Origin of the sequence: Streptomyces sp. NPDC050121 (genome assembly GCF_044460385.1) — a bacterium.
In the GTDB taxonomy this organism is placed as follows: Bacteria; Actinomycetota; Actinomycetes; order Streptomycetales; family Streptomycetaceae; genus Streptomyces; species Streptomyces soliscabiei.
Genome location: NZ_JBITJV010000029.1, coordinates 1 through 56,622, shown reverse-complemented (window position 1 = coordinate 56,622; position 56,622 = coordinate 1). Strand labels below are relative to the sequence as shown.

Annotated in this window: 47 protein-coding genes and 1 tRNA gene (1 of these 48 only partly in view); 20 read left to right on the top strand and 28 right to left on the bottom strand. The window is 70.6% G+C overall.

The features are described 5' to 3' along the window. The 7 genes in view from ACIBTS_RS34340 to ACIBTS_RS34310 are tightly spaced (at most 8 nt apart) and all read right to left on the bottom strand, a layout consistent with a single transcriptional unit that may run on beyond the window. Positions 1–387, bottom strand: the 5' end (the start) of a protein-coding gene (locus tag ACIBTS_RS34340) for an HpcH/HpaI aldolase/citrate lyase family protein (protein ID WP_399324624.1). Its footprint begins 459 nt before the window's first position; 387 of the gene's 846 nt are visible here — the first part of the coding sequence; the start codon lies at positions 385–387; its stop codon lies beyond the left edge, outside the window. Then, positions 384–1,580, bottom strand: coding sequence for a CaiB/BaiF CoA transferase family protein (locus tag ACIBTS_RS34335; RefSeq protein ID WP_399324623.1), 1,197 nt, complete (start codon positions 1,578–1,580; stop codon positions 384–386). The genes ACIBTS_RS34340 and ACIBTS_RS34335 overlap by 4 nt, the downstream gene beginning before the upstream one ends. Beyond that, positions 1,577–2,542, bottom strand: coding sequence for a ribokinase (locus ACIBTS_RS34330; protein ID WP_399324622.1), 966 nt, complete (start codon positions 2,540–2,542; stop codon positions 1,577–1,579). Before ACIBTS_RS34330 ends, ACIBTS_RS34335 begins: the two co-directional genes overlap by 4 nt. After that, positions 2,539–3,918 carry an ADP-ribosylglycohydrolase family protein gene (locus tag ACIBTS_RS34325; protein WP_399324621.1) on the bottom strand — a complete coding sequence of 460 codons (1,380 nt, stop codon included), beginning with the start codon at positions 3,916–3,918 and terminating at the stop codon, positions 2,539–2,541. The genes ACIBTS_RS34330 and ACIBTS_RS34325 overlap by 4 nt, the downstream gene beginning before the upstream one ends. Beyond that, entirely contained in the window at positions 3,906–5,117 is a 1,212-nt protein-coding gene (locus ACIBTS_RS34320) for an ADP-ribosylglycohydrolase family protein (protein WP_399324620.1), read from the bottom strand. Before ACIBTS_RS34320 ends, ACIBTS_RS34325 begins: the two co-directional genes overlap by 13 nt. An 8-nt stretch (positions 5,118–5,125) precedes the next feature. After that, a complete protein-coding gene (locus ACIBTS_RS34315; protein ID WP_399324619.1) occupies positions 5,126–6,511 on the bottom strand; it encodes an ADP-ribosylglycohydrolase family protein in 1,386 nt (461 codons plus the stop codon). Beyond that, complete coding sequence (locus ACIBTS_RS34310; protein WP_399324618.1) at positions 6,427–7,470, bottom strand: ADP-ribosylglycohydrolase family protein; 1,044 nt, start codon at positions 7,468–7,470, stop codon at positions 6,427–6,429. Before ACIBTS_RS34310 ends, ACIBTS_RS34315 begins: the two co-directional genes overlap by 85 nt. Before the next feature lie 270 nt (positions 7,471–7,740). Between ACIBTS_RS34310 and ACIBTS_RS34305 the strand changes: the two genes are divergently transcribed. The 3 genes from ACIBTS_RS34305 (at position 7,741) to ACIBTS_RS34295 (ending at position 14,932) form a co-directional block, all read left to right on the top strand. Further along, positions 7,741–8,472: a VIT1/CCC1 transporter family protein gene (locus ACIBTS_RS34305; RefSeq protein ID WP_399324617.1), complete on the top strand. Its 732-nt coding sequence runs from the start codon at positions 7,741–7,743 to the stop codon at positions 8,470–8,472. Positions 8,473–8,856: 384 nt separating this feature from the next. Beyond that, positions 8,857–13,479: a glutamate synthase large subunit gene (gene gltB / locus ACIBTS_RS34300; protein WP_399324616.1), complete on the top strand. Its 4,623-nt coding sequence runs from the start codon at positions 8,857–8,859 to the stop codon at positions 13,477–13,479. Then, positions 13,472–14,932 (top strand): glutamate synthase subunit beta, encoded by a 1,461-nt coding sequence (locus tag ACIBTS_RS34295; RefSeq protein ID WP_319673380.1) that lies wholly within the window; start codon positions 13,472–13,474, stop codon positions 14,930–14,932. Before gltB ends, ACIBTS_RS34295 begins: the two co-directional genes overlap by 8 nt. Before the next feature lie 175 nt (positions 14,933–15,107). Here the strand turns inward: ACIBTS_RS34295 and ACIBTS_RS34290 are convergent, their stop codons facing one another. Further along, complete coding sequence (locus tag ACIBTS_RS34290; protein WP_319673381.1) at positions 15,108–15,920, bottom strand: chitosanase; 813 nt, start codon at positions 15,918–15,920, stop codon at positions 15,108–15,110. Positions 15,921–16,025: 105 nt separating this feature from the next. On the opposite strand from ACIBTS_RS34290, the gene ACIBTS_RS34285 reads away from it, so the two are divergent. Together ACIBTS_RS34285 and ACIBTS_RS34280 are read left to right on the top strand one after the other, a co-directional pair. Further along, positions 16,026–16,748, top strand: coding sequence for a VWA domain-containing protein (locus ACIBTS_RS34285; RefSeq protein ID WP_319338674.1), 723 nt, complete (start codon positions 16,026–16,028; stop codon positions 16,746–16,748). An 85-nt stretch (positions 16,749–16,833) separates the two neighbouring features. Further along, positions 16,834–18,507 (top strand): cytochrome bc complex cytochrome b subunit, encoded by a 1,674-nt coding sequence (locus ACIBTS_RS34280; protein ID WP_399324615.1) that lies wholly within the window; start codon positions 16,834–16,836, stop codon positions 18,505–18,507. Positions 18,508–18,573: 66 nt separating this feature from the next. Here the strand turns inward: ACIBTS_RS34280 and ACIBTS_RS34275 are convergent, their stop codons facing one another. Next, positions 18,574–19,146, bottom strand: coding sequence for a TetR/AcrR family transcriptional regulator (locus ACIBTS_RS34275; protein WP_399324614.1), 573 nt, complete (start codon positions 19,144–19,146; stop codon positions 18,574–18,576). A 117-nt stretch (positions 19,147–19,263) separates the two neighbouring features. Here ACIBTS_RS34275 and ACIBTS_RS34270 point away from each other — a divergent pair, with 117 nt between their 5' ends. Continuing rightward, positions 19,264–19,755, top strand: a complete 492-nt coding sequence (locus ACIBTS_RS34270; RefSeq protein WP_399324613.1) for an FBP domain-containing protein — start codon at positions 19,264–19,266, stop codon at positions 19,753–19,755. Positions 19,756–19,895: 140 nt separating this feature from the next. Here the strand turns inward: ACIBTS_RS34270 and ACIBTS_RS34265 are convergent, their stop codons facing one another. Both ACIBTS_RS34265 and ACIBTS_RS34260 read right to left on the bottom strand, forming a co-directional pair. After that, on the bottom strand, positions 19,896–20,906 hold the full coding sequence (locus tag ACIBTS_RS34265; protein ID WP_399324612.1) for an acyl-CoA dehydrogenase family protein: 1,011 nt from the start codon (positions 20,904–20,906) through the stop codon (positions 19,896–19,898). Further along, on the bottom strand, positions 20,906–22,045 hold the full coding sequence (locus ACIBTS_RS34260) for an acyl-CoA dehydrogenase family protein (protein ID WP_399324611.1): 1,140 nt from the start codon (positions 22,043–22,045) through the stop codon (positions 20,906–20,908). The genes ACIBTS_RS34265 and ACIBTS_RS34260 overlap by 1 nt, the downstream gene beginning before the upstream one ends. Before the next feature lie 48 nt (positions 22,046–22,093). Between ACIBTS_RS34260 and ACIBTS_RS34255 the strand changes: the two genes are divergently transcribed. The 3 genes from ACIBTS_RS34255 to ACIBTS_RS34245 are packed head-to-tail and all read left to right on the top strand — an operon-like array spanning position 22,094 to position 24,708. Then, positions 22,094–22,879, top strand: a complete 786-nt coding sequence (locus tag ACIBTS_RS34255) for an SDR family oxidoreductase (RefSeq protein WP_319338664.1) — start codon at positions 22,094–22,096, stop codon at positions 22,877–22,879. A 15-nt stretch (positions 22,880–22,894) separates the two neighbouring features. Further along, the gene (locus ACIBTS_RS34250) at positions 22,895–23,509 is read left to right on the top strand and encodes a TetR/AcrR family transcriptional regulator (RefSeq protein WP_079662980.1); all 615 of its coding nucleotides are present in this window, start codon (positions 22,895–22,897) and stop codon (positions 23,507–23,509) included. Positions 23,510–23,550: 41 nt separating this feature from the next. After that, positions 23,551–24,708 (top strand): acetyl-CoA C-acetyltransferase, encoded by a 1,158-nt coding sequence (locus ACIBTS_RS34245; protein ID WP_319338659.1) that lies wholly within the window; start codon positions 23,551–23,553, stop codon positions 24,706–24,708. Between the two features lie 120 nt (positions 24,709–24,828). On the opposite strand, the gene ACIBTS_RS34240 is transcribed toward ACIBTS_RS34245, so the two are convergent. Genes ACIBTS_RS34240 through ACIBTS_RS34225 form a run of 4 tightly spaced genes read right to left on the bottom strand, consistent with a single transcriptional unit; the run spans position 24,829 to position 28,232 of the window. Further along, positions 24,829–25,878 (bottom strand): NAD(P)H-dependent flavin oxidoreductase, encoded by a 1,050-nt coding sequence (locus tag ACIBTS_RS34240; protein WP_399324610.1) that lies wholly within the window; start codon positions 25,876–25,878, stop codon positions 24,829–24,831. Then, the gene (locus tag ACIBTS_RS34235) at positions 25,878–26,591 is read right to left on the bottom strand and encodes a CoA-transferase subunit beta (RefSeq protein WP_399324609.1); all 714 of its coding nucleotides are present in this window, start codon (positions 26,589–26,591) and stop codon (positions 25,878–25,880) included. Before ACIBTS_RS34235 ends, ACIBTS_RS34240 begins: the two co-directional genes overlap by 1 nt. Further along, on the bottom strand, positions 26,588–27,424 hold the full coding sequence (locus tag ACIBTS_RS34230; RefSeq protein WP_399324608.1) for a CoA transferase subunit A: 837 nt from the start codon (positions 27,422–27,424) through the stop codon (positions 26,588–26,590). The genes ACIBTS_RS34235 and ACIBTS_RS34230 overlap by 4 nt, the downstream gene beginning before the upstream one ends. Then, positions 27,417–28,232: an enoyl-CoA hydratase family protein gene (locus tag ACIBTS_RS34225; protein WP_399324607.1), complete on the bottom strand. Its 816-nt coding sequence runs from the start codon at positions 28,230–28,232 to the stop codon at positions 27,417–27,419. The genes ACIBTS_RS34230 and ACIBTS_RS34225 overlap by 8 nt, the downstream gene beginning before the upstream one ends. Positions 28,233–28,287: 55 nt before the next feature. On the opposite strand from ACIBTS_RS34225, the gene ACIBTS_RS34220 reads away from it, so the two are divergent. Beyond that, positions 28,288–29,028, top strand: coding sequence for an SDR family oxidoreductase (locus ACIBTS_RS34220; protein ID WP_399324606.1), 741 nt, complete (start codon positions 28,288–28,290; stop codon positions 29,026–29,028). 1 nt (position 29,029) lies between these two features. Beyond that, positions 29,030–29,935: an SDR family oxidoreductase gene (locus ACIBTS_RS34215; protein WP_399324605.1), complete on the top strand. Its 906-nt coding sequence runs from the start codon at positions 29,030–29,032 to the stop codon at positions 29,933–29,935. A gap of 12 nt (positions 29,936–29,947) precedes the next feature. On the opposite strand, the gene ACIBTS_RS34210 is transcribed toward ACIBTS_RS34215, so the two are convergent. Then, on the bottom strand, positions 29,948–30,841 hold the full coding sequence (locus ACIBTS_RS34210; RefSeq protein WP_319673395.1) for a hypothetical protein: 894 nt from the start codon (positions 30,839–30,841) through the stop codon (positions 29,948–29,950). A gap of 80 nt (positions 30,842–30,921) precedes the next feature. Here ACIBTS_RS34210 and ACIBTS_RS34205 point away from each other — a divergent pair, with 80 nt between their 5' ends. The 5 genes from ACIBTS_RS34205 (at position 30,922) to ACIBTS_RS34185 (ending at position 37,796) form a co-directional block, all read left to right on the top strand. Continuing rightward, positions 30,922–31,281 carry a chorismate mutase gene (locus ACIBTS_RS34205; protein ID WP_399324604.1) on the top strand — a complete coding sequence of 120 codons (360 nt, stop codon included), beginning with the start codon at positions 30,922–30,924 and terminating at the stop codon, positions 31,279–31,281. A 193-nt stretch (positions 31,282–31,474) separates the two neighbouring features. Continuing rightward, complete coding sequence (pepN, locus tag ACIBTS_RS34200; RefSeq protein ID WP_399324603.1) at positions 31,475–33,955, top strand: aminopeptidase N; 2,481 nt, start codon at positions 31,475–31,477, stop codon at positions 33,953–33,955. A 172-nt stretch (positions 33,956–34,127) separates the two neighbouring features. After that, the gene (locus ACIBTS_RS34195; protein WP_399324602.1) at positions 34,128–35,507 is read left to right on the top strand and encodes a pyridoxal phosphate-dependent decarboxylase family protein; all 1,380 of its coding nucleotides are present in this window, start codon (positions 34,128–34,130) and stop codon (positions 35,505–35,507) included. Further along, the gene (locus tag ACIBTS_RS34190; RefSeq protein ID WP_399324601.1) at positions 35,504–36,958 is read left to right on the top strand and encodes a lysine N(6)-hydroxylase/L-ornithine N(5)-oxygenase family protein; all 1,455 of its coding nucleotides are present in this window, start codon (positions 35,504–35,506) and stop codon (positions 36,956–36,958) included. The genes ACIBTS_RS34195 and ACIBTS_RS34190 overlap by 4 nt, the downstream gene beginning before the upstream one ends. Before the next feature lie 58 nt (positions 36,959–37,016). Further along, on the top strand, positions 37,017–37,796 hold the full coding sequence (locus ACIBTS_RS34185; protein ID WP_399324600.1) for an inositol monophosphatase family protein: 780 nt from the start codon (positions 37,017–37,019) through the stop codon (positions 37,794–37,796). On the opposite strand, the gene ACIBTS_RS34180 is transcribed toward ACIBTS_RS34185, so the two are convergent. Continuing rightward, positions 37,793–39,607, bottom strand: a complete 1,815-nt coding sequence (locus ACIBTS_RS34180) for a bifunctional metallophosphatase/5'-nucleotidase (protein ID WP_399324665.1) — start codon at positions 39,605–39,607, stop codon at positions 37,793–37,795. The genes ACIBTS_RS34185 and ACIBTS_RS34180 overlap by 4 nt on opposite strands. Positions 39,608–39,756: 149 nt before the next feature. Here ACIBTS_RS34180 and ACIBTS_RS34175 point away from each other — a divergent pair, with 149 nt between their 5' ends. Together ACIBTS_RS34175 and pyk are read left to right on the top strand one after the other, a co-directional pair. Then, on the top strand, positions 39,757–40,458 hold the full coding sequence (locus ACIBTS_RS34175; RefSeq protein ID WP_399324599.1) for an SIMPL domain-containing protein: 702 nt from the start codon (positions 39,757–39,759) through the stop codon (positions 40,456–40,458). A 161-nt stretch (positions 40,459–40,619) separates the two neighbouring features. After that, complete coding sequence (pyk, locus tag ACIBTS_RS34170; RefSeq protein WP_399324598.1) at positions 40,620–42,056, top strand: pyruvate kinase; 1,437 nt, start codon at positions 40,620–40,622, stop codon at positions 42,054–42,056. 12 nt (positions 42,057–42,068) lie between these two features. On the opposite strand, the gene ACIBTS_RS34165 is transcribed toward pyk, so the two are convergent. Together ACIBTS_RS34165 and ACIBTS_RS34160 are read right to left on the bottom strand one after the other, a co-directional pair. After that, positions 42,069–42,848 (bottom strand): helix-turn-helix domain-containing protein, encoded by a 780-nt coding sequence (locus ACIBTS_RS34165; protein ID WP_399324597.1) that lies wholly within the window; start codon positions 42,846–42,848, stop codon positions 42,069–42,071. Between the two features lie 106 nt (positions 42,849–42,954). Beyond that, a tRNA-Leu gene (locus ACIBTS_RS34160) sits at positions 42,955–43,027 on the bottom strand. A gap of 101 nt (positions 43,028–43,128) precedes the next feature. Here ACIBTS_RS34160 and ACIBTS_RS34155 point away from each other — a divergent pair. Continuing rightward, positions 43,129–43,785: an ANTAR domain-containing response regulator gene (locus ACIBTS_RS34155; RefSeq protein ID WP_399324596.1), complete on the top strand. Its 657-nt coding sequence runs from the start codon at positions 43,129–43,131 to the stop codon at positions 43,783–43,785. Between the two features lie 77 nt (positions 43,786–43,862). On the opposite strand, the gene ACIBTS_RS34150 is transcribed toward ACIBTS_RS34155, so the two are convergent. From ACIBTS_RS34150 to ACIBTS_RS34110, 9 genes are all read right to left on the bottom strand, one after another. Continuing rightward, complete coding sequence (locus ACIBTS_RS34150) at positions 43,863–44,579, bottom strand: ABC transporter ATP-binding protein (RefSeq protein WP_079662999.1); 717 nt, start codon at positions 44,577–44,579, stop codon at positions 43,863–43,865. Then, positions 44,576–45,481, bottom strand: coding sequence for an ABC transporter ATP-binding protein (locus tag ACIBTS_RS34145; protein ID WP_399324595.1), 906 nt, complete (start codon positions 45,479–45,481; stop codon positions 44,576–44,578). Before ACIBTS_RS34145 ends, ACIBTS_RS34150 begins: the two co-directional genes overlap by 4 nt. A gap of 5 nt (positions 45,482–45,486) precedes the next feature. Continuing rightward, on the bottom strand, positions 45,487–47,313 hold the full coding sequence (locus ACIBTS_RS34140) for a branched-chain amino acid ABC transporter permease (protein ID WP_399324594.1): 1,827 nt from the start codon (positions 47,311–47,313) through the stop codon (positions 45,487–45,489). A 5-nt stretch (positions 47,314–47,318) separates the two neighbouring features. Then, the gene (locus ACIBTS_RS34135) at positions 47,319–48,251 is read right to left on the bottom strand and encodes a branched-chain amino acid ABC transporter permease (RefSeq protein ID WP_079663002.1); all 933 of its coding nucleotides are present in this window, start codon (positions 48,249–48,251) and stop codon (positions 47,319–47,321) included. A 111-nt stretch (positions 48,252–48,362) separates the two neighbouring features. After that, complete coding sequence (locus ACIBTS_RS34130) at positions 48,363–49,589, bottom strand: branched-chain amino acid ABC transporter substrate-binding protein (protein ID WP_399324593.1); 1,227 nt, start codon at positions 49,587–49,589, stop codon at positions 48,363–48,365. Positions 49,590–49,876: 287 nt separating this feature from the next. Next, positions 49,877–50,476 (bottom strand): Tat pathway signal sequence domain protein, encoded by a 600-nt coding sequence (locus ACIBTS_RS34125; RefSeq protein ID WP_399324592.1) that lies wholly within the window; start codon positions 50,474–50,476, stop codon positions 49,877–49,879. Next, positions 50,473–50,676 (bottom strand): hypothetical protein, encoded by a 204-nt coding sequence (locus ACIBTS_RS34120; protein ID WP_399324591.1) that lies wholly within the window; start codon positions 50,674–50,676, stop codon positions 50,473–50,475. Before ACIBTS_RS34120 ends, ACIBTS_RS34125 begins: the two co-directional genes overlap by 4 nt. Before the next feature lie 131 nt (positions 50,677–50,807). Continuing rightward, positions 50,808–51,296 (bottom strand): hotdog fold thioesterase, encoded by a 489-nt coding sequence (locus tag ACIBTS_RS34115; protein WP_399324590.1) that lies wholly within the window; start codon positions 51,294–51,296, stop codon positions 50,808–50,810. Positions 51,297–51,345: 49 nt separating this feature from the next. Next, positions 51,346–53,640, bottom strand: a complete 2,295-nt coding sequence (locus ACIBTS_RS34110; protein WP_399324589.1) for an FdhF/YdeP family oxidoreductase — start codon at positions 53,638–53,640, stop codon at positions 51,346–51,348. Positions 53,641–53,785: 145 nt separating this feature from the next. On the opposite strand from ACIBTS_RS34110, the gene polA reads away from it, so the two are divergent. After that, a complete protein-coding gene (gene polA / locus ACIBTS_RS34105; protein WP_399324588.1) occupies positions 53,786–56,512 on the top strand; it encodes a DNA polymerase I in 2,727 nt (908 codons plus the stop codon). The last annotated feature ends 110 nt before the right edge of the window (positions 56,513–56,622 follow it).

Here is a 56,622-nt window from a genome sequence, read left to right as displayed (position 1 = left end):
GGCCGTTTCCAGGAGGGCGTGGAGGGGGGTGGCTCCACGGTCGGCCCGGGGCACGGTCTCGGCGACCCGGGTGATCTGGTGCGGGGACGTCACCTTCGGCAGGCGCAGGCCGGCGACCCCGGGGAGGGCGGCCACGCTGCGGAGGTCCGCCGCGGCGAAGGGGCTGTCCAGGGCGTTCACCCGGACATGGACCGGAACCGGCTGGGGCTCGGACAGGCGTTCGGCGGTGGCCGTGCGGGCGTACTCCTTGCGGTCCGGGGCGACCGCGTCCTCCAGGTCGATGATGACGACGTCGGCGCCGCAGGCGAGCGCCTTGGTCACGGTCTGCGGGCGGTCGCCGGGGGTGTACAGCCAGGTCAGTGGGGGTGTCGTCGGGGAGCTCGTCATAGTGCGCCCTCTTTGCGGAGGGCCTTCAGCTCGATCGGGGTCAGGCCGAGCTCGGTCAGCACCGTCTCCGTGTCGGCGCCGTGCGGGCGGCCGGTCCAGCGGATCGCGCCGGGGGTCGAGGAGAGCCGGAAGAGGACGTTCTGCATGCGGATCCGGCCCAGCTCCGGGTCGTCGACCGCGGTGATGGTGTCGAGGGCCTGGTACTGCGGGTCCGTCATCACGTCCCGTACGTCCTGGATCGGGGCGATGGCCGCCTCCGCCTTCTCGAACGCGGCGAGGACGTCGGTGCGGGTGCGGGCGGAGATCCAGGCGCCGACCGCCTCGTCGAGGACGTCGGCGTGGGCGGCCCGGTCGGCGCCCGTCGCGAACCAGGGCTCGTCGATCAGGTCGGGCCGGCCGACCAGGCGCAGCACCCGTTCGGCGACCGACTGGGCGGACGTCGAGACGGCGACCCAGTCTCCGTCGGCGGTGCGGTAGGTGTTGCGCGGGGCGTTGTTGGCGGACCGGTTGCCGGTGCGGGCCTGCACGTAGCCCAGCTGGTCGTACCAGAGGGGCTGGGGGCCCAGGACGGTGAGGATGGGCTCGATGATCGCCATGTCGACGACCTGGCCCTCGCCGGTGCGCTCGCGGGCGGCCAGGGCCGTCATGACGGCATAGGCGGTGGCCAGGCCCGCGATGGAGTCGGCCAGGCCGAAGGGCGGCAGGGTCGGGGAGGCGTCCGGTTCGCCCGTGATCGCGGCGAAGCCGCTCATCGCCTCGGCGAGGGTGCCGAAGCCGGGGCGGTGCGCGTAGGGGCCGAACTGGCCGAAGGCGGTCACCCGGGTGAGGACCAGGCGGGGGTTGGCCGCCGACAGGTCCTCCCAGCCGAGGTCCCACTTCTCCAGGGTGCCGGGACGGAAGTTCTCGATGATCACGTCGGCGGTGGCGGCGAGGCGCAGGAGGGTGGCGCGCCCGCCGGGCCGGGAGAGGTTCAGGGTGATCGTGCGCTTGTTGCGGCCGAGGAGCTTCCACCACAGGCCCACGCCGTCCTTGGACGGGCCGTGGCCCCGGGAGGGGTCCGGCCGGCCGGGGTGCTCGACCTTGATGACCTCCGCGCCGAAGTCGCCGAGCATGGTCGCGGCGAGCGGGCCGGCGAAGAGGGTGGCGAGATCGAGGACGCGAAGCCCGTGCAGGGGCGAGGTCGTCCCGGTCATGAGGCGTACTGCTTGTCGATCTCGGAGCGGTACGGCATCGACGCGGAAGCGCCTGGCCGCTGGACCGAGAGGGCTGCCGCGGCGGCGGCCCAGTCCAGGGCCTCCCGTACGGGGCGTTCCTCGCCGAGGGCCACGGCGAGGGCGCCGACGAACGTGTCACCCGCGCCCGTGGAGTCGACGGCGGCGACGTGCGGGGCGGGCACGGTGAGGGGTTCGGCGCCGCGGGCCGCGTAGAGGCTGCCGGCCGAGCCCAGGGTGACGACCACCTCCGGGACGCTGTCCAGCAGGGCGGTGGCCGCCTCGCGCGGCTCGGTGCGGCCGGTGAGCGCGGTGGCCTCGTGCTCGTTGGGGACCAACAGGTCGGTGGCGGCGAGGAGTTCGGGCGGAAGAGGTTGCGCGGGGGCCGGGGTGAGGATCGTCCGGACGCCGTGGGCGCGGGCTGCCCGGGCGCCCGCGACGACCGCCGCCAGCGGGACTTCGAGCTGGAGCAGGAGGGTGTCGGCGGAGGAGATGAGGACTTCGTCGCCGGGGACGAGGTGGTCGACGGTGCCGTTCGCGCCGGGGACGACGACGATCGCGTTGCCGCCCTCGTCGTCGACGACGATGTGCGCGGTGCCGGAGGGGGACTCGACGGTACGCAGGTGGTCGGTGGTCACGCCGATGGGGGTCCCCCCGCTCGAGCGAAGCCGAGAGTGGGGGAGTTCGAGGGTGCAGCGCAGGCGGGCGCCGAAGGCGTCGTTGCCGACCGCGCCGATCATCGAGACGGTGGCGCCCGCGTGGGCCGGTGGGGGTCCCCCCGCTCGAGCGAAGCCGAGAGTGGGGGAGATCGCCTGGCTGGCGCCCTTGCCGCCGGGGATCGTACGGAACTCCCGTCCCGTCACGGTCTCCCCGCGCTGCGGGGGTTTCTCGACGTAGGCGGCGAGGTCCATGTTCGTGCTGCCGAGCACGACGATGTCGGTCATGGGCGGGAAGCCTCCCGGTGGGTGAGGGACCAGGTCAGGTGGGCCAGGGTGTCGAAGCCGACACCGCTGAGGTCGGCGACGGAGGTGGCCAGGCGGTTCTTGAGGGGGGCCGTCCAGCGGTCGGGGAGGGCGGCCGGGTCGCCGGCGAGGAGGGCGGCGACGCTGCCGGCCGTCGCGCCGTTGGAATCGGTGTCCAGGCCGCCGGACACGGCGCGGCAGACGGAGGCGCTGAAGTCGCCGTCGGCGTGGGTGAGGGCGGCGGCGATCAGGGCGGTGTTGGGGATCGCGTGGACCCAGTGGTGCGTCTTGTGGGCGGCGTGGAGTTCGTCCACGACGGTGTCGAAGTCGCTTTGTTCCTGCGCCAGTTGGATCGCGTGGGTGACGGCCCGGGCGAGGCGCGAGCGGGGCGGGACGACGGTCAGGCCGGTGCGCAGGCAGGCGTGGACGTCGTGGTCGCCGGTCGCGGCCGTGGCGATGACGGCCGCCGTGAACATCGCCGCGTAGACGCCGTTGGCGGTGTGGGTGAGGGTGGCGTCGCGGTGGGCCTGTTCGGCTGCGCCGGCCGGGTCGCCGGGGTTGCTCCAGCCGTGGACGTCGGCGCGGATGAGGGCGCCGATCCACTCGCGGAAGGGGTTGCGGTGGCGGGCGGTGTGCGGGGGTTCGATGCCGGTCAGGAGGTTGCGCAGGGCGACGCGTTCGGCGGTGAAGGCGCGGCCGGCGGGGAGTTCGTCCAGCCAGAGCCGGGCCACGTCCGTGGTGGTGAAGTCGCTGCCGTGGCGCTGGAGCAGGAGGAGGTTGAGGAGGGGGTAGTTGAGGTCGTCGTCCTCGGGCATCCCGTCGATGTTCTCGGCGAGGGAGGTGGGGGCCGAGCGGCGGTTCCAGGGGTGGGCTTCGAGCAGGTCCCGGGGGACTCCGCGGGCCGTGAAGTAGCCGCTGAGGGGCCAGTTGCCGGTGGAGCGGGCGAGGGCGCGGATGGCGTCCAGGGGGAGCTTCTCGACGGGTTTGCCGAGGAGGCAGCCGACGGCCCGGCCCAGCCAGGCCGCTTCCAGTCGGGTCCGGGTGGGGGTCGCGGGGCGCGCACCGGCCGGCCGGACCGGCCACCGGGGGCACAGGGCCCTGATCTTCTCCAGATCCGTCGGCTCGTCGTCCGCCAACCGGCTGGGCAGGTCCGCGAGTTCGTCCAGGAGGTCTTCCGCGAGCAGCCGCAGATAGCGGGAGGCGCGCCCGGGGGAGGCGCCCGCCCGGGGCGGGGCGTCGCAGCCTCCCGCCGCCCTCCAGCGGGCGGCGATCGCCCACGGCTCCCGGCCGTCCTGGGCGGCCTGGTGCAGTTCGTGGCCGACGAGGTCCTCCGGCTGGATCCAGGTCAGTCGGAGCATCGCGGTCCTCCGAGGGCGGCGAACGCCTGCTCGTGGGCGCGGTGACGGCGCATGTCGCGGTCGAAGATCTCCCGGGCGACCTCGGTGAGCGTCGCCGCCGGCTGCCGGAGGTCGAGGCGGCTGGCCTCGGCGACCTGCTTCGACCACTCGTCCGGGACCGGCGAGCCCAGGGCGCCCGCCATCGCTCCCGCCATCGTCGCGATGGAGTCGCAGTCGCGGCCGTAGTTCACCGAGCCCAGCACCGCCTGCCGGTAGTCGCCGGCCGCCACCAGCAACATGCCCAGGGCGACGGGGAGTTCCTCGATCGCGTGCAGACGGGACGGACGGCGGGCGCCCAGCGAGGGCCGACGGTAGTCGGGGCCCACGGTGTCGTACGGCGTCACCGCCTGCCGCAGCGGGGCCAGCGCGGACTCGAAGTCGGTGTGTCGGGCCGCCTCTTCGCAGACCTTCTCGATCGCCGCACGCGTGCCGTCCCTCGCCAGCGACAGACAGGCCGCGACCACCGAGTCCGGGGTCGCGTCCGGTGCGCAGGCCGCCGCCACCGCCGCCGCGAAGACCCCCGCTGCCTCCCGCCCATACGACGACTGGTGGGCGCCCGCGATGTCCAGCGCCTCGGCGTACGCGCCCGCCGGGTCGGCCGCGTTGACCAGGCCCACCGGGGCCATGTACATCGCCGCACCACAGTTGACGATGTTGCCGACGCCGGCCTCACGGGGATCGGCATGGGCGTAGTGCAGCCGCGTGACGAGCCACTTCTCCGCCAGGAAGAGACGGTGCAGGGGGAGGGCCTCGGTTTCCAGTTCCGGGATCCAGCGGGGGTTCGTCATCAGGTCCGGGACCAGGTGGTCGGCGATCGCGTAGGCGTCCAGGTGGTCGCGGACCGTGGCGTAGACCCTGATCAGCGCGTGCGTCATCAAGGTGTCGTCGGTGACGTGGCCATCGCCCTTGTGGTACGGGGCGATCGGGCGGGCGGTGCGCCAGTCGTCGCCGTTCCAGGGGCCGACGACGCCGTGGACGCGGCCGCCGTGGCGCTGAAGGATCTGGTCGGGGGAGTAGCCCTCGACGGGCCCGCCGAGGGCGTCGCCGACGGCGGCTCCCACGAGGGCGCCGGTGATGCGTTCTTCCAGGGGCGCGCCGTTGCTGTCAGGTGCGTGGGCGCCTTCTTGCGCTGTGGTGCTTTCTCGCGCTTTGGGCTTCATGCGCCGAATCATCCCCCTGGTGGGGCCGGTTGTGTGGCTTCCAGGAGTTCGGCGAGTTCCACCAGGTCGGTGCCGGTGAGACGGGGGAGTACGCAGCCGGAGAGGGTGCGGCAGCTGTCGCGCCACGCGGCCGGGATCGCGGGGCCGCCGCCCAACGCGCCCGTCAGCGCGCCCGCGAGGGCCGGGGCCGAGTCCGCGACCCGGGAGAGACAGGCCGCCGCCGGCACCGCTTCGGCGATCCGGCCGCCGGCCGCCGTCACCAGCGCCAAGGCCACCGGGACCGTCTCCGCCGCCGCGATGCCGTAGCTGTAGACGTGGTCGACGATCTGGTGTTCCAGGAGGGGGATGAGCGCGAAGGCGCTGACGGCGTCGTGGGCCAGGTCGAGCGCGTGGCGGGCGTTGCGGCCGATCTCGGTGTGGTCGGGGAGTTCGGCGAGGGCCGCGGTGACGCAGGCGGCGGGGTCCGCGCCGACGAGGGCCAGCGCCAGGGCCGCCGCCATTGCGCGGGCGCCGTGCACGCCGTCGCCGTCCTGGGTGTAGCGGGCGTCGAACTCGGCGAGGTCGGCGGCGAGTCGGGGGGCGCCGGGGTGGGCCACCGCGAGGACGCAGGCGCGTACGCAGGCCGCGTCGTCGAAGTAGTGGGGGTTGTCGTGGCCGGTGGCGGGCGGTCGCAGTCCGGCGGCGAGGTTGCCGAGGCCGGCGCGGACGGAGATGCGGGCGCGCAGCGGGAGGACGGCGGACTCGACCTCGGGCGCGCGGTCGGCCGCCGCTGCGACCTCGCCGGCGATCGCGTTCCAGGTGAGGTCGATGGCGGCGCGCATCCGGCGTTCCCGGCTGAGGTCGCCGAGGGCGGTGTCGTCGCCCGCCCGCAGGACCGCCTCGGCGGCGAACGCCGCCCACTCGGCGTCGTCGGAGGGGCCGAGGCGCAGGGGTTCGGGGGGTTGGTTGAGGGCGATGGGGACGGGGAGGGTGGTGGTGGCGTTGTGTTCGGCGAAGGTGTCGAGTTCTCGGGTGAGGCGGCGTGTCCACTCGGGCATGCGGGCGGCTCGGTGGCGGGCGGCGGGCCAGCCTGCGGCGTCGCCCGCGGCCAGGCCGAGCAGGAGGCCTTCGACTCGGTGAGGGCGGGTTCGGGTCGACACGGCCTCGGCTGCGCCTTCGGCCCTGTTGCTCCCGCCCGCGCCGGCCGTGGAACGTTCGTCGTCGGGTGCGGGTGGCCCCTCGGGGGCCGTGCCGCCGTCGGCGGCTGCGGGGGTGTTCGGGAGTGTCGTCGTCGCCGAGGCCGTTCCCTCGTCCCATGGGGCCGGTGGTTTCACCGTCGTGCCTCCGTCGCGTCGGTCGTCGGCAGGGTGATCAGGGTCGGGACGAGGTCCTCGGCGATCATGCCCTCGCCCCATTTGCCGCCCTCTTCGGGTACCAGCAGCTCCGCCACGTCCAGGACGTGGTGGCCGGCCATCGAGGGCAGGCAGCTGCCCCGGGCCGGGCCGATGGCGGCCGCCCACTGCGGGGGGATCGCCGAGACGCCCCGGCTCGCGCCGGCCAGCGCCCCGGCGACCGCCGCCGTCGTGTCGGCGTCGCGGCCCATGTTCACGGCGGTGAGGACGGCCTCGCGGAAGTCGCCGTCGGCCGCCGCGTAGGCGCCGAAGGCGAGGGCGACGGCTTCGGGGGCCAGGTCGGTCCAGGGGTAGCCGCCGATGACGACGGCGGAGCGGACCGCCCGTTCGCCGCGGTGGGCCACCGTCACCGCCCGGCGCAGGGAACGGGCCGTCCAGGAGTCCTCGGGGATCACCGCCAGCGCCGAGGCGACGACCGCGATCGCCGGCGCTCCGGCCATCGCCGCCGCCACGCCCGCCGCGACGGCCTGGCCGCCGTAGATGCCCTCGCCGTCGTGGCTGACCGCGCCGTCGATCGCGACCAGACGGGCCGCTTCGGCCGGGCGGCCCGCGGCGAAGACGCCGAAGGGGGCCGCGCGCATCGCCAGACCGTCGCTCCAGGCGTGCCGGTGCTGTGCCGAGATGGGCGCCGCGAGGCCTCGGCGGAGGTTCTCCAGGGTGCCGCGTTCGCTGAAGCCGGCGCCGCGGAAGGGGCCCTCGTCGCGGTCGGCGATCCACTGATGCCAGGCTGCCTCCACGTGGGCCGGGGTGAGTGCGGAGCCGTGGCGGGCGAGTAGCAGGCCGGAGAAGATCGCGTACTCCGTGTCGTCCGTGCCGGCCGGCTTCTCGCTGACGTAGCCCGTGATGCGGCCCCAGCGGGCGCGGATCTCGGAGGGCTTCATGTTCTCGGCGGGTGCGCCGAGTGCGTCTCCCACGGCGAGGCCGAGTAGGGCGCCGCGGGCCCGTTCACGGATCGATGCCATGCACGGCCTCTCCCTCGGGGGCCCGCACGGGCGCGGAACCCTTTGCGGATGTGTCCCACCATCGGCGGTTGACCTGAGCTTGAAACCTCCTCATGTCACCCGGTCGACATATGGGCGGCACTCCGATCGAATGAGCAATCGAGGGTAAAGGTGCAGGTTAGGGCATCCTCGCCTTGCTGGCGAGCGGGAATGCGGGCGCGTATCTTTGGCGCTGTCATAGATTGGAACTTGTCTAAAGTTAGCTTTGCCTTAGCTATCTGGGGGATCTTCATGGCCATCATCGAGACCGAAGCCACACTGCACGAGGCGCACCGCGACAACCACACGCACCGGGACGTCAACGGTGGCTGGCTGCGGCCCGCCGTGTTCGGGGCGATGGACGGCCTGGTCTCCAACCTCGCGCTGATGACCGGTGTCGCCGGCGGGTCCGTCGGCCAGCAGACCATCGTCATCACCGGGCTCGCCGGTCTCGCCGCAGGCGCCTTCTCGATGGCCGCCGGCGAATACACCTCCGTCGCCTCGCAGCGTGAGCTCGTCGAGGCCGAGCTCGATGTGGAGCGCGCGGAGCTGAGGAAGCACCCTCAGGACGAGGAGGCCGAGCTCGCCGCACTGTACGAGTCCCGGGGCGTTGAGCCCGAGCTGGCCCGGCAGGTCGCGCAGCAGCTCTCGCGCGATCCCGAGCAGGCCCTGGAGATACACGCCCGTGAGGAGTTGGGCATCGATCCCTCGGATCTGCCCTCGCCGCTGGTCGCCGCCGTGTCGAGCTTCGGGGCGTTCGCCCTCGGCGCGCTGCTGCCCGTCCTGCCGTATCTTCTGGGGGCCGCCTCGCTGTGGCCGGCCGTGCTGCTGGCGCTGTTCGGGCTGTTCGGCTGCGGTGCCGTGGTGGCCCGGGTGACCGCGCGGACCTGGTGGTTCAGTGGACTGCGGCAGCTCGCACTCGGAGGCGCGGCGGCGGGTGTGACGTACGTCCTGGGCACTTTGTTCGGAACGGCCGTAGGATAGATCGGCTGCTACGTATGCGATGGGCCGTATAAGTAGTCGTTACTGACTGGTTTCGGATGCTTAACCAGCGGGCATGAGCCGTAAGCGCTGTGGGCAATGACGCCTGCGGCGCACTTGCGGGGTGAACGACGCCGCTCTCCCCGCCTTCCGGGCCGACGGACACCGATCTGATCGATCTCGTCCCGTCCGGCCCCCATATAACTTTCAGCCACGTGCGCGAGACCCCTTTCGCGAGCTCGTGGCGTCCGCATGTTGGAACGGAGTATCCGGTTCCCGAGAACCGCTCCATCATGTAACCTGCACGAAATTTTGCGCTCACGCAGAGGGCCAACGTCGTCCCTTCGCACGCCAGATATGCCACTTGAGACGACGACGGGAGAGCCGATGCGTACGCCGCGCCAGCCGTCCCAGCATTCCGCGAATGGCCAGAACTGGTCTTTCATGGATGCTCGCCCTGCTGCGCAGGGTATGTACGACCCCCGCAACGAGCACGACGCCTGTGGCGTCGGCTTCGTGGCCACCCTCACCGGTGAGGCGAGCCACACGCTGGTCGAGCAGGCGCTCACCGTTCTGCGCAACCTCGAACACCGCGGCGCCACCGGCTCCGAGCCGGACTCCGGCGACGGCGCGGGCATCCTCACCCAGGTCCCCGACGCCTTCTTCCGCGAGGTGGCCGGTTTCGAGCTGCCCGAGGCCGGCGGCTACGCCGTCGGTATCGCCTTCCTCCCGGAGGACGGCCTGCAGGACGCCGTCTCGCAGATCGAGACGATCGCCGACGACGAGGGCCTCACCGTCCTCGGCTGGCGCGAGGTCCCGGTCGCCCCCGAGCTCCTCGGCGCCACCGCCCGCTCCACGATGCCCGCCTTCCGCCAGGTCTTCGTGACCGACGGCGCCTCCCAGGGCATCGACCTCGACCGCATGGCGTTCGTGCTGCGCAAGCGCGCCGAGCGCGAGGCCGGCGTCTACTTCCCCTCGCTGTCCGCGCGGACGATCGTGTACAAGGGCATGCTGACCACCGGCCAGCTCGAACCCTTCTTCCCGGACCTGTCCGACCGCCGCTTCGCCTCGGCCGTGTCGCTCGTCCACTCGCGCTTCTCCACGAACACCTTCCCGTCGTGGCCGCTCGCGCACCCGTACCGCTTCGTCGCGCACAACGGTGAGATCAACACCGTCAAGGGCAACCGCAACTGGATGCGCGCCCGCGAGTCGCAGCTCGTCTCCGACTTGTTCGGCTCTGCCGACCATGGGCACAGCGGATCCGACGAGAAGGCCATCGAGCGGATCTTCCCGGTGTGCACGCCGGACGCCTCCGACTCGGCGTCCTTCGACGAGGTGCTCGAACTGCTCCACCTCGGCGGCCGTTCACTGCCGCACTCCGTGCTGATGATGATCCCGGAGGCGTGGGAGAACCACGACTCCATGGACCCGGCCCGGCGCGCCTTCTACGAGTTCCACTCCACGATGATGGAGCCCTGGGACGGCCCGGCCTGCGTCACCTTCACCGACGGCACCCAGGTCGGCGCCGTCCTCGACCGCAACGGTCTGCGTCCCGGCCGCTACTGGGTCACCGACGACGGCCTCGTCGTCCTCGGCTCCGAGGTCGGCGTCCTGGACATCGACCCCGCCAAGGTCGTCCGCAAGGGCCGCCTCCAGCCCGGCAAGATGTTCCTCGTCGACACCGCCGAGCACCGCATCATCGAGGACGACGAGATCAAGGCGAACCTCGCCGCCGAGAAGCCCTACGCCGAGTGGCTCGAGGCCGGCGAGATCGAGCTCGTCGACCTGCCCGAGCGCGAGCACATCGTGCACACGCACGCCTCGGTCACCCGCCGCCAGCAGACCTTCGGCTACACCGAGGAAGAGCTGCGCGTCCTGCTCGCGCCGATGGCCAAGGCCGCCGCCGAGCCGATCGGTTCGATGGGCACCGACTCGCCGATCGCCGCGCTCTCCGCGCGCCCGCGGCTCCTCTTCGACTACTTCACCCAGCTGTTCGCGCAGGTCACCAACCCGCCGCTGGACGCCATCCGCGAGGAACTGGTCACCTCGCTGCGCTCCTCCCTCGGCCCGCAGGGCAACCTGCTCGAGCCGAGCGCCGCGTCCTGCCGGACCGTCACCCTGCCGTTCCCGGTGATCGACAACGACGAGCTGGCCAAGCTCATCCACATCAACGCCGACGGCGACATGCCCGGCTTCAAGGCCGCGACCCTCTCCGGCCTGTACCGGGTACACGGCGGCGGCGACGCCCTCGCCGCGCGCATCGAGGAGATCTGCGCCGAGGCCGACGCCGCCATAGACAACGGCGCCCGCCTCATCGTCCTCTCCGACCGCCACTCGGACGCCGAGCACGCGCCGATCCCGTCGCTGCTGCTCACCTCGGCCGTCCACCACCACCTCATCCGCACCAAGCAGCGCACCCAGGTGGGCCTGCTGGTGGAGGCCGGCGACGTCCGCGAGGTCCACCACGTCGCCCTGCTGATCGGGTTCGGCGCCGCCGCCGTCAACCCGTACCTGGCGATGGAGTCGGTCGAGGACCTGCTGCGCGCCGGCACCTTCCTCGACGGCATGGAGCCCGAGCAGGCGATCCGCAACCTGATCTACGCGCTCGGCAAGGGCGTTTTGAAGGTCATGTCCAAGATGGGCATCTCGACCGTCGCCTCCTACCGCGGCGCCCAGGTCTTCGAGGCCGTCGGTCTCGACGACGCCTTCGTCGAGAAGTACTTCAACGGCACGGCCACCAAGATCGGCGGCGTCGGCATCGACGTCGTCGCCAAGGAGGTCGCCGCCCGCCACGCCAAGGCCTACCCGGCGTCCGGCATCGCGCCCGCCCACCGTGCCCTGGAGATAGGCGGCGAGTACCAGTGGCGCCGCGAGGGCGAGCCGCACCTGTTCGACCCGGAGACGGTCTTCCGCCTCCAGCACTCCACGCGCACGGCCCGCTACGACATCTTCAAGAAGTACACGGACCGCGTGAACGAGCAGTCCGAGCGCCTGATGACGCTGCGCGGACTCTTCGGCTTCAACTCGGGCCGCGCGCCGATCTCCATCGACGAGGTCGAGCCGGTCTCCGAGATCGTCAAGCGGTTCTCCACCGGCGCCATGTCGTACGGCTCCATCTCCCTGGAGGCGCACGAGACCCTCGCCATCGCCATGAACCAGCTGGGCGGCAAGTCCAACACCGGTGAGGGCGGCGAGGACGCGGACCGCCTGTACGACCCGGCGCGCCGCTCCGCCATCAAGCAGGTCGCCTCCGGCCGCTTCGGTGTGACGAGCGAGTACCTGGTCAACGCGGACGACATCCAGATCAAGATGGCCCAGGGCGCCAAGCCCGGCGAGGGCGGCCAGCTGCCCGGCCACAAGGTGTACCCGTGGGTCGCCAAGACCCGTCACTCCACCCCGGGTGTCGGTCTGATCTCCCCGCCGCCGCACCACGACATCTACTCCATCGAGGACCTGGCCCAGCTGATCCACGACCTGAAGAACGCGAACCCGCAGGCGCGGATTCACGTGAAGCTGGTCTCCGAGGTCGGCGTCGGCACGGTCGCCGCGGGTGTGTCGAAGGCCCACGCGGACGTCGTCCTGATCTCCGGCCACGACGGCGGCACGGGCGCCTCGCCGCTGACCTCGCTGAAGCACGCGGGCGGTCCCTGGGAACTCGGTCTCGCCGAGACCCAGCAGACGCTGCTGCTCAACGGCCTGCGCGACCGCATCGTCGTACAGACCGACGGCCAGCTGAAGACCGGCCGTGACGTGATCATCGCCGCGCTGCTCGGCGCCGAGGAGTTCGGTTTCGCGACCGCGCCGCTCGTCGTCTCCGGCTGCGTCATGATGCGCGTCTGCCACCTCGACACCTGCCCGGTCGGCATCGCCACCCAGAACCCGGTGCTGCGCGACCGCTTCGCCGGCAAGGCCGAATACGTCGTGAACTTCTTCAAGTTCATCGCCGAAGAGGTCCGCGAGCTCCTCGCCGAGCTGGGCTTCCGCTCGATCGAGGAGGCCGTCGGCCACGCCGAGGTCCTCGACGTCGAGCGCGCCGTCGACCACTGGAAGGCGCAGGGCCTGAACCTGGCCCCGCTGTTCCACGTGCCCGCCCTGCCCGAGGGCGCGGCGCTGCACCAGGTCGTCGCGCAGGACCACGGCCTGGAGAAGGCGCTCGACAACGAGCTGATCAAGCTCGCCGCCGACGCCCTGGCCGCGGACTCGGCGACCGACGCCCAGCCGGTGCGCGCCCAGGTCTCCATCCGCAACATCAACCGCACGGTCGGCACCATGCTCGGCCACGAGGTCACGAAGAAGTTCGGCGGTGCGGGCCTGCCCGAGGACACCATCGACATCACCTTCACCGGCTCCGCCGGCCAGTCCTTCGGCGCCTTCCTCCCGCGCGGTGTCACGCTGCGCCTGGAGGGCGACGCCAACGACTACGTCGGCAAGGGCCTCTCCGGCGGCCGCGTCATCGTCCGCCCGGACCGGGGCGCCGACCACCTCGCCGAGTACTCGACGATCGCGGGCAACACCATCGCCTACGGCGCGACCGGCGGCGAGCTGTTCCTGCGCGGCCGCACCGGTGAGCGGTTCTGCGTCCGCAACTCCGGCGCGACGGTCGTCTCCGAGGGCGTGGGCGACCACGGCTGCGAGTACATGACCGGCGGTCACGCGGTGGTCCTCGGCGAGACGGGCCGCAACTTCGCGGCCGGCATGTCCGGCGGCATCGCCTACGTGATCGACCTGAACCGCGACAACGTCAACGTCGGCAACCTGGACGCCGTCGAGGCGCTGGACGACAGCGACAAGCAGTGGCTGCACGACGTGGTGCGCCGCCACGCCGAGGAGACCGGCTCGACGGTCGCCGAGAAGCTGCTCGCCGACTGGGACGCGTCCGCGGAACGCTTCAGCAAGATCATCCCCAGCACGTACAAGGCAGTGCTCGCCGCCAAGGACGCCGCCGAGCGAGCGGGACTCTCCGAGTCCGAGATCACCGAGAAGATGATGGAGGCGGCGACCAATGGCTGACCCGAAGGGCTTTTTGAACCACGGCCGTGAGGTCGCCAAGTCCCGTCCCGTCGACGTGCGTCTGAAGGACTGGAACGAGGTCTACGTCCCCGGTTCGCTGCTGCCGATCATCGGCAAGCAGGCCAGCCGGTGCATGGACTGCGGCATCCCGTTCTGCCACAACGGCTGTCCGCTCGGGAACCTGATCCCCGAGTGGAACGACTTCGCCTACCGCGAGGACTGGACGGCGGCCTCCGAGCGTCTGCACGCCACGAACAACTTCCCGGAGTTCACGGGCCGTCTGTGCCCCGCCCCGTGCGAGTCGGCGTGTGTGCTGGGCATCAACCAGCCGGCCGTCACCATCAAGAACGTCGAGGTCTCGATCATCGACAAGGCGTGGGAGACCGGTGACGTCGCCCCGCAGGCCCCCGAGCGGCTGTCCGGCAAGACCGTCGCGGTCATCGGCTCGGGCCCGGCGGGTCTGGCCGCCGCCCAGCAGCTGACCCGGGCCGGCCACACCGTCGCCGTGTACGAGCGCGCGGACCGCATCGGTGGTCTCCTGCGGTACGGCATCCCCGAGTTCAAGATGGAGAAGCGGCACATCAACCGCCGCATCGAGCAGATGCGCGCGGAGGGCACCCGCTTCCGCACCGGCATCGAGATCGGCCGCGACCTCAAGGGGACCGATCTGAAGAAGCGCTACGACGCGATCGTCATCGCCGCCGGCGCGACGACCGCCCGTGACCTGCCGGTGCCGGGGCGCGAGCTCAAGGGCGTCTACCAGGCCATGGAGTACCTGCCGCTGTCCAACAAGGTCCAGGAGGGCGACTACGTGGTCTCGCCCGTCTCGGCCGAGGGCAAGCACGTCGTGGTCATCGGCGGCGGCGACACCGGCGCGGACTGCGTGGGCACCGCCCACCGTCAGGGCGCGGCCTCCGTCACGCAGCTGGAGATCATGCCCCGCCCGGGCGAGGAGCGCAGCGCCGGCCAGCCGTGGCCGACCTTCCCGATGCTGTACAAGGTCACCTCGGCGCACGAGGAGGGCGGTGAGCGGGTCTACTCCGTCTCCACCACCCACTTCGAGGGCGACGAGGACGGCAACGTCCAGTGGCTGCACCTCACCGAGGTCGAGTTCATCGACGGCAGGCTGACCCCGAAGCCGGGCACGGAGCGCAAGATCCCCGCCCAGCTGGTCACCCTCGCCATGGGCTTCACCGGCACCGACCGCGAGAACGGCCTGGTCGAGCAGTTCGGCCTGGAGCTCGACGAGCGCGGCAACATCGCCCGCGACGCCGACTTCGCCACCAACGTCCCCGGCGTGTACGTCGCCGGTGACGCGGGCCGCGGCCAGTCCCTCATCGTGTGGGCGATCGCGGAGGGCCGCTCGGCCGCCCGCGGCGTCGACCGGTTCCTGACCGGCGCGAGCGAACTGCCCGCCCCGATCCGCCCGACGGACCGCTCGCTGATGGTCTGACGGTTCATCCAGAGAACGTCCCGTACAAAGGCGTACGGGCGGGATATCTGGGGGCAGCAACGAAAGCGGCTCTGCCGCGGGCCCCCAGACCCCCCGAGACGGCGCCTGCCCCACAGTCCCCGACCGGACGACCGGGCAGGCGCCGTCGCATGTCCGCGCACCGGCGGACCGTGCCCTACGGCACCCGGTACGTCTCCCCGTACACCTGCCACTGCAGTGGCGGACGCAGGTCCAGGTTGCCCTGCTGGAGGAAGCGGCGCTGGGTCGTGTCGACGCGGGAGGTGTCGATGCCGGGGTGCCGGGTCAGCATGGCGCGGCGGCGGGCGTCGAGGAAGGCGTTGAGGTAGGCGGCCTCGTCGCCGCCCTGCGCGGGGGTGCGGGCCTGCTGCATCGCACGGGCGCGGATCCCCTCGAAGCTGGTCGGGCCCGTGCCGGGGCCGTGGAAGACCAGCGCGTCGTAGTAGATGAACTGGCCCAGCGCGCCCAGGCCGTCCGCCCGGCCGCGGTGCACCGCCGGGTCGAAGTAGACGCGGTCGCGTTCGGCGTCCTGGGCCGCGCGGAAGGCGGGCACCGTCGACTCCGCCCGCCAGGCCGCCGGGAACCCCGGGTCCAGACCGGCGTGCGAGGCGGTGCCGTCGACCCGGCGCAGCGCCGGGAGGTAGCGGGCGAGGGCGTTGCCCGGATGCGCCCGGGTGTAGTCCTCGACGAGGGCGAGCAGATCGTGGGTGCCGGTGCAGAAGCCGATCAGTCCCGCCGTGTAGCCCTGGCCGTCGCCGATGTCCTCGACATAGCCGTAAGCGGCGCGCCAGTTGAGGGTGCCGTTCTCGGCGGTGGCCACGATCTGCTGGGCGAGTTCCTTCTGCGCCGGGGCGGCGAGGCCCGGCGGCGTGACCAGGACACCGGGCGTCGGCTGGGCGGGCTGTGCGGGGGCGAGCAGGTACACCGTCGACGCTACGGCGGCGCAGACCAGGGCGGCGGCACGTTTCATGGCGCACACTTTAAGGCCGGAATGTCGCGTTCCTTGTCATTCCATACTCATGCGTAGCCGAATGAACAAAAGGGCGAACCAGGTGGGTGTGGGAGGCTGTGCGCCATGGTCGCGATCAGTCTCACCAAGGTGCAGGAGACGGCCCCCGCGCTGGTCGATCTGTACAAGAGCGCCGGGGTTTCCCTCGTCAAGCACGGTCTCGACGGGCAGCGGGCCGCCGTCTATCTCGTCGTCGACTACTCGGGGTCGATGAAGCCGTACTACCAGGACGGCAGCGTGCAGGCGCTCGCCGACCGGGTGTTGGGGCTGTCCGCGCACCTCGACGACGACGGCCGGGTGCCGGTGGTCTTCTTCTCCACCGACGTCGACGCCGTCACCGACATCGCCCTCGCCGACCACCGGGGGCGGGTGGACCGCATCGTGGCCGGGCTCGGACACATGGGCAGGACCAGCTACCACCTCGCCATGGACGCCGTCATCGACCACTACCTCGACAGCGGCTCGGCGTACCCGGCGCTCGTCGTCTTCCAGACCGACGGCGGCCCCATCAACAAGCTCGCCGCGGAACGCTATCTGTGCAAGGCGTCGAAGCTGCCGCTGTTCTGGCAGTTCGTCGGCTTCGGCGACCGGGGCAGCAAGCAGTTCGACTTCCTGCGCAAGCTCGACGAGCTGCCCGTGCCGGGGAAGCGGGCGGTCGACAACGCCGGGTTCTTCCACGCCGGTTCGGATCCGGCGAAGGTGACGGACGCGGAGCTGTACGACCGGCTCGTGGGCGAGTTCCCGAAGTGGCTGGTGGCCGCCCGCGCAGCGGGCATCGTACGGCCGTAGCCGCTTAGCGGCTGCTGTCCGCACCGTTGGCTCGGCGGGCCCTTCGTGCCACTCTGATGTTGGTCCGACGGGGAGGCGGCGACGTATGAGTGACGGCCTGCGAACGGTGAACGAGACTGCGGACAGCGGGAGTCCGAGGACGAGGGGGGAGCCCGGCAAGGGCGAGAGGCTCGCCGACTGGGCCGACGGACGGCTGGGACTGTACGCGCTGGCGAAGGCCAACCTGCGCAAGGTGTTCCCCGACCACTGGTCCTTCATGCTGGGCGAGATCTGCCTCTACAGCTTCCTGATCCTCCTCCTCACCGGCGTCTACCTCACCCTGTTCTTCGAGCCGAGCAGCGCCGAGGTCGTCTATCACGGCTCGTACGTCCCGCTCAACGGCGTCACGATGACCAAGGCGTACGAGTCGACGCTCCACATCAGCTTCGACGTGCGCGGCGGGCTGCTGATCCGGCAGATCCACCACTGGGCGGCGCTGGTCTTCGTCACCGGCATGCTCGTGCACATGATGCGGGTGTTCTTCACCGGCGCGTTCCGCAAGCCGCGCGAGGTCAACTGGCTGTTCGGCTGGCTGCTGCTGTTCCTCGGCATCCTCACCGGCCTGACCGGCTACTCGCTCCCCGACGACCTGCTCTCCGGCACCGGCGTCCGGTTCGCCGACGGCGCGATCCTGTCCATCCCGATCGTCGGGACGTACATCTCGTTCTTCCTCTTCGGCGGGGAGTTCCCTGGCCACGACATCATCTCCCGGTTCTTCCCGATCCATGTCCTGCTGCTGCCCGGGATCATGCTGGGGCTCGTCGTCGCCCACCTCATCCTGGTGTTCTTCCACAAGCACACCCAGTACCCGGGGCCAGGCCGCGACCAGAAGAGCGTGGTCGGCATGCCGTTCATGCCGGTCTACATGGCGAAAGCGGGCGGGTTCTTCTTCCTGGTCTTCGGCGTGCTGGCGGTGATGGGCGGGATCGCCAGCGTCAACCCCGTGTGGGCGTTCGGACCGTACCGGCCGGACCTGGTGACGACCGGCGCCCAGCCCGACTGGTACCTCGGCTTCTCCGAGGGGCTGATCCGGGTGATGCCGGGATGGGAGATCAACGCCTGGGGCCACACCCTGGAGCTGGGCGTCCTCATCCCGTTCTCGCTGTTCCCGTTGATCCTGCTCGCCATCGGCCTCTACCCGTTCGTCGAGGCGTGGATCACCGGCGACAAGCGGGAACACCACATCCTCGACCGGCCGCGCAACGCGCCCGTGCGCACCGGCCTCGGCGTGGCCTGGCTGACCCTGTACGTGGTGCTGCTGATCGGCGGCGGCAACGACATCGTGGCCACGCATCTGCATCTGTCCATCAACTCGATCACCTGGTTCGTGCGGGTGTCCGTGTTCGTCGGGCCCGTCGTCGCCTTCATGGTGACCAAGCGGATCTGCCTCGGGCTGCAGCGCCAGGACCGGGACAAGGTGCTGCACGGCCGTGAGACCGGCCGCCTCAAGCGTCTCCCGCACGGCGAGTACATGGAGGTCCACGAGCCCCTGGACCGGGCCCGGCTGTTCACTCTCACCCAGCACGAGCAGGCCCCGCCGTACGAGATCGGGCCGCTCGTCGACCACAACGGCGTGCGCCGGCCGGTCACGGTGTCCCAGCGGGTGCGGGCGCGGCTGGCGCGGGCCATGTTCGGTGCCGACAGCCACATCCCGAAGCCGACGCCGCAGGAGTACCGCGAACTGACCGACGGGGACGGGCACGGGCCGGGGCACGGGTAGCGGCACGGCCGCGGGTACGGGTACGGGCGCTGAGTCGGCCGTACCCGTCGACCGGCCCCTGCTCGGTCATTCCTTGGGCGGCCAGGTGCGCAGCAGGGCGTCGAGCGCGTCGAGGATCCGCGTCCAGCTCTCCTGGGTGTCGGGGGCGCTGTGGCTGAAGCCGCCGCCGAGTTCCAGACTGACGTAGCCATGGAAGACGCTGCCCAGCAGGCGCACGGCGTGCGTCTGGTCCGGCTCGGTGAGGTCGTAGCCGCGCAGGATCGCCCGGGTCATGCGGGCGTGACGCCCGCCCGCGCTCGCGGCCGCCGCCTGCGGGTCGAGTGTCAGCTGGGCCGCGGCGTAGCGGCCGGGGTGCTCGCGGGCGTAGTCCCGGTAGACGTCGGCCAGGGCCGTCAGGGCGTCCTTGCCGGCCCGGCCGGCCAGCGCGAGTTCGCCCCGGTCGGCGAGTTCCTCCAGGGCGAGCAGGGCGATCCGGGTCCTGAGGTCGTCGGAGTTCCTCACGTGCGAGTACAGGCTCGCGACCTTGACGTCGAAGCGCCGGGCGAGCGCCGAGACGGTCACCTGGTCGAAGCCGACCTCGTCGGCCAGCTCCGCTCCCGCCCGGACCAGGCGTTCCGTGCTCAGCCCTACGCGCCCCATGGCCGTCCTCCCGTTTCGATCACCGACGCCACCCTGCCATGTCCTGAGGTGCCGTGCCGATCTGCCGAAACAATTTAAGCGTTTGCCTAGGAGACCTAGGCAAATTAGCCTGCGTCTATGAAGCCGTTGACCGAGCAAGAGATCCGTGCCGCGTTCGTGAACTGCACCAAGGGGGAGGCCAAGCGCCTTTCCGTGCCGCGCGACCTGGCCGAGCAGCCGTGGGACGACCTGGACTACCTCGGCTGGCGGGATCCCCAGGCCCCCGACCGGGCCTATCTCGCCGTCGAGCTGGACGGCCGGCTGAAGGCCCTGGCGCTGCGTTCCTCCGCCTCCGGCTCCTGGCAGACCCGGCGCAGCATGTGCACGCTGTGCCTGACCACCCACTCCGGGGGCGTCTCGCTGATGGTCGCGCCGAAGGCGGGCCGGGCCGGCCAGCAGGGCAACTCCGTGGGTGCCTACATCTGCAGCGACCTCGCCTGCTCGCTGTATGTGCGCGGCAAGCGGGACGCGGGGGTCGGGGCGCGGCTGCACGAGACGATCACGCTGGAGGAGAAGATCGAGCGGACCGTCGCGAACCTCGCCGGGTTCATCGCCAAGGTGACCGGCTGAGGCTAGGGCCTGTCCGGCGGATCATGCCGCAGACGCGGGGAATGGTGCGCCCTCCCCCACTCTTGGCTGCGCTCGGGCGGGAGGACTCCCATCGCGTCGACGCCTTCCTCCGCCTTGCAGCTGCACGCACCATTCCCCGCTCACCTGCGTCGATCAGGCGCCGCTGCTTTCCTGCGACCTGGTCCGCCGGACAGGCCCCAGGCGCGGCCGTTCAGTATCTCCGCCCGGCAGTCCTGCGGGGCGCCCCATGCCGTGCGCAGGGCGCGGGCCTTGGTGAGCCAGAGCGACAGGTCGTACTCCGCCGTGTAGCCGATCGCGCCGTGCAGCTGGAGCGCCGCGCGCGCGGTCGTGTACGCCGCCTCGCAGGCGCTCGCCTTCGCGGCGGCGACATCCGCCGGCGCCATCGTGACGGCGGCGCCCAGGACCAGGGGCCGGGCGAACTCCAGCGCGATCTTCGCGTCCGCCAGCCGGTGCTTGACCGCCTGGAACGAGCCTATGGGCACCCCGAACTGCACGCGCTGCCCCACATGGGCCACGGTCCGCTCCAGCAGTGCGAGGCCCACGCCCAGCGCCTGCGCCGCGGTGGCGAGGCGGGCCCAGCGCAGGGCGCGCCGCACGGGCGGGTCCGCGGCCAGGAGCTCACCGCCCGGCAGCAGGCGGGTCAGACGGCGGGCGGGGTCGAGCGACGGACGCACCGTGCCGTCGTGGCCGGGCGCGAGACGGAGGCCGTCGGCGCCCAGGGCCAGATGCACGGCCGCCGTGTCACCGTCCAGCGCGTACGCCCCCTCGTACGCCACCGTCGCCATCGACTCGCCCGCGGCCAGCGCCGGGAGGAACCGCTCGGCGGGGCCCGGATCGGGCAACAGGGCCGCCGCGGCCACCGTCTCCACCAGCGGACCCGGCACCGCGTGCCGCCCCAACTCCACGAAGGCGACGGCCAGTTCGACCGGCCGCAGCCCCAGGCCCTTGTGCGCCTCCGGGATCGCCAGGGCGAAGACGCCGGCCTCGGCGATCCGCGCCCACAGGGCACGCCCGCTCGCCTGCTCGCCCCGGCTCCAGTCCCGTACGACCGAGGGCGTCGCGGCGGCCGTCAGCATGGCGTGCAGGGAGTCGGCGAACGCCCGCTGTTCGGTGTCCAGGAGGAAACGCATCAGCGGCGGCCCTTCGGCAGGCCGAGCAGACGCTCGGCGATGATGTCGCGCTGGATCTCGTTCGTGCCGGCGTAGACGGGTCCGGCGAGGGCGAACACATAGGCCTCGGCCCAGGCGGAGTCCGCCGACTCGCCCTCCTCGCCCAGCAGGTCGAGGGCCGTCTCCTGCAGCGCGATGTCGTACTCGGACCAGAAGACCTTGTTCAGGCTGGACTCCGGGCCGATCGACTCGCCGTCCAGGAAGCGGGACGCGGCCGCGTAGGCGAAGAGCTGGTAGGCGCGGGCGCCGGCCAGCGCGTCGGCGACCCGGTCCTGGGCCCAGGCGGGTCGGCCCCTGTCCAGCCAGAGGCGGTGGAGGCGGTCCGCGGCGGCGAGGAAGCGGCCGGGGGAGCGGAGCGTCAGCCCCCGCTCGTTGCCTGCCGTGGACATGGCCACCCGCCAGCCCTCACCGGGCACGCCGATCACGTCCTCGTCCGGCACGAACACCTCGTCCAGGAACAGCTCGGCGAACGCCGGCTTTCCGTCGAGGCGGCCGATCGGACGGACCGTGACGCCGGGCGCGCGCAGGTCGAACATCAGGTACGTCAGGCCCTGGTGCGGACGGGGAGCCGCCGGGTCGCTGCGGAACAGGCCGAACGCGCGGTCGGCGAAGGCCGCCCGCGACGACCACGTCTTGAGGCCGTTCAACCGCCAGCCGCCGTCCGCGCGGACCGCCCGGGAGCGCAGCGAGGCCAGGTCCGAGCCCGCCTCCGGCTCCGACCACGCCTGCGCCCAGACCACCTCGCCGGTCGCCATCGGCGGCAGCACGCGCGCGCGTTGTTCCTCCGTGCCGTGGTCGAAGAGGGTCGGCGCGAGCAGACTGACGCCGTTCTGGCCGACCCGGCCCGGCGCGCCCGCCGCGTAGTACTCCTCCTCGAAGACCAGCCAGCGGATCAGCCCGGCGTCCCGCCCGCCGTAGCGCGCGGGCCAGTTCACCGCCGACCAGCGGTCCGCGGCCAGTTCGGCCTCCCACGCGCGGTGCGCCGCGAAGCCCTCCCCGGTCTCCAGCGACGGGAGCGGAGCGGACGGCACGTGCGCGTGCAGCCAGGCGCGGGCCTCGGCGCGGAATGCCTCCTCGGCTGGTGTGAGGTCGAGGTCCATCAGCGACACTCCTTCCCTAACAAGTGTTTGGTAGGTTAGCGTGGCCCCATGACAGGCGTCGAGAGCCCGGCGTACGAACCCGGGCACGGGCTGCTCAGCGGGCGTACCGCCGTCATCACGGCCGCCGCGGGCGCCGGGATCGGCGGGGCCACCGCGCGCCGCTTCCTGGAGGAGGGCGCGCGCGTGCTGATCAGCGACGCGCACACGCGCCGGCTCAAGGAGCACGAGGCCCGGCTGGCCGGTGAGTTCGAGGGGGCGGTGGCGGCTCTCCCCTGTGACGTCACCGACGAAAGCCAGGTACAGGCCCTCTTCGACACCGCCGTACGACTGCACGGCCGCCTCGACATCGTCGTGAACAACGCCGGTCTGGGCGGCACTTCGGACCTCGTCGACATGAGCGACGAACAGTGGTCCCGGGTGCTCGACGTGACACTGAACGGCACGTTCCGCTGCACGCGGGCGGCCCTGCGGCTGATGCGCGGGACCGGCGGGGGCGTCATCGTCAACAACGCCTCCGTCATCGGCTGGCGCGCCCAGGCCGGACAGGCCCACTACGCCGCCGCGAAGGCCGGCGTGATGGCGCTGACCCGGTGCTCGGCGATCGAGGCCGCCCCGTACGGCATCCGCGTCAACGCCGTCGCGCCCAGCCTCGCCATGCACCCGCACCTGGTGAAGGTGACCTCGCCCGACCTGCTGGAGGAACTGACGCGACGCGAGGCCTTCGGGCGGTACGCCGAGCCCTGGGAGGTGGCCAACGTGATCGTGTTCCTCGCGTCGGGCTACTCGTCGTACATGACGGGCGAGGTCGTCCCCGTCAGCAGCCAGCACGCCTAGGACGACAATGGACCCGTGCCTCCTACGAAGAAGAAGCCCCAGGTGACCGCCGCGCCCGCGCGCCGCGCCGAACTCCTCGACACCGCCGCCGAGGTCTTCGCCGAGCAGGGCTACAACGCCACCACCGTGCGCAAGATCGCGGACCACGCGGGCATGCTCGCGGGCAGCCTCTACTACCACTTCGACTCCAAGGAGTCGATGCTGGAGGAGATCCTGCGCACCTTCCTCGACGAGCTGTGGGGCGGCTACGACGCCGTGCTCGCCGCCCGCCTCGGCCCCCGCCAGACCCTGGAAGCCCTGGTCACCGAGTCGTTCCGGGAGATCGACCGGCACCGCGCCGCCGTCGCGATCTACCAGAAGGAGAGCAGACAGCTCGTGGCGCAGGAACGGTTCGCGTTCCTCGCCGACTCACAGAGCCGGTTCGAGAAGGCGTGGCTGTCCACGCTGGAGCGCGGGGTCGCCGAGCAGGCCTTCCGCGCCGACCTCGACGTCCGGCTCGCCTACCGGTTCGTCCGCGACACGGTGTGGGTCGCCGCGTCCTGGTACCGGCCCGGCGGACAGCACAGCCCCGAGGAGATCGCCCGGCAGTACCTGTCGATGGTGCTGGACGGGATCGCCGTACGTGAATAGCCGATTCAACCGCCCTTTCCGGTTCCAGTGAGGGAGTCGCCATGGCCGAGGCCTACATCGTCGAAGCGGTCCGCACGCCCGTCGGGCGGCGCGGGGGAGGACTCGCCGGGGTGCATCCGGCGGACCTCGGCGCCCATGTGCTCAAGGAACTGGTCGCCCGCGCGGGCATCGACCCGGCGGCCGTGGAGGACGTCGTCTTCGGCTGCCTGGACGCGGTCGGGCCGCAGGCCGGGGACATCGCGCGGACCTGCTGGCTGGCCGCCGGGCTGCCCGAGGAGGTGCCGGGCGTGACCGTGGACCGGCAGTGCGGCTCCTCGCAGCAGGCCGTGCACTTCGCCGCGCAGGGCGTGCTGTCCGGGACGCAGGACCTGGTGGTCGCGGGCGGCGTGCAGAACATGTCGCAGATCCCGATCGCCTACGCCACCCGGCAGGCCGCCGAGCCCCTCGGCTTCACTCAGGGCCCGTTCGCGGGCAGCGAGGGCTGGCGCGCGCGGTACGGGAACCGGCCCGTCAACCAGTTCGCCGGCGCCGAGATGATCGCCGCCAAGTGGGGCATCAGCCGCCAGGACCAGGAGGAGTTCGCGCTGCGCTCGCACCGGCGGGCGGTGCGCGCGCTCGACGAGGGCCGGTTCGCGCGGGAGACCGTGGCCTACGGGGACGTCCTCGCCGACGAGGGACCGCGCCGGGACACCTCCCTGGAGAAGATGGCCGCCCTGAAGCCCGTCATCGACGGCGGCACCGTCACCGCCGCCTGCTCCTCTCAGGTCTCCGACGGCGCGGCGGCCCTGCTGCTGGCCTCGGAGCAGGCGGTACGGGAGCACGGGCTGACGCCCCGCGCGCGTGTGCATCACCTCTCCGTGCGCGGCGAGGACCCCATCCGCATGCTGACGGCTCCGATCCCGGCCACCGCGCACGCCCTGAAGAAGACCGGCCTGTCGATCCACGACATCGACCTCGTCGAGATCAACGAGGCGTTCGCGCCCGTCGTCCTGGCCTGGCTGAAGGAGACCGGCGCGGACCCGGAGAAGGTCAACGTCAACGGCGGCGCGATCGCCCTCGGTCACCCCCTCGGCGCGACCGGCGCGAAGCTGATGACGACCCTGCTGCACGAACTGGAGCGCACGGGCGGCCGCTTCGGTCTCCAGACCATGTGCGAGGGCGGGGGCCAGGCGAACGTGACGGTCATCGAGAGGCTCTGACGGTCGCCGAGAGGCTGTGACGGTCATGGAGAGGCTGTGACCGTGTGACGGTCATGGAGAGGCTGTGACCGTGTGACGGTCATGGAGAGGCTGTGACCGGGCATGGAGAGGCTCTGACGGTCATCGTGGGGGCGTGAGCCGCTCCCGGACCTGTTCCGCCTCCTTCATGATCCGTTCCACCAGCTCCGCGCACGACGGCAGGTCGTCGATCACCCCGGCGACCTGCCCGGACGCCATCACCCCCAGGTCCGTACGGCCCTCCACCATCGCGGATCTGAGCAGCATCGGGGTGTTCGCGGCGAGCAGCACCTGGCTCCACGTCAGGTCCTTGCCGTGCCGCATCGCCAGCCCGTCGTGGACCAGCTGACGCCAGGTCAGCCCCGACAGCCTCCGGAAGCCGGCCGCCCGCCGGACCGCGTGCACCAGGGCTTTCGCGCGCGAAAAGTGCTCCAGCGAGGCCACCAGGTCCGTGCGCAGCATGCGATGCGGCAGGCCGTCGACCGCCCGCGTCACCGTCACGTCCCTGACGGTCGCCGCCAGATACCGGGCCTTCACCGCGTCCGGCACCGTCGAGTCCGACGTGAGCAGGAACCGCGTCCCCATCGCCACGCCCGCCGCCCCGTACGCCAGCGCCGCCATCAGCCCCCGCCCGTCGAAGAAGCCGCCCGCCGCCACGACCGGGATGTCCACCGCGTCCACCACCTGCGGCAGCAGCACCGTCGTCGCCACGTCGCCGGTGTGTCCGCCGCCCTCGCCGCCCTGCACGACCACCGCGTCCGCCCCCCACGCGGCGACCTTCTCGGCGTGTCGGCGGGCGCCGACCGAGGGGATCACGACGACCCCCGCCTCCTTGAGCTCGGCGATCAGCTCGCGGGAGGGGGCCAGCGCGAACGACGCGACCCGCACCCCCTCGTCGACGATGATCCGCACCCGGTCGCCGGCGTCCGCCGCGTCCGCGCGCAGATTGACCCCGAACGGGGCGTCGGTACGGGATCTGACCTCCCGTACGGCCTCCCGCAGCCCGTCGACCGTCATCGTCGCCGAGCCCAGGACGCCCAGCGCCCCCGCGTTCGCCGTAGCCGACACCAGACGCGGACCCGCCACCCACCCCATCCCGGTCTGCACGATCGGGTGGCGGACCCCGACCAGCCGGGTGAGCGCCGTCTCCATCAGGCGGCGACCTCCCGCGCGCGGGCGTCCCCCGGATCGAGCACCTCACGGATCAACCGCAGCTCCTGTGCCGTCGGTTCACGGGTGAACGGCACCTCGTCCGGGACCACCAGCTCGAAGCCCGTCGCCTCCCGGACCTGCCCGACGCTCACCCCGGGATGCAGCGAGGCCAGCCGCATGCGGTGGTCGGGGGTGGCGAAGTCGAAGACACCGAGGTCGGAGACGACCCGCGGGATGCGGTGATGGCGTGCGCCGGCCGCACGGTCGTAGCCGACCCCGCACACCATGTCGACCCGCTCGACGAAGACCCGCCGGGAGTGCCTCGGGATCCAGTAGCTCGTGGGGTTGTTGAGGGTGTTGACCGGCGCGCCCCGCACCCCCAGCAGCTGCCGTTTCGGCTTCGCCCAGTCGCCGATGCAGGCAATGTTCTGGTTGCCGTAGCGGTCGAGCTGGCTCGCGCCCATCATCACGTGCCGCCGCCCCCCGGTGACGAGGGCCAGGTGCTGCCGGTACGGCAGCCAGCCCTCGACGGCGCCGTCGGGGCGGACGATCACCGCCTCGCCGTCGGTGAGGAGCAGGTCCGGCGCGAACGTGAGCCGGGCCAGCCGGGCGCCCACGGACGGGATCAGGCCCATCGGGGCGGCCAGGATCTCGCCCGCACCGCGCCAGGCCTCGGCACAGGCGATCACGCAGTACTCGGCACGCGTGGTCATGCGTCCTCCCCGGCCGTCGACTGGTACGCCTGTTCGTCCCCGGCCAGATGGCGGGCCGCGAACTCCGGCCAGGGCGTGCTCGCGTACCGCTTCTGGAACGCCTCGTCGCGGCCGTAGTCGGGCGCGCAGGACGTGAAGTGCGCCCCGTTCGGCGCCTCCACGACCCCTGTCACCGTGTGCCGCTTGATCAGCAGCGACTGCGGCGGCCCCTGCTTCGTCAGCTCGGCCGTGTCGACGATCCGCTCGCACGACACATAGGCCGTGTCCGCCGCCTCGCAGAACAGGTCGTCGAAGTACGGGTCCGGGCCCAGGTACTGCCCGTTGCCCAGCCGGTCGGCCCGGTTGACGTGCACCAGGGCCGCGTCCAGCCGCAGGGCGGGCATGGCCACGAACGTCTCCCGGTCCTCGTACGGCGACGTCACCGTCCGCAGGCCCGGGTTGACCCGCATCACGTCCGAACCGAGGCCCGCCCGCACCGGCAGGAACGGCAGCCGGTTCGCGGCCGCGCGCAGACCCCACATGAACATCGCCTCGTCGACCTCCGTCAGTTCGAAGGCCCCGCGCTCGCGCGCCGCGCGGTAGTGAGGTTCGAGGGGGATCGAGTCGAGGGTGACGAACGCGGCCACCAGCCCCCGGATCCGCCCGGCCGCGGCGAGCATCCCGACGTCCGGACCGCCGTACGAGACGACGGTGAGGTCGCTGATCTGCGACCGCAGCAGCGCCCTGACCAGGGCCATCGGCTTGCGGCGCGAGCCCCAGCCGCCGATGCCGAGGGTCATGCCGCTGTGCAGCCGGGACACGACCTCCTCGGCGGTCATCGTCTTGTCACTCACCCGAGCCCCCTCCTGCCTGTCCCGCCTCGTCCTTGCCTTCCTTGCGTTCCTTGCCTTCCTCGGCTTGGTCGGCTTCCTTGCCGAACGTGTCGCGGACGCGGTCGGCCACCCCGCCGACGCTCGCCTCGTAGGTGAAGCCCTGCTCGAAGCGGTAGCTGCGGCGCACATCGACCGGGTCGATGCCGTTGAGAGCGGCCTTGGCCAGGCGCAGCAGCTCACCGTCCTTCGCGGCGATCTCGCCGGCCAACGCCAGGGCGGCCGCGCGCAGTTCCTCGCGCGGCACCACCCGCCACACAGAGCCGTGCGCGTGCAGCTCGGCCGCCGTGACCGTGCGCGCGGTGTAGTACAGGGCGCGCAGGAGGTGCTGGGGGACCAGCCGGGCCAGGTGGGTGGCCGCGCCCAGGGCGCCCCGGTCCAGCTCGGGCAGCCCGAACACGGCGTCCTCGCTCGCCACGACCACGTCCGCGTTGCCCACGAGTCCGACGCCGCCGCCCAGGCAGTGGCCGTGCACGGCCGCGACCACGGGCACCTCGCACTCGTACACCGCGGCGAACGCCTCGAAGCAGCCGCGGTTGGCGCCGATCAACGCGCTCGGGCCGTGTGCCTGGATCTCCTTGATATCGACGCCCGCGTTGAAGCCGCGACCCTCGGCCGCCAGCACCACACACCGCGTCCCGGGATCACGGCCCGCCGCGCGCACCGCGTCGGCCAGCGCGAACCAGCCGCTCACCGGCAGCGCGTTGACGGGCGGAACGTCAACGGTGACAAGAGAAATCCCCTTTTCGGGGGACGAGGTGGAGACACCCATGGAAGCATCAGCTACCTTTCCACCAAACGTTTGTTAGGTGGAAAGGTAGCAGCGAATGGAGCTGGACGGGAAGGTCGCCGTCGTCACCGGTGGCACCCGCGGAGTGGGCGCCGGCATCGCGCGCTCCCTCACGCGCGCGGGCGCCGAGGTCGTGGTCTGCGCCCGCCGACCGCCCGAAGTCCCGCTCGAGAAAACCGAGTTCATGCCGTTGGACGTGCGCGACGCCGACGCCGTACGGCACTTCTTCGCCGGACTGCCCCGACTCGACGTCCTCGTCAACAACGCCGGCGGCGCCCCTTACCGCCCCCTCGCACAGGCCGGCGCCGAACGGCACGCGCGCGTGATCGAGCTCAACCTCCTCGCCCCCCTGACCGTGTCCCTCGCCGCCTACGACCACCTCAAGCGCGCGCAGGGCTCGGTCGTGATGATCGGCAGCGTCAGCGGCAGCCGCCCCTCGCCCGGCTCGGCCGCCTACGGCGCGGCCAAGGCGGGACTGGAGAACCTCGCACGGTCCATGGCCGTCGAGTGGGCCCCGCAGGTGCGCGTGAACACCCTGGTCGTCGGCATGGTCCACACCGAGCTGACCCACCTCCACTACGGCGGCGCGGACGGCGTCGACGCCGTCGCCCACACGGTGCCGCTGGGCCGGCTGGCCACACCGTCCGACGTCGGAGCCGCAGCCGTCTTCCTCGCCTCCGACGCGGCCGCCTACATCAGCGGGGCGAGCCTGCTCGTGCACGGGGGAGGGGAGCGGCCCGCTTTCCTCGACGCCGCAACTGCCAACAAGGAGACGTGAGATGAGCGGAATCTGTGACGGGCGGGTCGTCGTCGTCACCGGCGCGGGACGCGGCCTCGGGCGCGCGCACGCGCTCGCCTTCGCGGCGCAGGGCGCCCGCCTGGTCGTCAACGACCTGGGAGTCGGGCTGGACGGCACCCCGGGCGCCGACAGCCCGGCCTCCCGCGTGGCCGAGGAGATCCGTACGGCCGGCGGCGAGGCCGTCACGCACGGAGGGGACATCGCCACCCCCGAGGGCGCCGCGTCCCTCGTCGCGACCGCCCTGGAGACGTACGGCCGACTCGACACCCTCGTCAACAACGCCGGCTTCCTGCGCGACCGGATGCTGGTCAACCTGGACGAGGACGACTGGGACGCGGTCGTCCGCGTCCACCTCAAGGGCCACTTCCTCACCCTGAAGCACGCCGCCGCGCACTGGCGCGCCGAGGCCAAGGCGGGCCGCGCACCGGCCGCCCGGATCGTCAACACCAGCAGCGGCGCCGGGCTGCTGGGCTCGGTCGGGCAGGGCAACTACAGCGCCGCGAAGGCCGGGATCGTCGCGCTCACACTGGTCGCGGCCGCCGAACTCGCCCGCTACGGCGTCCAGGCCAACGCCATCGCACCCGCCGCCCGCACCCGAATGACGGAACGGACCTTCGCCGACACCATGACCGCCCCGGAAACCGGTTTCGACGCCATGGCCCCCGACAACGTCTCCCCGCTCGTCGTCTGGCTCGGCTCCGCCGCGAGCGAGGGCGTCACCGGCCGCGTCTTCGAGGCGGAGGCCGGCCGGATCACCGTCATGGACGGCTGGCGCGCCGGCCCCACCGCCGACAAGGGCGCACGCTGGGACCCGGCGGAGGCGGGGACGGCCGTACGCAAACTGCTGACGGAGGCGGAGCCCCCCGGGGCGGTGTACGGAGCGTAGGTGTACGCACCGCTACGTGTCGCACTCCAGGACCGTGCGGCACAGTCCGCACCGCGCCCGCACCCGCCCCCGCACCGGCACCCGGATCCGCTGATGGCAGGTCGGACACGGGAACGTCACCCGCAGCGGCCCCGGCGGATCCGGAGCGAAGGCGTACGCGGTGTCCGGGGCCGCCGCGGACCGGTGGTCCTGGGCGTGCCGGCGATCGCGGGCGTAGCGGCGCCGGCCCGCCCAGCCCGCCGCCGTCAGCGGAGGCTGCCGCGCGTCATGAAGCGCCCGCTCCATGCCCCGCCCGTACGCCGTGTACGCCTGCGCGCTGGTGAACCACACCGACGGATCCTCACCGAACACCAGCGACCGCTTCGCCAGCACGTACCCGAACTCCTCCGGCGTCAGATACCCCAGCTTCTGCGAGGACGCCCCGTCCTCCCGGTACGCGTCCAGCAGCAGCCAGCCCGCCCCCAGATACGTCGTCGCCGTGTCGGTGAGGATCTCGTTGTCCCGCGTCCCCGGGAACGACAGACCCACCCGATGCAGATAGACGTGCATGATCTCGTGCGCCAACGCCGCGCCGATGTCCCGCCGATGCCTGCGGAACCGGTCGTTCAGCTCCACGAAGTACTCGGGACCCGCCGTGAGCTCGACGTTCGCCGCATGCTCCATCTCCCGGAACGCGACGATCATCCGGGCGTCCGGCAACCGGAAATGCCGCACCAGCTCACGGGCCACCCGCTGCGCCCCCAGATGCAGATCGTCGGTGTCGCAGAACGCCACGTCCACCGGAGGCACACTGGTCGCGAACTGGTGGATGGTGTCGTACGACAACCGCCGGTACAGCGCCGTGACGGCCGTCCGTACCGTCTCCAGATGCGGATAACCATGCTCGACCGGTCCGCCGTCCGCCACGCCCGCACCCCCAAGAGGCCGTGCACCCCAGTACACCCGGTTCCACTGTACGAGGACACGGCGCACTAGGGTGATCGCCCATGACCACCAGCAACACCCCCGGCCCCGCAGCCGGCGACGTCGACCCCGCCGTCCGCGAGGAGCTCGCCCGGCTCCGCGACAGCATCGACAACATCGACGCCGCCGTCGTCCACATGCTCGCCGAACGCTTCAAGGCCACCCAGCAGGTCGGCCACCTCAAGGCCCGCCACCAGCTGCCGCCCGCCGACCAGGCCCGCGAGGCCCGCCAGATCACCCGGCTGCGCACCCTCGCCGAGAGCGCCAAGCTCGACCCCGCGTTCGCCGAGAAGTTCCTCAACTTCATCATCGCCGAGGTGATCCGCCACCACGAGCGCATCGCCGAGGACACCGTCAACGGCTCCACCGCCTCCCCGAGCTGAACCCACGGGGCGTGCGGACGCCGTCCGTGCAGGCGACCGCACGCCCCGTACGCCCCGTACGCCCCGTGAGCACGCACTGCCGCCACGCCGGGGCCCTCGTACGACGCGACAGCGCCCCGGCGCGAGAAGGGACATAGGGCGCGTACCGATCCGCCCCTGTGCCCGGCCAGCGGTATCAGGCAGCATGTCGTGCATGTCCGTACTGACGCGCGACGAAGCGCTAAGCCGTGCCAAGCTCCTCGACGTCCACCGCTACACCATCGAGCTCGACCTGACGACCGGCGACGACACCTTCGAGTCCGTCACCGTCATCGGGTTCGCCGCGCGCGCCCACGGGGACACCTTCGTCGAGGTCAGGCCTGACACACTGCACTCCGTCACCCTCGACGGAGAGCCCCTCGACCCGGAAACCCTGGACGACAACCGGCTCCCCCTGAACAACCTCACCGCCGGCGACCACGAACTGCGCATCCGGGCCGACATGCGCTACTCCCGCACCGGCGAGGGCATGCACCGCTTCACCGACCCCACCGACGGCGAGACCTACCTCTACACCCAGCTCTTCATGGACGACGTCCAGCGCGTCTTCGCCGCCTTCGACCAGCCCGACCTCAAGGCCGTCTTCGACCTGTCGGTGAAGGCCCCCGAGAACTGGACCGTCCTCGCCAACGGCATCACCGAACACCTCGGCGAAGGCCGTTGGCAGGCCGCGCCCACCCCGCTGATCTCCACCTACCTCGTCGCCGTCGCCGCCGGACCCTGGCACTCCGTACGCACCGAACACCGCGGCCTGCCCTTCGGCATCCACTGCCGCCGCTCCCTCGCCCCCCACCTCGAGGCCGACGCCGACGAACTCCTCGACATCACGCGCGCGTGCTTCGACCGCTATCACGAGAAGTTCGAGGAGCCCTACCCCTTCGACTCCTACGACCAGGCGTTCGTCCCCGAGTTCAACGCCGGCGCCATGGAGAACCCCGGCCTCGTCACCTTCCGCGACGAGTTCGTCTACCGCTCCGCCGTCACCGACACCGAACGCCAGACCCGCGCCATGGTCGTCGCCCACGAGATGGCCCACATGTGGTTCGGCGACCTCGTCACCCTCACCTGGTGGGACGACATCTGGCTCAACGAGTCCTTCGCCGAGTACATGGGCTACCAGACCCTCACCGAAGCCACCCGCTTCACGGACACCTGGACCGACTTCGGCGTCGTCCGCAAGGCCTGGGGCTACGACGCCGACCAGCGCCCCTCCACCCACCCCGTCGCCCCCGAGAACGTCGACGACACCGCCTCCGCCCTCCTCAACTTCGACGGCATCTCCTACGCCAAGGGCGCCTCAGCCCTGCGCCAACTGGTGACCTGGCTCGGCGAGAAGGACTTCCTGGCCGGCATCAACACCCACTTCGCCCGCCACAAGTTCGCCAACGCCACCCTCGCCGACTTCATCGACTCCCTCGCCGCCCACACCGACCGCGACGTCCACGCCTGGGCCGACGCCTGGCTGCGCACCACCGGCGTCGACACCCTCACCCCCACCCTCAGCGGCTCCAACGGCGACCACACCCTCACCGTCGTCCACAAGGGCAGCCGCCCCCACCGCATCGCCGTCGGCCTCTACGACCTCGACCTCGGCGACGACGGCCCGCTCACCCTGCGCGAACGCCTCGACGTCGACATCCCGCAGAGCACGCCCCAGCCCATCGGCAAACGCCCCGCCCTGCTCCTCCTCAACGACGGCGACCTCACCTACACCAAGATCCGCTTCGACCCCGCCTCCTTCGAAACCCTCCGCACCCGCCTCGCCGGCCTGCCCGACCCGCTCACCCGCGCCGTCGTCTGGAACGCCCTGCGCGACGCCGTCCGCGACGGCGAACTCGCCCCCAGCGCCTACCTCGACGCCGCCCGCGCCCACCTCCCGCAGGAAACCGACCTCGCCCTCGTCCAAGGCGTCCTCGCCTTCGCCTCCGCACAGGTCGCCGACCGCTACCTCACCCCCGAAGAACGCCCCACCGCCCTCGCCACCCTCTCCGCCCTCTGCCGCGACCTCATCCGCCGCACCGAGGACGGCGACCACCCCGGCCTGCGCCTCATCGCCGTACGCCACTTCATCGACGTCGCCGCCCACCCCGACACCATCGCCGCCTGGCTCGCCGACGGCACCGTCCCCGGCGGACCCGAACTCGACCCCGACCTGCGCTGGCGCGTCCTCGCCCGACTCGCCGTCCTCGGCGCCACCGACGAGAGCGCCATCGCCGCCGAACTCGACCGCGACCGCTCCGCCACCGGCCAGGAAGGCGCCGCCCGCTGCCGCGCCGCCCTCCCCGACGCCGACGCCAAGGCCACCGCCTGGGCCGCCATGTTCGAGGGCGACGACCTGTCCAACTACCTCTTCACCGCCACCGCCCAAGGCTTCTGGCAGCCCGAACAGAGCGACCTCCTCAGCGAGTACGTGCCACGCTTCTACCGGGACGCCGTCGCCGTCGCCGCCCGCCGCGGCCCCGCCATCGCCGACGCCGCGGGCCGCTGGGCCTTCCCCGCCCACGCCGTCGACGCCGACACCCTGAGCCTCGGCGAGGCCTGCCTCACCGACGCCGACCCCATCCCGGCCCTGCGCCGCAAACTCACCGACCAACTCGACGACCTCGCCCGCGCATTGCGCGTACGACAGGCGTAGCACCCGACGCCCGCACGAGGCCCTCAGGGCCGAAAGAGGGTACGGCGGCCCACAAGCCCCCGTACCCTCTTTCGGGTTCCGATTCCCGGTCTTTTCGGGCGCGCCGCCGCCATCCCCGACAAACTGGAACTCCCCCCCTGCGGACATCCGCCCCGCGCCCCGGAGGAGTCCCGTGAGCATGCCGCCCCTCGCCTCAGGCGCCCAAGGCCCCGACGCCCTGCGCCCCTTGCTCACCGCCGTCCTCGACGCCCTCGACACCGGCGCCCGCACCCGCGGCGGACCACTGCCCGCAGGCGGACCCCACGCCGTCGCCGCACGGATGCGGGACGCGGTGGGAGACGTCCTCCCCGAACACGGCGACCCCGGCGCCCTGCCCGCCCTCGTCCACGCCCTCGCCGAAGGCGCCGCCGACCCCGCCGACCCCCTCTGCGCCGCCCACCTGCACTGCCCACCCCTCGCCGTCGCAACGGCAGCAGACCTCGCGGCATCCGCCCTCAACCCGTCCCTGGACTCCTGGGACCAGGCACCGGCAGCCTCCGAGCTGGAGACCCTGGTGACCCGGAAACTCGCCAAAGAGGTCTACCCGGACGCCCCACCCGCCCCCACACCCGACGCCCTGATGACAACCGGCGGCACCGAATCCAACCAACTGGCCCTCCTCCTCGCCCGCGAGACCCTCGGCCCCACCGTCCGCCTCATCTGCGGAGCCAACGCCCACCACTCCCTCACCCGCGCCGCCTGGCTCCTCGGCCTGCCCGACCCCGTGACCATCCCCGCACCCACCGGCACCCTCGACCCCACCGCGCTCCACGACGCCCTCACCACCCTCCCCGGCCCCCACCTCGTCACCGCCACCGCAGGCACCACCGACGCCGGACTCATCGACCCCCTCCCCGACATCGCCGCCATCTGCGCGACCCACCACGCCCGCCTGCACATCGACGCCGCCTACGGCGCAGGCCTCCTCTTCAGCGCCCGCCACCGGCACCACCTCACCGGCCTGAGCGCCGCCGACACCATCACCCTCGACCTGCACAAACTCGGCTGGCAACCCATCGCCGCCGGACTCCTCGCCGTCCGCGACCACCGCGACCTCACCGCCCTGCACCACCACGCCGACTACCTCAACGCCGACGACGACACCCAAGCCGGCCTCCCCGACCTCCTCGGCCGCTCCCTGCGCACCAGCCGCCGCCCCGACACCCTCAAGATCGCCGTCACCCTCAAAACCCTCGGCCGCACCGGCCTGGGCGCCCTCGTCGACCAGGTCTGCGCCCACGCCCACCACCTCGCCGACCTCATCACCGCACACCCCCGCCTCGAACTCCACGCCCCACCCACCATCAGCACCGTCCTCTTCCGCCCGACCGGCGCCACCGACACCACCGTCGCCGAAACACGCCGCCGCCTCCTCACCGACGGCCACGCCGTCCTCGGCCGCGCCCACCTCCACGGACGCCTCTGGCTCAAGACCACCCTCCTCAACCCCCACACCCGGCCCGACGACCTAGCCGCCCTCCTGAAACTGGTAGAAGGAAACACCCCCACATGAGCACGCCACCCCCCACCACGCCCCCACACCCCGCCACCGACACCCCCCGCGACCTCGTCGGCATCGGCATCGGCCCCTGCAACCTCTCCCTCGCCGCCCTCGCCCAGCCCCTCACCCAACTCGACACCGCCTTCTACGAACAACGCCCCCGCTTCGACTGGCACCCCGGCCTCCTCATCGACGGCGCCCGCATCCAGGTCCCCTTCCTCGCCGACCTCGTCACCCTCGCCGACCCCACCAGCCCCTGGAGCTTCCTCAACTACCTCAAAGCCCACCACCGCCTCTACCCCTTCTACTTCGCCGAGCGCTTCCACACCCACCGCGCCGAATACGACACCTACTGCCGCTGGGTCGCCGACAACCTCCCCGGCCTCCACTTCCGCCACCACGCCGACGCCGTCCGCTGGAACCCCGAACGCGACGTCTTCGAAGTCGACTTCACCCAACTCGACACCGACGGCGAAGCCGAAGCCCTCGGCCGCACCCACACCAGAAACATCGTCCTCGGCATCGGCACCGAACCCCACATTCCCGACGCCCTACGCCCCCTCGTCGACACCCCCGGCGTCCCCGTCATCCACGCCACCGACTACCTCACCCACCGCGACACCCTCCTCACCGCCGGCCACATCACCGTCGTCGGCTCCGGACAGTCCGGCGCCGAAATCTTCCTCGACCTCCTGCGCCACCGCCCCACCGGCCGCGAACAACTCCACTGGATCGGCCGCACCGACGCATTCGCCCCCATGGAGTACTCCAAACTCGGCCTCGAACACTTCACCCCCGACTACACCCGCTACTTCCACGCCCTCCCCGAAAACACCCGCGACCGCGTCGCCGGCACCCAATGGCAACTCCACAAAGGCATCGACGCCGACACCCTCGCCGCCATCCACGACGAGCTCTACCGCCGCACCCTCCACAACGCCTGGCCCGACGCCGTCCTCACCCCCGGCGTCCGCGTCCGCACCGCCGGCCGCATCGCCACCACCAAAATCGAACTCCACCTCGAACACATCCAGCAGAACACCCGCACCCGCCTCACCACCAACGCCGTCGTCCTCGCCACCGGCCACCGCGAACGCCCCCTCGACCACCTCCTCGCCGGACTCGACCCCTACATCCGCCGCGACAACAGCGAACGCCCCCGCATCGACGAACACTTCCGCCTCATCCTCGACCCCGCCATCACCGCCACCGGCTGCAACGTCTACGTCCAAAACGCCGAACGCCACACCCACGGCGTAGGAGCCCCCGACCTCGGCCTCGCCGCCTGGCGCAGCGCCACCATCCTCAACACCCTCACCGCCAAAGAGACCTACCCCCTCCCCACCCGCACCGCCTTCACCACCTTCGGCCTCGAACCCTCCGTACCCCGCCAGACACACCACACCACCACCACCATCACCACCAGCACCCGACGCAGCACCTTCGTACCCCTCAAAGACTGACCCGTACCATGCCCCCGAACGCTCGGCACGACACAACAACGGCGGCGGTGGACAACACATGGACCGCGAACTGACCATCGCAACCGAACTCGCCGCCTGGGCCTCGGACCGCATCCGCCGCCCACGCACCCCCGACGACGCAAGCGACATACGCGAAAAAGCCGGCCCCGCCGACATCGTCACCGCCACCGACGAAGCAATCGAAACCCACGTCCGCACCGTCCTACGCCGCGAGTTCCCCGCCTACGGCATCGAAGGCGAGGAACACGGCGTCCACAAAGGCACCCCCGGCGCCCCACACTGGCTCATCGACCCCGTCGACGGCACCACCAACTACGCCCACGGCCTCGGCTGGTGCTCCATCTCCCTCGGCCTCGCCACCCCACACGGCGAGCCCCTCCTCGGCGTCGTCGCCGACCCCTGGCGACACGAGATCTTCACCGCCACCCGCGGCGGCGGCGCCCACCTCAACGGCCACCCCATCCACGCCGCCAACCACACCACCCTCACCGGCCACGTCTTCCTCACCGAATGGGCCGCCCACGCCCACTGGCCCGGCATGGACGACCTCCTACGAGAACTCGCCGCCCGCCACTGCACCGTACGCGTCATGGGCTCCACCGCACTCTCCCTCACCCAGGTCGCCGCCGGCCGCGCCACCGCAGCCGCCATCGGCGAATTCCACCCCGTCGACGGCCTCCCACCCCTGCTCATCGCAACAGAAGCGGGAGCCGTGGCCATCCCCCGACTCCCGCCCTACAACACCCCGCTGCTGCTCACCGCACCAAGCGCCGCAGACGAAGCGACGACCCTCTGGCAGCAAACCGTCCTGGCCTAGAACACCGGCTTACCGTCCCGCGTCAGCTTCCAGTCGACCGACGCGAAGTCCTTCGGATCCAGCACACCCTTCGCCGTCACCCACTCCGAGATCCGCGTACGGATCTCCGTCGACTCCGACCACAACTCCTGTGCCGACGCCACATGCGGGAACGCCCCACCGCCATTGGCCCGATAGTTGTTCACCGCCAGCACGAACTGCTGCGCATCGTCCAACGCCACACCGTTGTACGTCAGGTTCCTGATCCGCGAACCCACCGCCTGCGCGATGTCGATCTCATACGCAAGACCCGACACATAGTCGTAGTTGTAGTCCGGACGCCCCGCCGCGTTCGTCAGCTTCTCCGTGTCCACCACCGCATCCGCCGCCGTCTGCACGAAATACTGCGCCGAGTACTCCAGGTACGCACGCACCTGCGCACCCGTCAGCAACTTCGCCACCAACGTGTTGTCATACACGTACAGGCTCGACAGATCCCGGATCGTCACCTTCCCGGCCGGAATCTCCGACGTCCGCGAGAACGGCGAAGCCTGCGCGATCACCGGCAACGACGCATACGAGGTACCGGCCAACGCCGCCTTGACGACATCCTCCTGCACCTTCGTGATCAGATCGATGATCGGAGCGTCCTTGTACCGCGCCTCGACCGTCGTCAACGTCTCCGTCGCCGTACCCACCACCTGGTTGACATACGCCACGACCTTCGCGTGCTCGTCACCCAGCAACTTCGTGATCTTCGGGTCGTCCGCCACCGAGTTCGAGTTCAGCACCTTCGACGAAACCGACTCGACGACCCACCTCCCCCTCTGGAACACCAACCCGACGTCGAACACCGACAACCGCTCCGCATACGCCAACGGCTCCGACAACACGACCGTCTTCCCGGTCTTCACGTTCGTGACCTTCAGCTCCGGAATCTCCACATGCGCATGCCCCACCAGAACCGCGTCGATGTCCGGCACCTGCTGCGCCACCAACGCCGCCGAATTCTCCACATACGGCAACTGGTCACCGTACGACGACGTGCCCGACGAACCCGAATGCGCCGACACGATGACCACATCCGCACCCAGCGACTTCAGCTTCGGCACCCACTTCGCCGCCTGCTCCTCCAACCCCGGAAACGCCAGCTTGCCCTGCACATAAGCCTTGTCCCAGATCGCGATACCCGGGTTCGTCAGACCCAGCACCGCCACCTTCACCGGCGGCGCACCCTTCACACAGAACGTCTTGATGACGTACGGAGGGAACGCCGGCCTCAGCGTCTTCGCGTCCACCGCGTTCGCACCCAGCAGCGGAAAACGCAACTGCGACTCGAACTTCCGCAGCGTCTCGATGCCGTAGTTGAACTCGTGATTGCCCAACGCCGCCGCGTCATACCCGATCGCGTTCATCGCCTGCGCCATCGGATGCACCGGACCACCCTTCGCGGTGATCGGGTCCACCTTCGCGTAGTAGTACGTCAGCGGCGTGCCCTGAATCGTGTCGCCCGCATCCAGCAGCAGGACGTTCTCCCGCCCCTTCTCCGCACGGATCCGGTTCACCAGCGTCGAGATACGCGCCAACCCCTGCGCATTGCCCGCGGCGTCCTTGTACTCCGCGTCCTTGAAGTAGTCCCAGTTGAAGACATGACCGTGCAGGTCCGTCGTCCCCAGCACCGTCAGCGCATACCGCTTCGGCCGCCCGACCGGCCCAGCCGGCCTGTCCGCCGCCGCGGCCTGCGCCGACGGAGCCGCAGCCGCACCCGCGACCGCCACCCCCGCCCCGGTCACGGCGGACTTCTTCAGGAACTTCCGACGGTTCAACGGCATGTCTCGTACTCCTCGGGGAATGGTCAACAACGCGCGTAGATTCTGACCCGCCCACGACCGACCGCAACAGGTCCAGGAGGTTGCGATCTGATGACCAGACAGGTCAACTCCCACCCCCCAACAGGGAAAGCCATGACAACCTGGGACGTATGACCTCCCCCCAGATTCCCCCGTACGGCACCCCCGACGCCCCCCTCCTCGTGGTCCGCGGCGAGGCCGAACTCGAAGTCGACCCCGAGATCGCCCGCATCGGCATCACCATCACCGCCCGCGGCAAAGACCGCCGCACCACCCTCGACGACCTCACCCACCGCAACACGACGGTTCTGGAACTCGTGAAGTCATACGGTGACGAGGTCGAAAACATCTCCACAGGCGCCGTATCCATCACCCCCGAACTCGGCCAACGCGGCCGAGGCGAACGCATCCGCACCTACCACGGCACCGTCCACCTCACCGCCGAACTCACCGACTTCACCGCCCTCGGCGAACTCACCACCCGACTGGCCGACCTCGATCTGACCCGGGTCGACGGCCCCTGGTGGGCACTGCGCACCGACTCACCGGTCCACCGCCGCGCCCGACAGCAAGCCGTACACGAAGCCGTGCAGCGAGCCAACGAATACGCGGAGGCCCTCGGCACCACGGTGGCCGCACTCATCGAACTGGCCGACACCGGAACCGGAGCCTCCGGCCTCCGACCCCAGGCCGCCTACGGCGCTCGCATGACCCGCTCGGCCGTCATGGCGAAAGGAGAACCGGCACCCGAACCGCTCGACCTGGAACCCCAGCGCATCCAGGTCCACGCCGAAGTGAGCGCACAGTTCACGATGAATCCACCCCGCCTGTGAATCAACCGCCGCGAATTCGACGCATTCACCCATTCGACAGAATGCTCATAGGAGCGGAGCCATGCACAATTTATTAGTTGTCAACAACCCTTCACGCAAAGGTTGTTGAGCAGACATGTGCCACCAATTCCTTACCCACCGGTAAGACATAAGCTCGAAACATGCGCCGAGCAAAAATCGTCTGCACACTGGGCCCCGCCACCGACTCGTACGACCAGCTCAAAGCCCTGGTCGACGCCGGAATGGACGTCGCCCGCTTCAACCTCAGCCACGGCACCCACGCCGAACACGAGGAGCGCTACCACCGCGTCCGCAAGGCCTCCGACGAAACCGGCCACAGCGTCGGCATCCTCGCCGACCTTCAAGGACCGAAGATCCGCCTCGGCCGATTCGCAGAAGGCCCCGTACTCCTCGAACGCGACGACACCTTCACCATCACCGTGGAAGAAGGCGTGCAGGGCGACCGCCAGACGTGCGGCACGACCTACGCCGGCCTGGCCGAAGACGTGACACCCGGAGAGCGCATCCTCGTCGACGACGGCAAGGTCTGCCTGGAGGTCACCTCCGTAGACGGGCCCCGCGTCCACACCCGCGTGATCGAGGGAGGCGTGATCTCCGACCACAAGGGCCTGAACCTGCCCGGCGTCGCCGTCTCCGTCCCCGCCCTCTCCAAAAAAGACGAGGACGACCTCCGCTGGGCACTGCGCACCGGCTTCGACGTCATCGCCCTCTCCTTCGTCCGCAGCGGCAACGACATCGTGGACGTCCACCGCATCATGGACGAAGAGGGCCGCCGGCTCCCCGTCATCGCCAAGATCGAGAAACCCCAGGCCGTCGAGAACATCGACGACATCGTCGCCGCCTTCGACGCGATCATGGTCGCCCGCGGCGACCTCGGCGTCGAAATGCCCCTGGAACAAGTCCCCATCGTCCAAAAGCGCGCCATCAAACTGGCGAAGCGCAACGCCAAACCGGTGATCGTCGCCACCCAGATGCTCGACTCCATGATCGAGAACTCCCGCCCGACACGCGCCGAGGCGAGCGACGTGGCCAACGCGGTCATCGACGGCACGGACGCGGTGATGCTCTCCGGCGAGACAAGCGTCGGCAAGTACGCCATCCAGACGGTCCGCACCATGGCCAAGATCGTCGAAGCGGCGGAGGAGGACATCCTCGCGAAAGGCCTCCCCCCGCTGACGGAGACGAACAAACCGCGCACCCAGGGCGGTGCGGTCGCCCGCGCGGCGGCCGAGATCGGCGACTTCCTCGGCGCGAAGTTCCTCGTCGCCTTCACCCAGAGCGGCGACACCGTACGCCGCCTGTCCCGCTACCGCTCCCCGATCCCGCTCCTCGCCTTCACCCCGGAACCGGCGACACGCTCCCAGTTGAACCTGACGTGGGGCGTCGAGACGTTCCTCGGCCCGCTCGCGGACTCGACGGACGCGATGGTCGACCAGGTGGACGAGATGCTGTTGAGGTACGGCCGCTGCAAGAAGGGCGACGTGGTCGTCATCACGGCAGGCTCCCCTCCCGGCGTGTCGGGCGCGACGAACCTGGTGCGGGTACACCACATCGGGGAGGACGACAGTCCCAAGTAAGGGGTGGCCGGGTCAGTACTTGGGGCCTACGTGGGCGTCGAGTAGGGCGACGTGCGCCTTCTTGGCGACGGAGATGTTGTAGGGGTTTCCGTTGCGGGTGCAGTGCGTCCACTCGAGGCCCAGCTTGTCGCAGGTGTCGGTGAAGAGCCGTCGGATGTCGTCGGAGAAGTTGGTGAAGAAATACCGGGGGTATTCGTAGCGCTTGCGCTCACCGGCGACGATGCGGGTCGTCCAGTTGGTGATGCGGCATCCGTCGGAGTGGATGAGTCCGCGGATGAACTCCCAGGGGTGCGCGTCGACGATGGCCTGCTGCCAGGGCTGGAGGGCGATGAGGCGCTCGTGCTTCTTGCCGGGACCGTGCTGGGGGAACATGCAGGTCCAGTGCCTTGTGTATGACTTCACCTCGACGCAGCCTGTCTTGTGGCGCTGGCTGACGCCAGGGAGCGGCATGACCTTACGCATGGCCTCTTCAGCGGCGGCGATCAGGCCGGTCTGAGTCGCATTGCAGAAGATGGACAGGTGGTGCTGCTTCGGCTTCGAGATGATGTGTCCGTCGCCAAGATAGAGGCCCAGCAGGTAGGCGTACGCGATTTCATCGAACTCGCGGCTCGTGCATTTTGGACAGTCCGTCGGCTGTTCGTAGGTCTCGCCGCGCGCTCTGCGGTCCTCGCTGCGCCACCACCCAACGGTTCCACGCGGAATGTTCAGGCGCTCCGCGACGATTCGATTGGTGACACCTTGGCGCATGAGTGCGACGGCTTGAGCGCGAATCGAAGGACTGTGCTGTTCCATGCGGCCACTGTGGGTTGAAGTTTGCGACGACACGCAGCAAAAAGCGGATGTTCACGAGAACGGGAACATCCGCTTTCTTGTGGTGACCTTGGGAACCAAGGAAAAGTGCCCCGAGTCGGATTCGAACCGACGCTGTATGGGTTTTGAATCCATGGCCTCTACCGCTGGGCTACCGGGGCCCCTTCGAAACGAAGGTCAGCGGTCACCCGCTGTGTCACTACCTTACCGCAGCTAGGTAGGCTCTTGTCAGCAGTACCCCTGCCCTGAACGAGGAGCCCCCGTGACCGCCCCCGAGTCGCCCCAGCCCGTAGACGCGCCCGACGACGACAAGTCGCACGTGCCTCCGCTGACGACCCGTGTCGTCATCGCCGAGGACGAGGCCCTGATCCGGCTCGACCTCAAAGAGATGCTCGAAGAAGAGGGCTACAGCGTCGTCGGTGAGGCCGGTGACGGTGAGCAGGCCATCGAGCTCGCCCGTGAGCACAAGCCGGACCTGGTCATCCTCGATGTGAAGATGCCCAAGCTGGACGGCATCTCGGCGGCCGAGAAGATCGCCGAGGAGCGCATCGCCCCGGTGCTGATGCTCACGGCGTTCTCGCAGCGCGACCTGGTCGAGCGGGCTCGTGACGCGGGTGCGATGGCGTATCTGGTGAAGCCGTTCAGCAAGAGCGATGTCGTGCCGGCGATCGAGATGGCCGTGTCCCGTTTCACGGAGCTGCGTGAGCTGGAGAACGAGGTCGCGGACCTCACGCTGCGTCTGGAGACCCGCAAGCTGGTCGACCGGGCGAAGTCGATCCTGCAGACGGAGTACGGGCTGACGGAGCCGGCGGCGTTCCGGTGGATCCAGAAGACGTCGATGGACCGGCGGATGTCGATGCAGCAGGTCGCCGAGGCCGTCATCCAGGACGCCGACGAGAAGAAGGCGTCCAAGGGCTAGCAGCCGTCACGGACACGACGAGGCCCGCGCCCGGAGAAGGGGCGCGGGCCTCGTTGCCGTGGGAGGACCGGAGGGACTCAGTCCTCGCCGAGGTACGCCTTGCGGACGGACTCGTCGTGGAGCAGGTCCTGTCCCGTACCCGACAGCACGATCTTGCCGATCTCCATGACGTGGCCGTGGTCGGCGAGCGAGAGGGCGGCCTGGGCGTTCTGCTCGATGAGCAGGATCGTCATGCCCTGGGACTTGAGCTCGGCGATGGTGGCCATGATCTTCTGCATCATGATGGGGGAGAGGCCCATGGAGGGCTCGTCCAGCATGAGCAGTTTCGGCTGGGACATGAGTGCGCGTCCCATGGCCAGCATCTGCTGTTCGCCGCCGGAGAGGGTGCCTGCGGCCTGCTTGCGGCGCTCTCCCAGGATGGGGAAGAGGTCGTAGGCGCGCTGGATGTCCTTCTCGATGCCCGGCTTGTCGCTGCGGAGGAAGGCTCCCAGCCGCAGGTTGTCCTCGATGGTCATGCGGGGGAAGATGTGCCGCCCCTCGGGGGAGTGGGCGAGTCCGAGGGAGACGATGTCGTGGGCGGGGATCTTCTTCAGCGATTTGCCGTTGAATTTGATCTGGCCGCCGACGGGCTTCAGCAGGCCCGACAGGGTGCGCAGTGTCGTCGTCTTGCCGGCGCCGTTGGTGCCGATGAGGGTGACGACCTCGCCGGCTTCGACCTTGAACGAGATGCCTTTGACGGCTTCGATCTTGCCGTAGGCGACGCGGAGGTCTTCGACTTCGAGCAGTGCGGTCATCGGTCGTTCTCCTTGCCGGGCGCGGCGTCCGTCGGGGTGTCGGCGCTCTCGGCGTTCGCTTCGGCGGCTTCGACTTCGGCGAGTTCTTCTTCGCCGGGGGCGTTTTCGAAGGGTTCGCCGAGGTAGGCGGCGACGACGCGCTCGTCGCCCTGCACGGTCGCGCTGTCGCCTTCGACGAGTTTTTCGCCCTGGACGAGTACGGCGACGCGGTCGCAGAGGTTGAAGATGAAGCGCATGTCGTGCTCGATGACGAGGACGGCGATGCCCTTGTCGCGGATGGCGAAGACGAGCTCCTCCGTCGCGCGGGTCTCCTGGGGGTTCATGCCGGCTGTCGGTTCGTCCAGGAGGAGCAGGCCGGGCTCGCTGGCGAGTGCGCGGGCGATTTCGAGCTTGCGCTGTTCGCCGTAGGGCAGGTTGCGTGCGAGGTGGTCGGCTTTCTTGTCGAGGCCGACGAACTCCAGGAGTTCCATGCCGCGTTCGCGGGAGGCGGCTTCTGCCTTGTGGAAGGCGGGGAGGCGCAGGACGGCCGACCAGAAGCCCTCCTTGGTCCGCGTGTGACGGCCCACCAGCACGTTTTCCAGGACGGTCATGTTGGCGAACAGGCGGATGTTCTGGAAGGTGCGGGCGATGCCGGCGGCGGTGACTTTGAAGGATTTGGGGGGCAGGACGTTGCCCTTGAAGCGGACTTCGCCTTCGGTGGGGATGTAGAGGCCGGTGAGGCAGTTGAAGAAGGTGGTTTTGCCTGCGCCGTTGGGGCCGATGAGGCCGACGATCTCGCCGCTGTTGACGGTGAGGTCGACGTTTCGGACGGCGGTGAGGCCGCCGAAGCGCATGGTGACGCCGCGGGCGTCGAGGACCGTTTCGCCGGCGGGGGCGGGCTTGGTGGTGGTGTCGGTGGTCATGGTGGTCAGGCCCCTGCCTTGGTGAGGACGGTGGGTGCTTCCGCCTCCTCGTGGAACTCGAGCTGGCGGCGCCGGTTGGGGATGAGTCCCTCGGGGCGGAAGCGCATCAGCAGGATGAGTGCGAGGCCGAAGGCGAAGAGCTGGTAGTCGCCGAGGAACTGGAGTTTGTTGGGGATGAGGAAGAGCAGTGAGGCGCCGATGAGGGGTCCGCCGATGGTGCCCATGCCGCCGAGGACGACGGCGGCGAGGAGGAAGGCGGAGTTGGGGGGGATGGGGCCGGCGAAGAGGTACTGCTCGGGGGTGACGGTGTAGGTGACGTGTGCCTGGACGGTGCCGGCGAGTCCGGCGAGTGAGGCGCCGACGGCGAAGGCGATGAGTTTGACGCGGAAGCCGTTGATGCCCATGGCGAGGGCTGCGGTTTCGTCTTCGCGGATGGCGACCCAGGCGCGGCCGATGCGGGAGTCGCCGCTGCGGCGGAAGACGAGGACGACGACGGCGGTGATGATCAGCATCAGGAAGAAGTAGTTGGCGAAGCGGCCGATGCTGTAGCCGGCGATGTCGTGGACGGCGCCGAAGTCGAATCCGAGGACGTCGAGGTTCGGGATGGAGGAGATGCCGTTGGAGCCGTTGGTGATGTCGGGGCCGGAGGTGCCGTCGAGGTTGTTGGCGGTGATGCGGAAGATCTCGCCGAAGCCGAGGGTGACGATGGCGAGGTAGTCGCCGCGCAGTCGCAGGGTCGGGGCGCCGATGAGGACGCCGAAGACGAGGGAGGCGCCGGCGCCGACGAGTGCGGCTGCCCAGAAGGGGAAGTGCACGTCGAAGGGGGAGCTGGGGGAGCCGGAGACCATGGCTGCGGCGTAGGCGCCGACGCCGAGGAAGGCGACGTAGCCGAGGTCGAGGAGGCCGGCGAGGCCGACGACGATGTTCAGGCCGAGGGCGACGGTGGCGAAGATGAGGATGTAGACGCCGAGGGTCGCGTACTGGTCGTCGGTCTGGGTGAAGGGGAAGAGGGCGGCGGTGATGAAGGCGCCGCAGATGGTGATGCTCTGGTGGCGGGCGGTGATCTGGCTGGCTTGGGCGACGAGGCCGGACTTGTTGAGTGCGGCGAAGCCGAAGCCGGTGGTGATGAGGAAGCCGATGAAGAGTTCGTCGTACTCGGTGCCGATGCCGTAGGTGAAGACGGTGAGGGCGAGGGCGAGGACGGCGACGATGATGAGGATTTCGGCGTAGGCGGGGAGTTTGCCGACGGGGCGGGCGGTGCCGGAGCCGAAGGCGGCCTTGACGGTGGCCCATTGGTGGGCGGCTTTGTGCTTGGTGTGTTCCCACGACGTGTCGTCGGGGTCGATGGGGTCGGGCTGGGGGTGTTCGAAGGGGAGGGCCAGGGCGCCGAGGAGGGCGGTGAGGCTGGCTATGGCGACGATGTAGCCGCCGGCTTCGAGGTTGACGATGCCGCCGAGGTCGACGCTGATCGCGATGACCGTGAACCAGCTGGTGGCGAAGGTGGCGAGGGCGGCGAACTTGAGGGCGCCGTCGGCGCCGGCGGGGACGAGCCAGCCAAGGCCCTTGATGCCGTAGGAGGCGAGGGCGAAGAGGGTGGTGAGGGCGCCGCCGATGAGGACGAGGACTTGGAGGCCGCCGGGGTAGCCGTAGACGGTGAGGTCGCCGGGGAAGGTGGCGGTCCAGGTCCAGGCGAGGAAGGTGGAGATGATGGTGAGGATGCCGCCGCCGGTGGCGAGGGCGCGGCCGATGTTCTCGGGGACGCCGATGAGGCCGGCTCGGGTGGCGGTGGTCGTGCCGAGTGCGTCGTCGGCTGTGGTGGTCTGTGTCGTCATCGGTGTCACGCCCTGTCAGCGACGCGCTCGCCGAGCAGGCCCTGGGGCCGCAGGAGGAGCACGAGGATGAGGAGTACGAAGGCCCAGACGTCGGCCCAGGACTGGCTGCCGAACTTGTCCATGCCGGGGATGTCGGCGATGTAGGCGGTGGCGATGGTCTCGGCGATGCCGAGGACGACGCCGCCGATCATGGCCCCGTAGATGTTGCCGATGCCGCCGAGGACCGCTGCGGTGAAGGCCTTGAGGCCGAGGATGAAGCCCATGGTGAAGCTGATCTCGCCGTACTTCAGGCCGTAGGCGACGGCGCCGACGGCGGCGAAGGTGGCGCCGAGGGCGAAGGCGATCACGATGATGCGGTCGGTGTTGACGCCCATGAGCTTGGCGGTGTCGGGGTCCTGGGCGGTGGCCTGCATGCCGCGTCCGGTGCGGGTCTTCATGACGAAGTAGCCGAGGATGGCCATGCTGATGGGGGCGGCGATGAGCAGGAATATGTCACCGGTCTGGATGGTGACGTCGCCGATCGTGAAGGGGCCGCCGTCGATCTGGGGGAAGACGCGGGCGGACTTGGCCTCGGGGTACCAGGCCCAGACGGCTTGCTGGAGGGCGAGGGAGAGGCCGATGGCGGTGATGAGCGGGGCGAGGCGTGGTGCGCTGCGGAGGGGGCGGTAGGCGAAGCGTTCCGCTCCGACGGCGATGGTGACGGAGACCATGACGGCTCCGACGAGCATCAGGGGGAGCGCGATCGCCATGGATGTGCCGTCGGGCAGGATGTAGGCATAGACCGTGAGAGCGCCGAACGCTCCGGTCATGAAGATCTCGCCGTGGGCGAAGTTGATGAGCTGGACGATGCCATAGACCATTGTGTAGCCGATGGCGACCAGGCCGTACATGGATCCCAGTAGCAGGCCGTTGACCAGCTGCTGCGGCAGTTCGTTCACCGCATGTCCTCCGAGACGGTTCGGATGTTTCGACGGGGGGCCGGATGTGAGTCCGCGCGGGGCGCCTGTGGAACAGCGCCCCGCGCGGCTCAGCTGTGGTGCGGGTGTGGGTCAGCCGGTGAGGGTGCCGGACTTGACGGCCTTCCAGGCACCGTTCTCGACGGCGTAGACGGTGAGCTGCTTGTTGGTGGCGTCGCCGTATTCGTCGAAGGAGACCTTGCCGGTCACGCCGTCGAAGGAGACGTTCTGGACGGCGGCGGTGACCTTGGCGCGGGCGTCGTCGGGGAGCTTGCCGCCGTTGTCGCTGACGACCTTCTTGACGGCCTCGATGATGGCCCAGGCGGAGTCGTAGGAGTAGCCGCCGTATGCGGAGTACTCGTCCTTGTAGCCGGCGGCCTTGTAGTCGGCGATGAACTGCTTGGCGGAGGGGAGTTCCTCGACGGGGGCGCCGACGGAGGTGGCGAGGTCGCCGGTGCCGCTGGGGCCGGCGAGCGGGATGTAGGCCGCGTCGTTGATGCCGTCGCCGCCGACCAGCGGGATCTTGGCGCCGGCGGCCTTGATCTGCTTGCTGAGCGGACCGGCCTGCGGGTACTCGCCGCCGTAGTAGACGACCTCGGCGCCGGAGTTCTTCACCTTGGTGGCGACCGCGGAGAAGTCCTTGCTGTCGGGGTTGATGTGCTCGGTGCCGACGACGGTGCCGCCGAGCTTCTTGAACTCCTCGGTGAAGGTGCCGGCGAGGCCTGCGCCGTAGGTCTTCTTGTCGTCGATGACGAAGACCTTCTTCTTCTTGGCGTCGTTGAAGACGTACTGGGCGGCGAACGGGCCCTGGACGGCGTCCGTGGTCGCGGTGCGGAAGTACGACTTGTAGGTGCGGACCTTCTTGGTCTGCCAGTCGGCGCCCTGGGTGAGGGAGACACCGGTGTTGGCGGGGGAGATCTCGACGAGCTTGGCGTCGTCGAAGACCTTCTGCATCGACTCGGCGACGGAGGAGTTCAGCGGGCCGACGACGCCGATGACGGACTTGTCGGCGACGAGGGCGGTGGCGTTCTGCTGGCCCTGGGAGGGCTGCTTCTGGTCGTCCTTGGCGACGAGCTTGAAGGTGATGCCGTCGACGTACTTCTGCTTGTTGGCGTTCTTGACCGCCAGGTCGGCCGAGTTCTTGATGCCGAGGCCCATGGCGGACAGGTCGCCGGTCAGCGGGGCGTCGACACCGATGGTGACGGTGGTGCCGCCGCTGTCGGAGCCCTTGTCGTCGCTGTCGCGCGAGCCGCAGGCGGTGAGGGTGAGTGCTCCCGCGGACAGCGCGGCGGTGATGGCGATGAGCGAACGTTGACGCACGTTCCAGTCCTTTCACTGGGCGGCTCTCCCCCCTGGAAGAGGCCGAGTCGAGCGTCGGTCCGAAGGGGTATTCCGGCCGCGCGGTGACTGGGCGTGACTCTAAGCGGGTGGAGGTTACGGGGAGGAGGGTCTGACCAAGGCTGTGACGCTCTTGTTATGACACGAGGTAATGCAGAGCGGTACTTGGCGGGTGGAACAGCGGAATTCAGGCCGATTCGCCCTGTCCGCATGCTGAGAACGCGCAGGATGAACCTGGATGGGTTCAGGCGTCTCAGGCGTTTTGGTAATTACGCGGAACTGTTGCTGCAGGCGACCTTCAGGGCCTTGGAGAGGTCCTGGGTATAGCGCGTCCCCAGGATGTAACTGTGGACCCGTATTGCGCGCGCATTACGTAGAGTTACGTCCAGGAAAGGGAGTCCGGCGTTCTCCGGCACTTTTCCGCATTCCGTCACATGCATGGTGATGACGATCTTGCGGGTGGAACCCGCTTTTGTCCGGAAAGGCGCTGTCGGGGCCGAGGCCAGGGTGAGTCCGGCGTACGGCTGGCTCAGCCGGGTCACGGTGACCGGCGGGCCGGCGTCCACGGCGAGCAGTACCTCGAAGGCGAAGGTGTGCGGTCGGGTGCCGGGCGGTACGGCGATCGCGCCGAGATAGCTGACGTCGACCACCTGGGACGGGAACGGCGGTGCGGGCGTGGGCGGTTGGGCGTCGCGGGGCCGGGTCGCGTAGAGGTAGCCGCCGCCCGCGAGGAGCAGCAGGGCGGCGAGGACGGCGCGGACGGCCGGCCGATGGGCGGCGTGGCGGCGGGCGAGCGGGCGGCGGGCGGGTGCGGGGGTGTCCCAGGCGCCGGTGCCCTCGCCGGGCTCCACGGGGCCGACGCCGCTCACGGCCGGGGTCCCTTGCCCGGACCGCCCGCGCGGTGGTGGTCGGTGCGGGCGGCCGGGGCCTCGAAGCCCTCGCCGCGTTCGACGAGCCCCGCTTTGTGCACCAGGCCGGCACGGTCACCGCCCGCGCCGCCGGTCTGCACGGCGCCGACGGCCTCGGCGAGGCCCTCGCAGGCATCGCCCGGGGCCTCGTAAGTCTTCATCCCGTGCCGGCCGCCCACCCCGCGGCCGGTCGCCCGTGGGGGCCCTTCCGCGGTGCCGCCCCGACGCCGGGCGGCCGGGGCGGCGGGGAGTAACGGGCCTGCGGGCGTGGCCTGTTGGGGCACCGCGGCCGTCAGTTCGCCGCGCGGATGTGCGCCGCGTCGCCGGCCGTCACGTCCCGCAGCAGACAGGTCAGCCGCGCGGTGCACACCCGCCGCCCCTCCTCGTCACTGATCACGATCTCGTACGTCGCCGTGGAGCGCCCGCGGTGCACGGGCGTGGCGACGCCGGTGACCAGGCCGGAGCGGGCGCCTCGGTGGTGGGTGCAGTTCAGGTCGACGCCGACGGCTATCTTGGAGGCGCCGGCGTGCAGCATGGAGCCGACCGAGCCGAGGGTCTCGGCGAGGACTGCGGAGGCGCCGCCGTGCAGCAGCCCGTAGGGCTGGGTGTTGCCCTCGACGGGCATGGTGCCCACGACCCGGTCCGCGCGGGCTTCGACGATCTGCACGCCCATGCGGGTGCCGAGGTGCCCGGCGGAGAACAGGGCCGGCAGGTCGACGCCGAGCGCCGCGTACTCGTCGATGACCTCTTGCGGGAAGTTCACGTGCTGCTGCTCGCCCATGGGGCCGGCTCCGTTCGTCGGTCACAGTCCAGCGTCACTGAGCAAACGCTCAGTCGGTGGACGATTGTTCCAGACGGACGACGACGGACTTGCTGGCCGGGGTGTTGCTGGTGTCCGCGGTGGCGTCCAACGGGACCAGGACGTTGGTCTCCGGGTAGTAGGCGGCCGCACACCCCCGGGTCGTCGGGTAGAGCACGACCCGGAAGCCGGGGGCCCGCCGCTCCACACCGTCCTTCCACTCGCTCACCAGGTCCACGTACGACCCCTCGGCGAGCCCGAACGCGCGCGCGTCCTCGGCGTTGACCAGGACGACCCGGCGGCCGTTCCTGATGCCCCGGTAGCGGTCGTCCAGGCCGTAGATCGTGGTGTTGTACTGGTCGTGCGAGCGCAGCGTCTGCAGCAGCAGGCGGCCCTCGGGCAGCTTCGGGTACTCGACCGGCGCGGCGGTGAAGTTGGCCTTCCCGGTGGCCGTCGGGAAGCGCCGCTCGTCACGCGGGGCGTGCGGGAGGGTGAAGCCGCCCGGGCGGGCCACACGCGCGTTGAAGTCCTCGAAGCCGGGGATCACGCGCGCGATGCGGTCACGGATCGTGGCGTAGTCCCTCTCGAACTCCTCCCACGGCACCTTGCTGTCCTCGCCCAGCACCCGCCGGGCCAGGCGGCACACGATGGCCGGCTCCGACAGCAGCTGGGCGCTCGCCGGCGCCAGGCGCCCCCGCGAGGCGTGCACCATGCCCATGGAGTCCTCGACGGTCACGAACTGCTCGGCGCTCTTCCCGTCCGGGCCGGCCTGCACATCACGCTCGGTACGGCCCAGGGTCGGCAGGATCAGGGCACGCGCGCCCGTGACGACGTGCGAGCGGTTCAGCTTCGTCGACACGTGCACCGTCAGGCGGGCGCGCCGCATGGCCGCCTCGGTGACGTCGGTGTCGGGGGAGGCCGACACGAAGTTGCCGCCCATGGCGAAGAACAGCTTCGCCTCGCCGTCGCGCAGCGCGCGGATCGCGCGGACGACGTCGAAGCCGTGCTCGCGCGGGGGCACGAAGCCGAACTCCTTCTCCAGGGCGTCCAGGAAGGCCGGCGCGGGCCGCTCGAAGATGCCCATGGTGCGGTCGCCCTGCACGTTGGAGTGACCGCGCACCGGGCACACCCCCGCGCCCGGCCTGCCGATGTTGCCGCGCAGCAGCAGGAAGTTGACGACCTCGCGGATCGTCGGCACGGAGTGCTTGTGCTGGGTGAGGCCCATCGCCCAGCAGACGATGGTGCGCTTCGAGGCGAGCACCATGCGCAGCGTCTCCTCGATCTGTGCGCGCGTGAGACCCGTCGCGGTGAGCGTCTCGTCCCAGTCGGCGGCACGGGCGGCCTCGGCGAACTCCTCGAAGCCGTACGTGTGTTCGCCGATGAACGCCTCGTCGAGCGCGCCGTCCGTCTCCAGGACGAGCTTGTTGAGGAGACGGAAGAGGGCCTGGTCGCCGCCGATGCGGATCTGCAGGAACAGGTCGGTGAGCGCGGCGCCCTTGACCATGCCCTGCGGGGTCTGCGGGTTCTTGAACCGCTCCAGACCCGCCTCCGGCAGCGGGTTGACGCTGATGATCTTCGCCCCGCCCGCCTTGGCCTTCTCCAGCGCGGACAGCATCCGCGGGTGGTTCGTGCCCGGGTTCTGCCCGGCGACGATGATCAGGTCGGCCCTGTAGAGGTCCTCCAGCAGGACGCTGCCCTTGCCGATGCCGATGGTCTCCGACAGGGCCGAGCCGGACGACTCGTGGCACATGTTGGAGCAGTCCGGCAGGTTGTTCGTGCCCAGCTCGCGCGCGAACAGCTGGTACAGGAACGCCGCCTCGTTGCTGGTGCGGCCCGACGTGTAGAACACGGCCTCGTCGGGAGAGGCGAGGGCCGCCGCCTCCTCGGCGATGATGTCGAAGGCACGCTCCCAGGAGACCGGCTCGTAGCGCTCGCCGCCCTCGGGCAGGTACATGGGGTGCGTGAGCCGCCCCTGCTGGCCCAGCCAGTAACCGCTGCGGCCGGCGAGGTCGGCTACGGGGTGCGCGGCGAAGAACTCGGGGGTGACCCGGCGCAGCGTCGCCTCCTCGGCGACCGCCTTAGCACCGTTCTCGCAGAACTCCGCGGCGTGCCGGTGCTCCGGCTCCGGCCAGGCGCACCCCGGGCAGTCGAAGCCGTCCTTCTGGTTCACGCGCAGCAAGGTCAGCGCGGTGCGCTTCACACCCATCTGCTGCTGCGCGATGCGCAGGGAGTGTCCGACGGCCGGCAGGCCCGCCGCCGCATGCTTCGGCTCGGCGACCTGCGGCGCGTCCTGGACCGGATCGACCTTGGGGGGCTTCGTTGCCATCGCACGCTCTCCTTCGCTCGCCTGTGTCGCACATCTCCACGATTGCACGATCCTCGCACGACGCGGTGACGGCGTTCACGTGCGGGAGGCCCCCTCGGCGACGGCCCGGGGCCGAGTGTCAGTGGGGCGTGGCAGGATCGGGGGCGTGGCAGAGACAGCAGCGAAGAAGACCGACACCCCCTCCGGCGAGAGCCGCCCGCGCCTGATGCTCATGGACGGGCACTCGCTGGCCTACCGCGCGTTCTTCGCGCTGCCCGCGGAGAACTTCACCACCGCGACCGGCCAGCCGACGAACGCGATCTACGGCTTCGCGTCGATGCTGGCCAACACCCTGCGTGACGAGGAGCCCACGCACTTCGCGGTCGCCTTCGACGTCTCCCGCAAGACCTGGCGCTCCGAGGAGTTCACCGAGTACAAGGCGAACCGCTCCAAGACGCCCGACGAGTTCAAGGGGCAGGTCGAGCTGATCGGCGAGCTCCTCGACGCGATGCACGTCTCACGCTTCGCGATCGACGGCTTCGAGGCCGACGACCTGATCGCCACCCTCGCCACCCAGGCCGAGGCCGCCGGCTTCGAGGTCCTCATCGTCACGGGCGACCGGGACTCCTTCCAGCTGGTGTCCGAGCACACCACGGTGCTGTATCCGACGAAGGGCGTCTCCGAGCTGACTCGCTTCACCCCGGAGAAGGTCGTCGAGAAGTACGGGTTGACGCCCGCCCAGTACCCCGACTTCGCGGCCCTGCGCGGCGACCCGTCCGACAACCTCCCCGGCATCCCCGGCGTCGGCGAGAAGACCGCCGCGAAGTGGATCAACCAGTTCGGGTCGTTCGCGGAGCTCGTCGAGCGCGTCGAGGAGGTCAAGGGCAAGGCCGGGCAGAACCTGCGCGACCACCTGGAGGCCGTCAAGCTCAACCGCCGCCTCACCGAGATGGTCCGCACCGTCGAGCTGCCCAAGACGGTCGGCGACCTGGAGCGCACCCCGTACGACCGCACGGCCGTCGCGATGATCCTGGACACCCTGGAGATCAGGAACCCCTCGCTGCGCGAGCGGCTCCTCGCCGTCGACCCGGGCAGCGCGGAGGCCGAGGCGGCCCCGGTGGTCACCGGCGGCGTGGAACTGGACGGCACGGTCCTGGCCACCGGCGAGCTCGCGGGCTGGCTCGCCGCGCACGGCGCCCAGACCCTCGGCGTCGCCACCGTCGACACCTGGGCGCTGGGCGCCGGCTCGGTCGCCGAGGTCGCGCTCGCCGCGGCCGGCGGAGCGGCCGCCTGGTTCGACCCGGCGGAGCTCGACGAGACCGACGAGAACGCGTGGGCGGCCTGGCTCGCCGCCGCGGACCGCCCCAAGGTCCTGCACAACGCCAAGGGCGCCATGCGTGTCTTCGCCGAGCACGGCTGGTCCGTCACCGGCATCTCCATGGACACGGCACTCGCCGCCTACCTGGTCAAGCCGGGCCGCCGCTCCTTCGACCTGGACGCGCTGTCCCTGGAGTACCTGGGCCGTGAACTGGCCCCGGCCGCCGCGGCCGACGGCCAGCTCGCCTTCGGCGCGGACGAAGGTGCCGAGGCCGAGGCCCTCATGGTGCAGGCCCGCACGGTCGTCGACCTCGGCGAGGCCTTCCGCGGCCGTCTGGAAGAGGTCGGCGCGGCCGACCTGCTGGGCGGCATGGAGCTGCCCACCTCCGCCCTCCTGGCCCGCATGGAGCGGCACGGCATCGCCGCCGACCGCGCCCACCTCGAGGCCATGGAGCAGATGTTCGCGGGCGCCGTCCAGCAGGCGGTGAAGGAAGCGCACGCGGCAGCCGGGCACGAGTTCAACCTGGGCTCGCCCAAGCAACTCCAGGAGGTCCTCTTCGGCGAGCTGGGCCTGCCGAAGACGAAGAAGACCAAGACCGGCTACACCACCGACGCCGACGCCCTGGCCTGGCTCGCCGGTCAGACCGACAACGAGCTGCCGGTCATCATGCTCCGCCACCGCGAGCAGGCGAAACTCCGCGTCACCGTCGAGGGCCTGATCAAGACGATCGCCGCCGACGGCCGCATCCACACCACGTTCAACCAGACGGTCGCCGCGACCGGCCGCCTGTCGTCCACGGACCCGAACCTGCAGAACATCCCCGTCCGCACGGACGAGGGACGGGCGATCCGCCGCGGCTTCGTCGTCGGCGAGGGCTTCGAGTCGCTGATGACGGCCGACTACAGCCAGATCGAACTGCGCGTGATGGCCCATCTCTCCGAGGACGAGGGCCTCATCGAGGCGTTCACCTCCGGCGAGGACCTGCACACCACGGCCGCCTCCCAGGTGTTCGCCGTCGAGCCGGGCGCGGTCGACGCGGAGATGCGCCGCAAGATCAAGGCCATGTCCTACGGCCTGGCCTACGGCCTGTCCGCGTTCGGCCTGTCCCAACAGCTGAACATCGACGCCGGCGAGGCCCGAGCCCTGATGGACGCCTACTTCGAGCGCTTCGGCGGCGTCCGGGACTACCTGCGCCGCGCGGTCGACGAGGCACGGGCCACCGGCTACACGGCGACGCTGTTCGGCCGCCGCCGCTACCTGCCCGACCTCAACAGCGACAACCGTCAGCGCCGCGAGGCCGCCGAGCGGATGGCCCTCAACGCGCCGATCCAGGGCACGGCGGCCGACATCGTCAAGATCGCCATGCTGAAGGTGGACGCCGCCCTTCAAGCGGCGGACCTCAAGTCCCGCATGCTGCTCCAGGTCCACGACGAAATCGTCCTGGAGATCGCCCCCGGCGAGCGCGCGGCGGCGGAGGAACTGGTCCGCCGCGAGATGGCCCACGCCGTCCACCTCAACGTCCCCCTGGGCGTCTCGGTCGGCGCGGGCACGGACTGGGAGTCGGCGGCGCACTAGCCTCCGGCGGTCCGACGGGGGGGGGGGGGGGGGGGGGGGGGGGGGGGGGGGGGGGGGGGGGGGGGGGGGGGGGGGGGGGGGGGGGGGGGGGGGGGGGGGGGGGGGGGGGG

What these genes read in the sequence shown, in the direction of transcription:
- ACIBTS_RS34335 (WP_399324623.1), bottom strand. Translation starts at nt 1,580, where the DNA reads ATGACCGGGACGACCTCGCCCCTGCACGGGCTTCGCGTCCTCGATCTC.
- ACIBTS_RS34330 (WP_399324622.1), bottom strand. Translation starts at nt 2,542, where the DNA reads ATGACCGACATCGTCGTGCTCGGCAGCACGAACATGGACCTCGCCGCC.
- ACIBTS_RS34325 (WP_399324621.1), bottom strand. Translation starts at nt 3,918, where the DNA reads ATGCTCCGACTGACCTGGATCCAGCCGGAGGACCTCGTCGGCCACGAA.
- ACIBTS_RS34320 (WP_399324620.1), bottom strand. Translation starts at nt 5,117, where the DNA reads ATGAAGCCCAAAGCGCGAGAAAGCACCACAGCGCAAGAAGGCGCCCAC.
- ACIBTS_RS34315 (WP_399324619.1), bottom strand. Translation starts at nt 6,511, where the DNA reads ATGGGGCGAGGGCATGATCGCCGAGGACCTCGTCCCGACCCTGATCAC.
- ACIBTS_RS34310 (WP_399324618.1), bottom strand. Translation starts at nt 7,470, where the DNA reads ATGGCATCGATCCGTGAACGGGCCCGCGGCGCCCTACTCGGCCTCGCC.
- ACIBTS_RS34305 (WP_399324617.1), top strand. Translation starts at nt 7,741, where the DNA reads ATGGCCATCATCGAGACCGAAGCCACACTGCACGAGGCGCACCGCGAC.
- gltB (WP_399324616.1), top strand. Translation starts at nt 8,857, where the DNA reads ATGCGTACGCCGCGCCAGCCGTCCCAGCATTCCGCGAATGGCCAGAAC.
- ACIBTS_RS34295 (WP_319673380.1), top strand. Translation starts at nt 13,472, where the DNA reads ATGGCTGACCCGAAGGGCTTTTTGAACCACGGCCGTGAGGTCGCCAAG.
- ACIBTS_RS34290 (WP_319673381.1), bottom strand. Translation starts at nt 15,920, where the DNA reads ATGAAACGTGCCGCCGCCCTGGTCTGCGCCGCCGTAGCGTCGACGGTG.
- ACIBTS_RS34285 (WP_319338674.1), top strand. Translation starts at nt 16,026, where the DNA reads ATGGTCGCGATCAGTCTCACCAAGGTGCAGGAGACGGCCCCCGCGCTG.
- ACIBTS_RS34280 (WP_399324615.1), top strand. Translation starts at nt 16,834, where the DNA reads ATGAGTGACGGCCTGCGAACGGTGAACGAGACTGCGGACAGCGGGAGT.
- ACIBTS_RS34275 (WP_399324614.1), bottom strand. Translation starts at nt 19,146, where the DNA reads ATGGGGCGCGTAGGGCTGAGCACGGAACGCCTGGTCCGGGCGGGAGCG.
- ACIBTS_RS34270 (WP_399324613.1), top strand. Translation starts at nt 19,264, where the DNA reads ATGAAGCCGTTGACCGAGCAAGAGATCCGTGCCGCGTTCGTGAACTGC.
- ACIBTS_RS34265 (WP_399324612.1), bottom strand. Translation starts at nt 20,906, where the DNA reads ATGCGTTTCCTCCTGGACACCGAACAGCGGGCGTTCGCCGACTCCCTG.
- ACIBTS_RS34260 (WP_399324611.1), bottom strand. Translation starts at nt 22,045, where the DNA reads ATGGACCTCGACCTCACACCAGCCGAGGAGGCATTCCGCGCCGAGGCC.
- ACIBTS_RS34255 (WP_319338664.1), top strand. Translation starts at nt 22,094, where the DNA reads ATGACAGGCGTCGAGAGCCCGGCGTACGAACCCGGGCACGGGCTGCTC.
- ACIBTS_RS34245 (WP_319338659.1), top strand. Translation starts at nt 23,551, where the DNA reads ATGGCCGAGGCCTACATCGTCGAAGCGGTCCGCACGCCCGTCGGGCGG.
- ACIBTS_RS34240 (WP_399324610.1), bottom strand. Translation starts at nt 25,878, where the DNA reads ATGGAGACGGCGCTCACCCGGCTGGTCGGGGTCCGCCACCCGATCGTG.
- ACIBTS_RS34235 (WP_399324609.1), bottom strand. Translation starts at nt 26,591, where the DNA reads ATGACCACGCGTGCCGAGTACTGCGTGATCGCCTGTGCCGAGGCCTGG.
- ACIBTS_RS34225 (WP_399324607.1), bottom strand. Translation starts at nt 28,232, where the DNA reads ATGGGTGTCTCCACCTCGTCCCCCGAAAAGGGGATTTCTCTTGTCACC.
- ACIBTS_RS34220 (WP_399324606.1), top strand. Translation starts at nt 28,288, where the DNA reads ATGGAGCTGGACGGGAAGGTCGCCGTCGTCACCGGTGGCACCCGCGGA.
- ACIBTS_RS34215 (WP_399324605.1), top strand. Translation starts at nt 29,030, where the DNA reads ATGAGCGGAATCTGTGACGGGCGGGTCGTCGTCGTCACCGGCGCGGGA.
- ACIBTS_RS34205 (WP_399324604.1), top strand. Translation starts at nt 30,922, where the DNA reads ATGACCACCAGCAACACCCCCGGCCCCGCAGCCGGCGACGTCGACCCC.
- pepN (WP_399324603.1), top strand. Translation starts at nt 31,475, where the DNA reads ATGTCCGTACTGACGCGCGACGAAGCGCTAAGCCGTGCCAAGCTCCTC.
- ACIBTS_RS34190 (WP_399324601.1), top strand. Translation starts at nt 35,504, where the DNA reads ATGAGCACGCCACCCCCCACCACGCCCCCACACCCCGCCACCGACACC.
- ACIBTS_RS34185 (WP_399324600.1), top strand. Translation starts at nt 37,017, where the DNA reads ATGGACCGCGAACTGACCATCGCAACCGAACTCGCCGCCTGGGCCTCG.
- ACIBTS_RS34180 (WP_399324665.1), bottom strand. Translation starts at nt 39,607, where the DNA reads ATGCCGTTGAACCGTCGGAAGTTCCTGAAGAAGTCCGCCGTGACCGGG.
- ACIBTS_RS34175 (WP_399324599.1), top strand. Translation starts at nt 39,757, where the DNA reads ATGACCTCCCCCCAGATTCCCCCGTACGGCACCCCCGACGCCCCCCTC.
- pyk (WP_399324598.1), top strand. Translation starts at nt 40,620, where the DNA reads ATGCGCCGAGCAAAAATCGTCTGCACACTGGGCCCCGCCACCGACTCG.
- ACIBTS_RS34165 (WP_399324597.1), bottom strand. Translation starts at nt 42,848, where the DNA reads ATGGAACAGCACAGTCCTTCGATTCGCGCTCAAGCCGTCGCACTCATG.
- ACIBTS_RS34150 (WP_079662999.1), bottom strand. Translation starts at nt 44,579, where the DNA reads ATGACCGCACTGCTCGAAGTCGAAGACCTCCGCGTCGCCTACGGCAAG.
- ACIBTS_RS34145 (WP_399324595.1), bottom strand. Translation starts at nt 45,481, where the DNA reads ATGACCACCGACACCACCACCAAGCCCGCCCCCGCCGGCGAAACGGTC.
- ACIBTS_RS34140 (WP_399324594.1), bottom strand. Translation starts at nt 47,313, where the DNA reads ATGACGACACAGACCACCACAGCCGACGACGCACTCGGCACGACCACC.
- ACIBTS_RS34120 (WP_399324591.1), bottom strand. Translation starts at nt 50,676, where the DNA reads ATGAAGACTTACGAGGCCCCGGGCGATGCCTGCGAGGGCCTCGCCGAG.
- ACIBTS_RS34115 (WP_399324590.1), bottom strand. Translation starts at nt 51,296, where the DNA reads ATGGGCGAGCAGCAGCACGTGAACTTCCCGCAAGAGGTCATCGACGAG.
- ACIBTS_RS34110 (WP_399324589.1), bottom strand. Translation starts at nt 53,640, where the DNA reads ATGGCAACGAAGCCCCCCAAGGTCGATCCGGTCCAGGACGCGCCGCAG.